Origin of the sequence: Atopomonas hussainii, assembly GCF_900109735.1 — a bacterium.
GTDB lineage: Bacteria > Pseudomonadota > Gammaproteobacteria > Pseudomonadales > Pseudomonadaceae > Atopomonas > Atopomonas hussainii.
Genome location: NZ_FOAS01000005.1, coordinates 169,850 through 225,086, shown reverse-complemented (window position 1 = coordinate 225,086; position 55,237 = coordinate 169,850). Strand labels below are relative to the sequence as shown.

Below are 55,237 nucleotides of genomic sequence, written 5' to 3'. Positions count from 1 at the left end.
CTGGCACGCCACCTGCGCAAGCCTTACTGAGTTTTATGGAGTGGGCTGGGGCGTGCGTGTTTCTCGCCTTTCATGCCCCGTTCGACCAACGCATGCTGGCCCGCGCGCTGAAAAACCAGCTGAACATGCAACTGCGCCATGTGTTTTTAGATGTTGCCGAACTGGCGCCGATGCTTTGCCCCGAAGCCAACGTAGGCCGTGGTGGCTTAGACGACTGGGTCAAGCACTTCAAGCTGCAGGTGCTAGTCCGCCACAGTGCCGCAGCGGATGCCCAAGTGACGGCAGAACTGGCGCTAATTCTGCTGAAAAAAGCCGAGCAGCAAGGCATTGCCACCCTTGCCGAGCTTAACCAGCGTTTGCATGCGTGGCGGCGGTTACAGCGCTCGCGCCAGCATGCGTGAACGACTGCGCGCGTTAATCAAGGCAACCTAACAGGGCAACCCCAAAAAGAAAAACCGACGCCTAGGCGTCGGTAAAGCGGGGGGATATTGCGTTATGTAAGCTACATCATCTGTGTGACGCTTTGATGACCCCTCTCACCCTCTGCATCCGTGCAGCAACGAGTCTTTGCCAGCAGTGACTGCCGAATATCAACGGTTTTGCAGCTTAAAGGTGTCGTCCGACGGCTCTTTGGAATACGCGCCTAAGTCGTGCACCAGTTTCTGCGTGCCGTTCATTAAGTCTTTAATGCGGCTGTCGCTGGTTTTGGCCGAAGCGCCCAACAAGCTGCTGCCGCTGATCGCCGGGGCATTGAAGCTGTGCGACCACAGGTAGTGCCACACCGCTGCATTGTGCTTTTCCGCCTGCTGCCACGATTGGAAGTACCACGGCTTAAGCTCGGTGAAGGCGGTCATTTTCAGCAAACCGGTGTTGGCATCGCCCACAAACACAGTGCTAGTGGCTGCCGAGGTGCGGTAGGCCTCGAAGATCACGCCTTTTGTTTTCAGCTCGCTGACATAAGTGCGGCATACCTCGCCCACCCACTTATTGCCCAAGTAGCTTTTGCCCCAGTTGGAGTAGAACGGGTCCAGCAGCGCCACGCGCTTGGGCAGCAGCTTGCTGCTCACGGTGCCGGCGTTCACCGCATCGCTGATCTTCTTGGTCAGCACAATGGCCATCTGATTACCCAGCGAATGGCCAGCAATGCGGATATTGCTGCCGGTATAGCCGGCCAAGTTGGCCTTGTAGCTGTCAAACAGCAGGTCAGCGGCTGATTTGCTCGGGCCATTGCTGTAGTTACCGGCACTGTTACGCCAGCGCATGGCTTTGGGGCCGGAAGCCGTCCAGATCTTCGCTTCGGCGTCTTTCACTTCGCCTTCATCGGCGAACTGGTTCCAGTACAGGATGCCGACGTTATAGCCGGCATTCAGCCAACTGTTGGCCAAGTCCAGGTCTGGGCCGCCGGCATCTTTGCGGTTAAAGGTTTCCCGCGACTGGCGCGCGGTAGCGCCATTCTGCCAGCCGTGCACATACAGAATGGTCGGCTTGCTGGTGTTGTAGTAGGCATTGCTTTGCCCCGGCACGGCTTTCTGCCAGCTGTCGCCGTAGCCGAACCAATACAGGCCGTAATCCAAATTATCGAAAGTACTCTTGGGGAATACACCAGTGGCGGCCTGAGCACTCAAGGCCACTAGCAATAAAGCGACGCTCGCCAGCAGTTGGTTTAAATAACGCATGGGGCTCTCCCGTTTTTTATTGTGTGTCTACCCTAGCCCCCTGCTGACACAGGCCAAATCCCCCAAACGGGTGAATTGTTCGACAATCCTAAAAATCCATTTAACCCATTGATTAAAAAGCAAAAAGCCAGCGCATAGCACTGGCTTTTTGCGGCAAAACATGAGACTTAGCCGAGCATAGCGCGGCAGAAACGCTTAGCGGTTTTGCAGGGTAAAGGTGTCATCCGACGGCTCTTTAGTGTTGACGCCCAGGTTGTGTACCAGCTTCTGCGTGCCGTTCATTAGCTCGTTAGTCCGGGTGTCGGTGGTTTTCGCCGACAGGCCCAGCAAGCTGCTGCCAGTAATTGCCGGAGCATTAAAGCTGAACGACCACAGGTAGTGCCAAACCGCTGCGTTGTGCTTCTCGGTTTGTTGCGCGGTGGTGAAGTACTGCGGCTTTAGCTCGGTGTAGGCGGTCATCTTCATCAGGTTGGTATTGGCATCGCCAACAAAGATGGTGCTGGTCACTGCCGAGCTGCGGTAGGCCTCAAAGACCACGCCTTTGGTTTTCAGCTCGCTCACGTAGGTGCGGCATACCTCGCCGACCCACTTGTTGCCCAAGTAGCTTTTCGCGTAGTTGGAGTAGAACGGATCCAGCAGGGCCACCCGCTTAGGCAGCAGCTTGCTGTTCATGGTGCCGGCGGTCACGGCATCGCTGATTTTCTTGGTCAGCACAATGGCCATCTGGTTGCCCAGCGAGTGACCGGCAATGCGGATGTTGCTGCCGTTATAGCCGGCCAAGTTATCGCGGTAGCTGGCAAACAACAGGTCGCCTGCCGATTGGCTGGGACCATTGCTGTAGACACCAGCACTGTTGCGCCAGCGCATGGCACGCGGGCCGGTAGCTGTCCAAATCTTGGCTTCGGCGTCTTTCACTTCGCCTTCATCGGCGAACTGGTTCCAGTACAAGATGCCCACGTTATAACCGGCGTTCAGCCAGCTGTTGGCCAAGTCGAGGTCTGGGCCGCCGGCATCAAAACGGTTGAAGGTTTCCCGCGACTGGCGCGCGGTGGCGCCGTTCTGCCAACCGTGGATATAAATGATGGTGGGTTTGGTATTGCTGTAATAGGCATTGCTCTGGCCCGGCACGGCTTTTTGCCAGCTGTCGCCAAAGCCAAACCAATACAAGCCGTAATCGAGGTTATCGAAGGTGCTCTTGGGGAAAACGCCCGTGGCCGCCTGAGCCGACAGGGTTAAAACGAGTAACGCGACACTCACCAGCAGTTTTTGTACATAACGCATGGGGGCACTCCCGCTTTTTTGTTGTTGTGCCGCCACACTACGCCGCGTTTTGTAACCGCCACATCACCTAGACGGGTGAATTGTCAGACAATAACCCAGCATCAGCATTGAGCATGACGCTTGGCCCTCCTGCCGCCTTGGCCAATAATGGCCGCCCCGCCCAACATCCCTATTTACGCCAAGGACTGCGCCATGCCCGCCGCCATCCACATCCGCCAACCTAGCCTCACCCTTCGCGCCGGCCCCCGCGCCATGGCACGCCTGCGTGAGCACGGTTTGCAAGCCAGCGATGTGCATATCATTCCCGGCGCCGCTGGCGGCCCCAAAGGGCTGGGCATTCAAGGGCTGGATTTCGCCGTGTTTGGCGAGTTTTTACCACAAGCGCCGCAAGTGCGTTCACTGGTCGGCGCCTCGATTGGCGCGTGGCGGATGGCCAGCGTGTGCATGCCCGACCCTATTGCCGGGCTTAAGCGCTTGTCAGAGCTGTACACCAGCATGAGTTTCCCCAAAGGCTTGAGCTTGGCGGAAGTCACCCGCTTGTGCCGCGATATGCTCGATGCGCTACTGGCCGAGCAAGATGCCAACATTCTGAGCAACCCGCATTACCGCCTAAACGTGATGGTCAACCGCACCCACGGCCAGCTACAGCACGACAGCCGTGGCCGCGTGGCCTTAGGGCTGGCGGCGGTGATCAGCAACAACCTGCTAGGCCGCCGCCGCTTGGCCAAGCACTTTGACCGCCTGATTGCCCACGACCCCCGCCAAGCGCCGCCGCTGGCCGGTCGCGATGCCTTTGCTAACGAGCACTTGGCGCTAAACCTCGATAACCTGCGCCCGGCGCTACTGGCCTCGGGTTCGATTCCGCTGGTGATGCTCGGGGTGAAAGATATTCCCGGCGCCGGCCCCGGCACTTACCGCGATGGCGGCTTGCTCGACTACCACCTCGACTTGCCCTACCAAACTGGCGGCATTGTGCTGTACCCGCACTTTACCGATCGCGTAGTACCCGGCTGGTTCGACAAGAGCCTACCGTGGCGCCATGGCAGCCACAGCCGTTTGCAGGATGTGCTGCTGCTCGCGCCCTCCAAGGACTATCTGGCCAGCCTACCGCACGGCAAATTGCCGGACCGCAGCGATTTTCGCCGCTATCTAGGCGACGACGCCGGCCGTGCCCGTTATTGGCAGCACGCCATGGCGGAAAGCCAACGCATGGGCGATGAATTCTTAGAACTCGTCGCCAACGGCAAACTGGCCGAGCGCCTGCAGCCTTTACGCTAAGCCACACCGCCGCTAGTCTGCGCCCTCTAGGAATAAGGAGCGCAGGGTATGGATTTGGCCGTCGCCATCATTCACGGCATTGGCATGCAGGAACAAGGCAACCCCATGGACGCCCTGCATCCCTTTGCCCGTCCGCTGGTCAACGGTTTACGCCGCCAGCTAGGCCGCGACGCGCAACGCATCGAGTTTCAGAGCCTGTACTGGGCTGATCTGCTGGATAAACGCGAACGCGCCTATATGCAGCGCACCGAAGCTGCCGGCGCGCCGCAGCGCTGGCGTTGGCTACGCGACACCGTGACAACCTTCTTAGGCGATGCCAGCGGTTATCGTTTAGTCGCCGGCGCCAGCAGCAACAGCTATCAGCAGGTGCATGCGCGGGTGCGCGCCGCCCTCACCGCGCTGCGCAGCCGAGTAAACGCCGATACGCCACTGGTGGTGATCACCCACTCACTCGGTGGGCATGTGATGTCCAACTACCTGTGGGACCAGTACAAGCTTAATAAAGACTGCCCCAGCAACGACCCGTTTCTGGGCATGGAAACCCTCACCGGGCTGATCACCTTAGGCTGCAATATTCCGCTGTTTACTTTTGCTTACGACACTGTGGTACCAATTCGCTTTCCCGGCGCGCAGGTGCCCGAACGCCTCCAGAGCAAGACCCGCTGGCTGAATTGGTACGCCCCCGCCGACCCACTGGGCTACCCGCTAAAACCGCTATGCCCAGCCTATGCCGCCGTGGTGGATGAAGACATCGCCCTGCCCGTTGGCCCGTGGCTGCTGCGCCACACGCCAGCCAGCCACATTGGCTATTGGAGCGACCGCCGCCTGCATCGCCGTGTGGCGGGCTATCTCAAGGAGCTGCTCGACGCCTGATCGACAGGCGCTGCCCTCGCCTTGCGCATCCGCTATACTGCGCGGCCTTTCTGTTTGTTTAGCTGTGTGCCATGGAACTGTTCAAAGAATTCACCTTCGAAGCCGCCCACCTGCTGCCCCACGTGCCCGCTGGGCACAAATGCGGCCGCCTGCACGGTCACTCGTTCAAAGTGGCGCTGTATATCGAAGGGGATGTGGACCCGCACACCGGCTGGATTCGTGATTTCGCCGAGATCAAGGCAATCTTCAAGCCGATCTACGAGCGCTTAGATCACAACTACTTGAACGAGATTCCCGGCCTAGAAAACCCCACCAGCGAAGTGCTCGCCAAGTGGATTTGGCAGCAGGTTAAACCGCTACTGCCGGAGCTTTCCCGCGTGCGCATTCATGAGACCTGTACTAGTGGCTGTGAGTATCGCGGCGATTAAGCAAACACTTATTTAATGCCTGCACGACGCAATCACTGCGTTGTGCGGTGCTCGCAACACTCGCCTAACAAGCGGTATGTCTCGATTGCTGCGCTCCGTACGCCTTGTGCTTGAGGCGTTCGGCGATTAAATCAGCGTCTCCCTGACTCTTTTTTTGTCACAGGCCCAACTGTTGATTTAACCAAGCCGCCACCTGCTCGCTATTAAACGGCCAGCCCAGTTCGGCGTCTTGGGCCTCTAAGCGCAGCACGGGAATCCGCACGCCGTAACGCTCGATCAGCTCGGCCGACTCGCTGATATCCACCACCTCAACCTGTAAGCCCTGTGCCAGCAGAGGCATTAACTCGGCTTCGGCCAGTTCGCAGAGGTGGCAGTCTTCGGTGCTAAACAGCAGGCAAGTGATCATCACGGCAGCCCAAAATAAAGGGCGTGCAGTCTAGCACGCCATTTTTCAGCCACTGACCGACCGGCAGGCGGTGTGAAAACGTCGCGAGCGCAGGCTAGGCAAGGCAAAACATGCGGAAAAGCGCAGTTTACAAGTGGTAAATACTCCGCACATCCTGTGCTCCACCCTGCGGGTCAGCTAAAGCTGTTCAAACCCGCTCCTGCGGGTTTGTGAGCATTTTGAGCCTGTTTTTAACGCCGCATAGCCAAGTGCAGTAGTTTTCACACAGCCTGTTAAGCCGCTTGCTCTTCAGATTGGGCCAATTGCGGCAGTAAGCCTTCCAGCAGCCTGTTGTTGAGCAAATCACCCTTGGCCACTTGCTCATCGCTTAAGCGCTCGTCTTGCAGCAGACCGCCTTGCAGTAATTCGCCCAGCTGGCCGAACAGTTCTTCGCTGAGGCTACGTGCTTGCTCCAGCGCGCCGAGCAGCGCTTGCGCGTAATCGGCCAGCGGCGCGTTGGCCACTTGTGAGCTGGGGCCGGCCACGGCGGCGTAGCTGTCACTGGCTTGGCTGATGCGGCTTTGGGTTAAGCGCAGCGCCATGCTGGATAGCTGACTGCCGTCGATATTCAGCGCCAGCGCGCGGTCGAAGGCGCCTTCCACATCGCCGCTGTAGAACTTCTGCGCGATGCCTTCGACTTGGCCGAAGAGCTTTTCCAGTGCGGCGCGTTCGTCGTCATTGATATTGCCTTCGATCACCGCCTCAAAGCTGCCGAAGCGGATTGAACTGCTGCCGCTGTAAGCGCTCACCGCGCTGCCATTGCCGTTAGCTACACCGGCGACCCGATTAACCTGCGCATCGGCGCCGCCTTGGGCAAAGCGCACTTGAATCTTGTCACCTTCGGCGGTGGTGACATTCAGGCTAAAGGTTTCTAACCATGCTTGTACTCGCGTGGACTCTGCCGCCACCGCAACGCCGCCAGCTAGTGGCGAGCGCTCAGGCCGCTGCACGGGGCCGGCGTATTGCTCCTCTAAACCATCCAGCCCTTGGCGCAGGGCTTTGGCGGTGTCTTTGAAGTTGTCTTTCACTTCGCCGGCAAACAAGCCGCTGTCTTTCAAGATATCTTTCGCCGCTTTCAGGCCTTCTTCCACACCTTGACGCGCTTCGTTTAAGCGCTGACGCAAGACGCTGCTGTCGGCACCGGCGGCGGCTTCTTGCTGTAAACGCTCGCTGATAAAACCCAGCACGCGCTCGGCGACTTTCTCCGGGGAGAAATCCGCCGCCGGGGCGTTCAACTGGCTCGGATCAAGGCCGAGCTTACCGGCCAACTTATCTTGCAAAATCTGCTGAATATCGGGGCCTTGCTGCGGCGCAAAACGGCTATTGGCAAAGCTAGGAAGACTGGCGAAAGCAGGAAAACCAGCGAACGACGGGGTAAGGGCTGAAGTAAACATGACGGCATAACCTAGTGGAGCTGTCTGTACTAGGTGATCGGCCAAGCCCACGCAGGCTTTAAACACGCCTGACCAACGGGCCTATTTCTTGGCTTGCAACAGAGCACTGCTAGTTTTCGTCGCCCATATAACCATTGCGACTTAGTTTTATTGCCGCAGAGCAATACCCACTTAAATGGGACACGGCATAGTTAGCGTTTGCTGTGTTTATGCTGGAGTCATCTGTGCGCCCCGAACTGCTATCCCCCGCCGGCACCCTAAAAGCCATGGACTACGCCTACGCCTATGGCGCCGACGCCATCTACTGTGGCCTGCCGCGCTGGAGCTTGCGGGTACGCAACAACGACTTCGACATCAACCACCTAGCCCAAGGCCTTGAGCGCGCCCGTAGCCTGAATAAGCAGCTGTATGTGGCCTGTAACATTGCCCCGCACAACAGCAAGATTCGCACCTTGCAGCGCGACTTAGCCCCGGTGGCCGAGCTGAAACCGGACGCACTGATTGTTTCCGACCCCGGCGTGGCCATGCTGATTCGCGAGGCGTGGCCGGAGCTACCGCTGCACTTGTCGGTGCAGGCCAATGCGGTCAACTACGCGGCGGTGAAGTTTTGGGGCAAGCAAGGCATCAGCCGAGTGATTCTGTCGCGCGAGCTGTCGCTGGAAGAAATCGAAGACATTCGCGCCGAATGCCCAGAAATGGAGATCGAAGTCTTCGTGCACGGCGCACTGTGCATTGCCTATTCTGGGCGCTGTTTGCTATCGGGATATATGAATCGCCGCGACCCCAACCAAGGCACCTGCACTAATGCCTGTCGCTGGGGTTATGAGATCAAACCCGGTGAGGAAAGCCCCGAAGGCGAAATTCGCGCCACCCCCGGCTTGTTTGTGATCGAAGAAAAGAACCGCCCCGGCGAGCTGATGCCCATCGAAGAAGACGAGCACGGCACCTACATCTTGAACTCCAAAGACCTGCGCGCCGTGCACCATGTCGAGCGCCTGACCCGCGCTGGCGTACATTCGCTAAAAATCGAAGGGCGCACCAAAAGCCACTATTACGTGGCGCGCACCGCGCAGGTGTATCGCCAAGCCATTGATGATGCGGTGGCCGGCAAGCCGTTTAATCGCGGCTTAATGGATGACTTAGAAAAGCTCGCCAACCGTGGCTACACCGAAGGCTTCTTGCGCCGCCACGTGCACGACGAATACCAGAATTACCAACACGGCGCTTCGCAAAACAACTTGGCGCAATTTGTTGGCGAAGTGCTCGATTACTCCCCCACGCGCGGCGTGCAGATCAATGTAAAAAACCGTTTCGCCTTGGGCGACACCTTAGAGCTGATGACCCCCAGCGGCCGCCTGCGCTGGCAGCTGGATGGCCTGCTAAATAAAGGCGGCCAAGCCATCGAAGTAGCCCCCGGCGATGGGCATAAAGTTTGGCTACCGATTGAAGTACCGAGCCACCTGCAAAGCCAGCTAGAACTCGGACTGTTAAGCCGCGAAATACCGCGCAATTTGGCCGTCGAAGCTGGCGGTAGCTGTGGCGGTTGCGGCACTGGGCACTGAGTGGCTGGCTGCACACCTCAATCACTGCGTTACGCGGTGCTCGCAATCTCGCCTACCAAGCGGTATGTCTCGCTTACTGCGCGCCGGGCGCCTTGTGCTTGAGGTGCTCGCCAACCCACACCGAGCCCAGCCACTTGCAGCGGCCAAGGGAAAAACGCCCCTGCATGGTAAGCTGAGGGACTTTTGTAGCGATTCTTTCAGGAAATGACCCTTGCTTATCATTGAGTCACGCTACGCTTTGCCTAAGCCCATGCACTGGGGCTGAACACCTAAGGAGAAGTGGATGTTCGCAGACCTGCTGATTATTTTTCTGGCTTCGTTAGTCGTAATCGCAGTGTTTCGCCGCTTACATCTACCACCGATTTTGGGTTACCTGTTTGTCGGTGTAGCCATGGGCCCCAGCGCCCTCGGCTGGGTTGGCGGCGGGCATGATTTAACCTTTCTCGCCGAATTTGGCGTGGTGTTTCTGCTCTTTACCTTAGGCCTGGAGTTCTCACTGCCGCGCATGTTGGCGCTGCGCAGCATGGTGTTTGGCCTCGGCAGCATGCAGTTCTCCCTTACCGCGCTAGCACTGTTTGCCCTGTTTTTTGCCACCACCTCACTGAGCCTAGAAGCCGCGGTAATTCTCGCTGGCGGCTTGGCGCTGTCGTCCACCGCGATTGTGCTTAAAGAGCTATCCAGCCTTAGCCAAACCCTCACCCCGCATGGCCAACGCGCCATCGGTGTGCTGCTCTTCCAAGACATGGTCGCGGTACTGTTATTGGTGATGGTGCCGGTGCTCGGCGGCAATGGCGAAACCGTCTGGTACATCGACATGCTCTGGGCGCTGGGCAAAACCGTGCTGTTGTTTGTTGGCTTGCTGGCCGTGAGCCGCTGGGTGCTGCCGAAAGTCTTCCACGAGATTGCCGAAGCCCGTCAGCCCGAGCTGTTTGTGCTGATGGCCTTGGTGATCGTGCTCTTAGCCGCATGGCTCACCCACCTCATGCACCTATCGATGGCGCTCGGCGCGTTTATCGCCGGCATGATGCTCGGCGAAAGCCACTACCGTCACCAGATCGAGGCCGACATTCGCCCCTTCCGCGATGTGCTATTGGGCCTGTTCTTTGTCTCGGTGGGCCTGCTGGTCGACATCCACGTGCTGTGGGCAGAAATCATCGAAGTGTTGGCCTTCACCCTAGCGTTGGTGGCTATCAAAGGCATCGTAGTTTTCCTTTTGGTCAAATACCGCAGCGGCAGCACGGGCATTGCCTGGCGCACGGGTCTAGCCTTGGCGCAAGGCGGCGAGTTCTGTTTTGCCCTGCTGACGCTGGCCTTCACCCACCAACTGATTGATCAGGAAGTGGTCAGCTTGGTGATTTCCGTCACTGTGTGCTCCATGGTGCTCACCCCGCTACTGCTGCGCGGCGTACCCAACATGATGGCGCGCATGCACCGCGAAACCCGCGAAGAATCACACCTTGAGGAAATCAGCAGCGCCCACGCCGAAGACAGCAACCATGTGATTCTCTGCGGTTATGGCCGTGTCGGTCAGGCCGTGGGGCGTTTTCTGCGCCGCGAAGAATATGCTTACGTCGCCCTCGACGACGACCCGGTGCGCGTGCGCGAGGCCGGCGCCGGTGGCAACCATGTGCACTTTGGCGACTGCCGCCGTCACGACCTACTCAAAGCCGTGGGCATTGAGCGCGCGCGTATGGTGGTGATTGCCGTGGATAACGGCGAACACTCGCTGCAAATTCTGCATACCGTGCGCGATATCAGCGCGGATATTCCCGTGCTGGTGCGTACCCGCGACGACAGCCTGCTCGACACCATGCAGCAAGCCGGCGCCACTGAGGTGATCCCCGAGCAGCTGGAGTCCAGCCTGATGCTCGCCTCGCACGTACTGGTGCTACTGGGCATGCGTGAACAACAAGTCAAAGGCCTGATGGATGAAGTACGAGGCGAGCGCTACAAGCTGCTGCACGGTTTCTACCACGGCAACCAACCTAACCTGCTGGAAGCCCACGGCCATGACCGCGTGCTGCTGCACGCCACCGTGCTGACCAAAAGCGCCTATGCGCGCGGCAAAACGGTGGCCGAGCTAGAGCTACAAGACTTCGATGTCGAACTGCAACACATCCGCCGTGGCGAAGAAGAATTCGAGCCGCTGCCTGATGAAGTGCTGCGTTCCGGCGATGCGTTGGTGCTCTCCGGTGGGGTTGAAGCCATCGAGGCCGCCGAGGCGCGCATCTTGGGCGATATGTCCTAAGCCTTCCCCCCTCACCGCTTAACTAACCACAAAGACAAAGCCCGCACCTAAACCTGCGGGCTTTGTCATTTCTGCCGCACATCTCCCGTAGGCTTGCTCGCATAATACTATAGGGGGTATAGTATTCTCACAGAGGAGATAGCCATGACCACCCCCAATCCCGAACAACAGCAAGCCATGCTCAAGCGCCTCGCACGGGTCGAAGGTCAGATTCGTGGCATTCAAGGCATGATCAGCCGCGGTGAAGACTGCGAAGCCATCGCCCAGCAATTCAGCGCCGCCCGCAAGGCGCTGGATAAGGCCTATCAAGAAATGCTCGCCTGCTTGCTCGAAGAAGCCGTGCTCGACCCGCAAAGCGACAGCAGCGACACCCTCGCCCGCGTGCGCAAGATTTTCACTAAGTACACCTGAGGAGCCCGTCATGTCTCACGTCGTGATCAACGCCCAAGACTTTGCCCAACAGCAGCAAAACGGCGCCGTGCGTTTTCTGATTGATGTGCGCAGCCCTGCTGAGTTTCGCCAACAGCACGTGCAAGGCGCGCGCAACGTACCGCTGGACCAGTTAAACCCCAGCCAATTGGCGAGCGAATTAAAGCAACAAGGCCTAGAGCGCGGCGATGAGCTGTATCTGGTCTGCCAAAGCGGTATGCGCGCGCGCAAAGCCGCCGAACAACTGCAAAGCCTGCTACCCGGTGTACAAGTGATCGATGGCGGCACCGAAGCCTGCGTGGCTTGTGGCATTCCCGCCAATCAAGCCGAGAGCGGCGTGATTAGCCTGCAACGCCAAGTGCAGATCAGCGCTGGCGTGTTGATTCTGACTGGCGTGATTGGCGGCACGTGGCTGCACCCGTACTGGTACGGCTTAGCGGGTTTTGTCGGCGCCGGCCTGACCTTCGCCGGGCTTTCCGGCACCTGCGGCATGGCCCTGCTATTGGCGCGGATGCCGTGGAATCGTTAAGCCTGCTGCTGCCCGGCGGCATTGGCGTATTGCTGGGCCTGTTGCTCGGTTTAACCGGCGCTGGCGGCAGCTTGATTGCCCTGCCCTTGCTGCTCAGCTTGCACTTGCCCTTAGTCGATGCAGTGGGCGTGAGCCTTGGTGCGGTGAGTATTGCCGCCCTAAGCGGGCTACTGGGGCGCTATCGCGACGTCGCCTGGTGGCCCGTGTTCGCCATTGCCATCAGCGGTATACCCGGCACGGCATTGGGCCAATACCTGGGCAGCTTGCTCCCCGAACAGCCGCTGATTATCGCCTTCTGCCTACTGGTGTTATGGCTGGCCCAACGCCTATGGCGCAGCGCCAGTAGCGCCATGCATAGCTTGCGTGCAAACAGCCACTACCCGGCCTTAGTCGGCAGTGGCATTGCCGTCGGCAGTCTGTCGGGGCTACTGGGCGTCGGTGGTGGTTTTCTCGTGGTGCCCTTACTGCGCTGGCTTACCCCACTGAACGTAATGGGCGCGGCGGCCAGTTCGCTGGCGGTGATTGTGTTGGTCTCTGGCAGTGGTTTCGCGCTGTATGCCGCGCAGCATGACACACCATGGCCGCTACTCGGCAGCTTGATTGCCGGCGGCGTCATCGGCGCCTTGCTAGGCAATCTGCTCGCTAAGGTGATCGGCGGCATTCATGTGCAGCGCGTTTTTGCCGTGCTGTTGGTGGGCGTTAGCCTGTCCACCGCCTTGTATAAGCTATCCGGAGGTTAACCATGCTGCTGCGCCAACTGTTCGACAGCACCAGCCATACCTACACCTACTTACTGGCCGATCAGGGCGAAGCCGTGTTGATCGACCCGGTCCGCGAGAAACTCGCCGACTACCTCCAACTGCTTAGCGAGCTAGAACTCAGCCTAGTGATGGCACTGGATACCCACACCCATGCCGATCACATCACCGCCCTAGGTGACTTGCGCGAGCGCACTGGCTGCCGCACCGGCTTTGGCCAACAAAGTGGTTCGCAATGCGCCAGTTTTACCTTTAGCGATCAGCAAGTGCTGCCCTTTGGCCAATCTCAGCTCGTGGCTTGGCATACCCCCGGCCACACGGACGACTCGTACTGTTTTTACCTAGCGGGCAATGCGCAGACTCCCGGTTTGTTGTTCAGCGGCGATACCTTGCTGATTCGCGGCACCGGGCGCACCGACTTTCAGGCCGGCGACGCACGGCAACAATGGCACAGCTTGCAACGCCTGCTGCGCCTGCCCGATGACACGCAGGTATACCCCGGGCACGACTACCGTGGCTGGACGCGTTCTAGCATCGCCGAAGAGCGCCAACACAACCCGCGTTTACAGGTCGCCAATGAGCAGGCGTATGCCGACCTTATGGCCGCGCTCAAGCTGCCTAACCCGCGCCTGATGGACATCGCCGTGCCGGCCAATCGCAGCTGCGGCAACCCCCTCGGCAGCTAACCAAGCACACGCTTGGTTCTGCTACATGGCACGCAGTACAAAGCGCCGGTTTAGGGCTACACTTGAGGAAAAATCCGCTGGAGAGTCCTGTGCCGCTTCGCTGGCTACTGTTGTTATGCCTTTGTTTGCCGCTGACCGCCTGGACCAGTGAAGCGCTCGTGCTCAGCTCGGAAAACACCCGTGCTAGCCTCGGCCCGCACCTGTTTTACCTTGAAGACCCGCGCGGCACGCTGGAATACACCACCATCGCCGCCATGCCGCTTAACCTGTTCAGCCGCGCACAGGGCAACCACGCCAATCTGGGCAAAAACGCTTCAACGTGGTGGTTTCGTTTTCAGGTGGATAACCGCAGCGGGCGCAATCAACAGGTTTTTCTCGAAGCTAACTACCCCTTGCTGGATGATTTGCGGCTGTTTCAGCTGATCAACCAGCAAGTCGTTCAACGCAGTGAACTGGGTGATATTCAACCCTTTGACAACCGCCCAGTCGGCGTACGCGATTTGTGGTTTTCCGTAGAGCTGCGCCCGGGCATCAACGAGTTTGTGCTGCGCGCGCAATCGACCAGCACACTGTTTATCCCCCTGTACCTGACCACCCCGGTGGCCATGGCCAGCCACAGCGAAACCATCAACAACTGGCACGGGGCCTTTTATGGCCTGCTGTTCGGCCTGTTCTTCTACAACCTGTTTCTGTATGTCTGGCTGCGCGAACCGAGTTACTTCTGGTACTTGGCCTACATGCTCTGCTCACTGCTGTTTAGCGCCAGTTTCGACGGCAGCTTGTTCCGCTTGTTTCCACAGGCGGTAGAAATTCAAAGCTTGGGCATCTATGCCTGCATGTTCTTGATTTTGCTCTGCGCCACCCAGTTCAGCCGGCACTTCTTACACACCACCGAGCAGTTTCCGCGCTTAGATACCCTGTTGCGCTTCAAGATGATCGTGCTGGCTTGCTGCTTGGTCTCGGTACCGCTGATTGGCGTCAGCACTTGGAGCTTTTTAGCCAGCCTGATCACCTTAGCCAGCAGTGCCGTGCTGATGGGCGTGGGCATTTGGGTGTGGCGCAGCGGCCTGCGCTATGGCTCGTACTATGTCGTGGCCTGGGGCGTATTGCTGACCAGCTTTATCATCGCCACCGCCGGCTCGTTAGGCTATGAGGTGATCAACTGGTATGGCTCGGAAATCACCAAGGTCGGCACCGCGTTTGAAATGATCACCCTGTCGATTGGCTTGGCCGACCGCATCAACACGCTGAAAGACGAAGGTTATGCCGCCGCCCAAGCCGCCGAAAGTGCGGAAATCGAAAACCAAGCCAAGAGCCGCTTTCTGGCCAAGATGAGCCACGAGATTCGCACCCCGCTTAATGGCGTGCTGGGCATGGTGCATCTGTTAGAAGACACCGAGTTGAATGACCGGCAAAAGCATTACGTGCACACCATCAACACCAGCGGTCACGCATTGATGGCGGTGATCAACGACATTCTCGATTACTCAAAAATCGAATCCGGCCGTCTCGAGTTAGAAAGCATCGACTTTAACCTGCTCGACTTGGCCAGCGATTGCAGTGCCCTGTTTAGTGCCCAATGCTTGGACAAAGGCATCGAGCTGCACTGCTCGCTTGCCAGTGGCGTGCCTAGTTGGGTGAATGGCGACCCGACGCGCCTTAAGCAAGTGCTGCTGAACCTCGTCGGCAATGCGGTTAAGTTCACCGAACACGGCCATGTCAGCCTGCATATCCGCCGTAGCCCCAGCCTGCCCGGCGAAGTACGCCTGCTGTGCGCCATCAGCGATACCGGCATTGGCATCAGCGCCGAGGCGCAGCGCGAGCTGTTCACCTCGTTCAGCCAAGCCGACTCCAGCACCACACGGCGCTACGGCGGCAGCGGTTTGGGCTTAGCCATCAGCCGCGAGCTAGCCGAGCATATGGGCGGTTTTATTCGCCTAGAAAGCACCCCCAACCAAGGTTCTACCTTTGAAGTGTGCGCGGTGCTGCAAGAAGCCACCGGCAACAACCCCGACAACAGCCTCAGCCTAAACGGGCAAACGGCGTTGATTGCTTCGGAGTCGGTGCAGGCGCGCGACAGCCTGCGGCATAACCTCAACCGCCTAGGCATGCGTGCCGAACAATGCAGCGCACCGGAGCATTTACAGCATGCGCTGCAACAATTCGTCAGCCCGCCCACGCTGATTATTCAAGCGCCTTGGTCGGTCAGTGGGGATTGGTTACAAGGCCTGCACAGCACCCATCCGCGCCTGCATGTGCTGCTGATTAATGACACCTTAAGCGAAGCCCACGAGCATCACTGGCCAGAAAGCCAGTTTGCTGCCTTAGAGCTGCCCATCACACCGAACCAGCTCACCGAGGCGCTGCTGCGCCTGCATCACAGCGAGCCGGCCGCCATCCCCAACGCGCCCGCGCCAAGCAGTCACAGCACCACCATTGGCATACCGAAAACCACCCATGTTTTGGTCGCCGAAGACAACCCCGTCAACCAAATGGTCATCCGTGGCTTACTGCAACGCTTGGGCTACAGCATTGAGATGACCAACAACGGCGAAGAAGCCCTGCGGCTCTACGTGCGCAACCCCAAGCATTACAGCCTAGTGCTGATGGACTGCGAAATGCCGATCATGGATGGCTTTGAAGCCACCCGGCAGATTCGCCGCTTTGAGCACGAGCAACAGCACCCGCCAGTGCCGATTGTGGCGCTGACCGCGCATATTCTCGATGAGCATCGTAAGTCTGGCGAAGCGGCCGGCATGGATGCCTACTTGGCTAAGCCGGTGAACTTCACCCAGCTTGAAGAAACCCTCGCCAGTTTTATTCACCCCGCCACCAGCGCCGAGCAAGGTTAAAACGTCGCGACAGCCAAGACGCCATGGAGTTAGCCAAGCGGTTAAACTACGCGCCTTTTACGCAACCGCTGTCGCCATGATTATTCCCTACCAAGACCTTGAGCCCGACACCCTGACCCGCCTGCTGCAAGACTTCGTCAGCCGCGACGGCACCGACAACGGCTACGACGCCAGCGAAGCGCAACGTGTCGAACGCGCCCGCCGCGCGTTAGAACGTCGTCAGGCGTATATCGTCTTTGATGAAGAAAGCCAGCAGTGCCAGCTGATCGCCGCGCACGATCTTGACCCTGCCTATATCCGCCAATACACCACAGCGGATTAACTAGCCGGCATACCTGATAAGTTTCGCGCCAGCGCTGTAGCGCTTGAATCGTGTGCCGATCAGACCAGCGCTGCTTAATTCACTAAAAGCATGCCCGACAAAAACAACACACCCCGCACTCGGCGGGGTGTGTTGTTAAACGCAGCAGATTAGTGAGCCACAGCCCCACCCGCGCCACGCGGGATACGGATGCTTTCCACCAAGTCTTGAATGTGTGCCGGCGGTGCGGAGGTCAGCTTGGCCACCACCACAGACACCACAAAGTTAAAGATCATGCCCAAAGTACCAATGCCCTCTGGCGAAATACCGAACCACCACTGATCGGCACCCGCAGTCGGGTTGATGAACTTGAAGTACACGATGTAAGTGAAGGTGAACACTAAGCCCACGATCATGCCGGCCACCGCCCCTTCACGGTTCATGGTCTTGGAGAAGATCCCCATGACAATCGCCGGGAAGAACGAGGCCGCCGCCAAGCCGAAGGCAAAGGCCACCACCTGCGCGACAAACGCGGGCGGATAGATCCCGAACAAGCCGGCAATCACCACCGCCACACCGGCCGCGATACGTGCGGCGAGCAGCTCGTTTTTCTCGCTGATGTTGGGCATCAAGTTCGACTTGAGCAGGTCATGGCTGATCGAGGTAGAGATCACCAACAACAAGCCAGCCGCGGTCGACAAGGCAGCGGCTAAGCCACCGGCAGCAATCAAGGCAATCACCCAACCCGGCAGGTTGGCGATTTCTGGGTTAGCCAGCACCATGATGTCGCGGTCGATGTACAGCTCGTTAGCGTTAGCGGTCGGTGCGTTAGTCACCGCACGCTCGCCGTGCACGCCCGGCTCTTTAGCAAACGCAGGGGCACCTTCGAACGGAGCACCGGCGGTGTACTGAATCACGCCGTCGCCGTTCTTATCTTGCCAGCCGATCAAACCGGCTTTTTCCCACGTCTTAAACCACTCCGGCACTTCGGCGTAGCTTACGTTGGGTACAGTGCTCAGCAGGTTAGTACGGGCAAAGGCCGCAACAGCCGGTGCTGTGGTGTACAGAATGGCGATAAACAGCAGCGCATAGCCGGCTGATTTACGCGCATCACGCACTGTCGGGGTGGTGAAGAAGCGCACAATCACATGCGGCAAGCCGGCAGTACCGACCATCAGCGCCATGGTGATGAAGAACACGTCGATGGTCGACTTAGTGCCATCGGTGTAGGTGTTAAAGCCTAGCTCGGTGCTCAAGCCGTTAAGCTTGTCCAACAGGTAGGTATCGGTGCCATCCACAGTGCCACCAAAGCCCAGCTGCGGAATCGGGTTACCGGTCAGCATCATCGAGATGAAAATGGCCGGCACCATGTAGGCGAAGATCATCACGCAGTACTGCGCCACTTGGGTGTAAGTAATACCCTTCATGCCGCCCAGCACAGAGTAGAAGAAGACAATCGCCATACCGATCACCACGCCGGTATTGATATCGACTTCTAAATAGCGCGAGAACACGATACCCACGCCGCGCATCTGCCCCGCCACATAGGTGAACGAGATAAAGATCACGCAGATCACTGCCACCACACGCGCGGTTTGTGAGTAATAACGCTCACCGACGAACTCCGGCACGGTGAACTTGCCGAACTTACGCAGGTAGGGTGCCAAGCACATGGCGAGCAACACGTAGCCGCCGGTCCAGCCCATCAGGTACACGCCGCCGTCTAAGCCGACGAAGGAGATAATCCCCGCCATCGAAATAAACGACGCCGCCGACATCCAGTCCGCACCGGTGGCCATACCGTTTAATACGGGGTGCACGCCCTTACCCGCGACGTAGTACTCACCGGTGGAGCCAGCTCGCGTCCACAAGGCGATGCCGATGTACAGCGCAAACGTGGCGCCGACAAACAGATAAATCAGAGTTTGCGTATCCATGGTCGCCTCGCCTTATTCTTCGTGCACGTCGTATTTGCGATCGAGCTGATTCATCTTCCACACGTAGAAGAAAATCAAACCGACAAACGCATAGATCGAGCCTTGCTGGGAGAACCAGAAGCCCAACGGGTAACCAAAGAATTGAATGCTGTTCAGGGCGTCAACGAATAAGATGCCGCAGCCAAAGGAGACAATGAACCACACCGCCAGAAGCTTTAGCATCAGGCTTAAGTTCTCTTTCCAGTAGGCCGCCGGGACATCCTGCTTGTGGATAGACATGAGCGATCTCCGCTAGTTGTTGTTATAGCCACCCCAAACTAGCAGCGCGCCGCCAAGCGCGAACTTAGACCTTGGTCGCCCTCCTTGATCAACAACAAGATTGGCCAATAAAAAACGCCGCTGGATGAGAGCGGCGTTGGCGTTGCAAAACAGCCGTGCTGCGGGCTTAAGCCACGGCACTGCGCTGCGGATTCGGGTGATACAGCACATGCTCCAACACCGGCCCGATGGCCACTTGGCCAACCTCTTGATAGCCCAAGCGTTGGTAAAACTCTAAATAACGCGCATTGCCGGTATCCAACACCACGCCCTTAGAGTGCTCGTCATCGGCGCACCAGTCGTGCAGCGCTTCCAGCAACTGCAAGCCATGGCCGTGGCCCTGAAACTCCGGGTGAATACCAATCAGCGGCAACACCGAATACTCGCCCGGCGGCAGGCTATCCAACACCGCTTGGTGGTAATCCAGATAACGCCGCGTGCAGCGAAAACCAGCAGTCAGCACCATGCGCAAACGCCACATCCAGCTTTCGGTGATGTCGAAGCGCTTGGTCGGCGGCGACACCAAAGCAATGCCAATTAAACGGTCATCCAGCACTAGGCCCAGTGCCGGCAGCTGCTCATCAAAATGCCGCTCCACCAGCTCACGCACACTGGCGCGCACGCGCTGGTCGTAACCGGGGCGGTCTTGCTCAAACAAATAGGCAAAGGTCGGCTCATGGCGATAGGCCTGATACAGCAGCGAACGAGCCTCGCGGCGATAGCTGCCGCCGAGCTGGCGAATTTCCAATTTTCCTTCAGGCATTGGGCGTCCTCTGTGGCGATTCTTGTTGTTATGCCGTGCGCTTTGAACCTAGCACGCAGCCCGCAGGGTCGCCAGCACCGGCCCATTGCTCTAGGATGCCCTTCTTTTCATTCTGTGAGGCGCTTATGAAGCTGGTTTCATTCAATATCAACGGCCTGCGCGCACGACTTCACCAACTGCAAGAGCTGATCGACCGCCACCAGCCCGACGTCATTGGCCTGCAGGAAACCAAAGTGCACGACGAAGCCTTCCCCATCGAAGCCGTCGAAGCCATGGGCTACCACGTGCACATCCACGGCCAAAAAGCCCACTACGGTGTGGCGCTACTGTCTAAACAAGCCCCGCTGAGCATCGACAAAGGCTTCCCCGGCGACGATGACGAAGCGCAAAAGCGCTTTATTCGCGGCACCTTTGCCGACGGCCAAGGCGGCGAAGTGGTGGTAATGAACGGCTACTTCCCACAGGGCGAAAGCCGCGACCACCCGGTGAAGTTCCCCGCTAAAGAAAAGTTCTACGCCGACCTACAAGCGCTGCTGGTGAACCACTACCGCGCCGACCAAGCGCTGGCGATCATGGGCGACTTCAATATCTCGCCGGCGGACATCGACATCGGCATTGGCGACGTCAACGCCAAACGCTGGCTGAAAACCGGCAAATGTAGCTTCCTGCCGGAAGAGCGCGAGTGGCTAGCCACGCTGAAAAACTGGGGCCTGACCGACAGCTTCCGCCATCACCACCCCAGCCGCGACGACGTGTTCAGCTGGTTCGACTACCGCAGCCGCGGCTTTGAAGACCAACCCAAACGCGGCCTGCGCATCGACTACATCCTAGCCACCGCCCCACTGCTAGCCCGCTGCCAAGCAGCGGATGTGGACTACGACATTCGCGGTATGGAGAAGCCCTCTGACCATGCGCCGGTGTGGGCAACATTTGCCTAATGAGACCAAGCCCTTGATTAGCGCACTACCGCAAACAGCAAGCTGAGACACTTTTTCTACAATCAACCACGCAACAATGCTCACTGAGCTAATTCAGAGGTCGTTGTTGCGTGAGTTCTTTACAAGTCATTTCCCTAGCCAGCATCGTTGCTGGGCATAAGCACAAAATCGGCATCACCTGGCTGCTGGTGGCAGTAGAAAACCTGCTTATGGCACTGCTGCCGTTGTTTATTGGCTATTCGATCGACAGCCTGATGGCCGGCCAATACCACGATGTGCTCATCCTTGCCGGCGTTGTCACCGCTTTAGTGCTGGTAGCCGTGGCACGGCGCATTTACGACACCCGTACCTACGGTGAGATTCGTATCCAAGTCGGCATGGATACCGACAGCCGCCTGCGCGAGCGCCCGGTGACCACTCGCAGCGCCCGTTTGAACATGTCGCGTGAGCTGGTCGACTTTTTAGAGAACGAACTTCCGCCGCTACTTACTGCCATTATTCAGCTGCTTGTCACGCTGACGGTACTGGCTAGTTTTAGCTCGTGGCTTGCCCTGAACGCCGCTATAGCGGGGCTATTGATGCTGGCCATCTACGGCCTATTTCATCGCACCTTCACGCGCCTGAATGCTCGTCTGAATAACCAAACCGAGCGCCAAGTCAGCGTGCTCAGCGCGTTAACGTCCAGCGCCTTACAGACCCACTTAAGAAAGCTGAAAAATCGCGAAGTAAAACTTTCGGATACCGAGGCAGCGCTCTACGGCTTGATCTTCATGGTGCTGTTCGGCTTTGTGCTGGGGAACTTGCTGCTGACCACTCAGCTGGAGACTCCCAGTGCGGGGCAGCTGTTTGCCGTGGTGACCTATTCGCTGGAGTTTGTCGAAGCGGCCTTGCTGCTGCCGATCACCCTGCAGACCCTCTCCCGCCTGACTGACATCCGTGAGCGACTCAATGCACAGTAATCCCAAGATGCGCCGCGCCCTGCCGCTACTCGGCGCTATCGGCCTGCTGCTGGCAGCCATCGCCGCGGTGATCATCAGCGAACCGGCGCCGATCAGCGCCAAGCCGCTCGCCGCTGCCGCACCGCCGGTGACGGTGGTGGCGGTACGCGCGCAAGCCTTCGCCCCGACCCTGACCCTGCTGGGCACCACCGCCGCGCGCTGGCCGAGCGAGCTCAAGGCCCGCAGCAGTGCGCAACTGAGCTGGCTGGCCGATGGCCTGGAGCCCGGCACCCTAGTGCACAAGGATCAGCTGCTGGCCAGCCTCGACACCACCCTGCTGGAGGCCCAGCTGGCGCAGGCCAAGAGCGAGGTGGCCGAGGCCAAACTGCAGCTGACCCGCACCCGGCTCGAACAGACCGTCGCGCTGAAAATGCTGCGTGGCGAGCAAAACACCGCCTTCGGCCGCCGCGAGCCGCAAGTTGCCGCGGCGCAAATCGCCCTGCGCAAGGCGCAGTCCAGCGTGGCCAGCGTGGAAAAACTGCTCGCCGATGCGCAGATTCGCGCGCCCTACGATGCGGTTATTTTCCAGCGTCGGGTCAGCCCGGCGCAGCATGTCGAGCAGGGCCAGGTGCTGTTCGAGATTGCCGCCAGCGACAGCCTGGACGTCAAGCTGCCGCTCAGCGATGGCCAATGGCAACGCCTGTCTGGCGCGCTGGAGCAGGCGCAGATCAGCCTGGAAGACCGCCAGCAGCACCGTTGGCCGGCCAGCGTGCGCTATCTGGCGCCGCAGGCCCATGAGGTCACCCGGCAACGGGAAGTCGTGCTGCGGGTCGACAACCCCTACCAGCGCGCACCGCGCCTGCTGCCCAACCAGCAAGTCAGCGTGCATCTGCGCCTGCCGGAGCAGCCAGTCGCCATGCGGCTGCCAGCGAGCGCACTGACCCGCGACGACGAGGTATGGACGGTACAGGGCGCGCACCTGGTCAAGGAGCGCATCCAGCGTCTGCAACACACCGCCGATAGCGTCTGGGTCAGCTTCGCCGACGCCCCGCGCGAACCGCGCCAGGTGGTGGTGTACCCCCTGCTGTCCATGCTGCCAGGGCAAGCGGTGACGCCGCTGGAGGGCGAGCGATGAACAGCCTCAGCCGCTGGTTTATCACTAACCCGGTCGCGGCCAATCTGCTGATGGTGGCGATCCTGGTCGCCGGCGTGCTGTCGCTCGGCCAGCTGCGGGTCGAGTCGTTCCCGCAGATCGCCCCCAGCAGCCTGGTGATCAATGTCGCCTACCCCGGCGGCACGGCGGCGCAGATCGACCAGAGCATCACCCAACGCATCGAGGCGGCGATCAGCGGTATCGGTGGCATCAAGCAGGTAGTCAGCCAGTCCAGCGCCGGCATGGCCAGCGTGCGAGTACGCAAGACCGCAGCGGCCGACCTCGACAAGCTGCTCGAAGACGTGCGCAATCAGGTCAACGCGATCGAAGGCCTGCCGCAGCAGGCGGAAAAACCGCAGGTCAGCCGCGAGGAGTTCACCAACCTGGCCGCCTTCGTCATCGTCTCCGGCCCGCGCGATAACAGCGCCCTGCAACCCATCGCCCGGCAAGTCGAGCTGGCCCTGAAGCAGCACCCGCGCATCGCCAAAGTGGCTAACCTGGGTAGCCGGCAAGCGCTGCTGGTGATCGAACCCGATCTCGACAAGCTGCAGAACCTCGGCCTGAACCTGGAGCAGGTCGCCGAAGCGGTGGCCCGTAACTCGCTGGAAACCCGCAGCGGCGAGCTGAAGAATGCCGCCGGGCGCTTGCTGCTGCGCGGCGACGGCTACGCCGATGGCCTGCAGCCACTCAGCCGCATTGCCCTGCACAGCAGCGCGCAGGGCACGGTGACCCTGGGCGAGGTCGCGAGCATCAAGCGCGATTACCAAGACGACGGGGCGATCGTGCGCAATAACGGCCAGACCGCCATCGCACTCTTGGTTAGCACCGCCCAGCAGGACAACCTGCTGCAGGTCAGCGAAGCCATCGCCGAAACCCTGGCCCGCCAGCGGAGCCTGCTGCCGGCGGATATCAGCCTGACCACCATGGCCGATATGGCGCCGTATATCCGCGAACAGCTGGGCCTGTTGGGCGATAGCGCCTGGCAGGGCCTGCTGATCGTCATCGTGTTGTTGGGGCTGTTTCTCGAGTTGAAACTGGCCTTCTGGGTGGCCATGGGCATCCCCTTGGCGCTGGCCGGCACCCTCAGTGCGATGCAGGTGTTCGACTACAGCATCAACGACATCACCCTGTTCGGCTTCATCCTGGTGCTGGGCATTCTGGTCGATGATGCCGTGGTGGTCGGCGAGAGCATCTACGCCCAACGGCGCCCCGGGCGCCCAGCGGCCGAGGCCGCCTTGCAGGGCGTCAGCGCGGTGTCCGTGGCCACGGTGTTCGGTGTGCTGACCACTATCGCCGCGTTCTCGCCGATGTTGTGGATCAACAACGAGCTGGCCAAAGTGCTGGCCGGGTTTTCCGCCGTGGTGATCTTCGCCCTGCTGTTCTCCCTGCTGGAAAGCAAGCTGATCCTGCCCGCGCACCTGTGCGGCAACGAGGTGCGCATGCCTCGCGTACTAGGCCGCGTGCAGCGTGGCGCGCAGGATGGCCTGCAGTGGTTTATCAACCGCGTGTACCGGCCGCTGCTGAGCGCGGCGCTCGAGCACAGCGCCGCCACACTGCTGGGCTTCGGCGCCTTTATCCTGCTGGCCTATGGGCTGTGGAGCACGGGCGCGATCCGTAGCGCGATTTTCCCCGAGATCCCCGGGCGTTATCTCACCGCCAATGTCGATTTGCAGGACGGCGCCCCCCTGGCGCTGCAAGCCCAGGCGCTGAACCGCCTGAGCCGCAGCGCCGAGCAGATCGCCAGCGAGCTGACGCAGCAGTACAGCCTGGCCGAGCCGCCGCTGGTCAACCTGCTGGGCCACTCCGATGGCTACGGCCAGATCGAAGTAACCGCCGAACTCAGCCACGAAGCCCTGCGCCGTCTGCCGGCCAACCTGCTGCTGCAGCGATGGCGTGAACAGACTGGCGCCTTGGAAGGTGCATACGCGGTGAGCTTCGCCGCTGCCGAATCCCCGGCCGGCGGCAGCGTGCTGGCCATCGCCGCCCTGGACCGCGATCTGGCCCGCCAGGCCAGCCAGGCGCTGGCGAGCACCCTCGCCGGCCTGCCCGGGGTCGCCGATGTGTATGACGATGGCCAAGGCGGGCAGCCGCAGATCCGCCTCAAGCTCAATGCCTTTGGCCGCCATCTCGGGCTCAACCAGCATCACCTGGCCAGGTTGGCGGGTGAGGCCTTCGGCCAGCGCGAGATTCACCGCCTGCTGGAAAATGGCCAGGAGACCAAGCTGATTCTGCGCTACCCGGCCAGCGCACGGCGCAGCACCGAGCAGCTGCCGAACACCCCGGTGTTTTTGGATAGCGGCCAAACCGTGCGCCTCGGCGATGTGGTCGAACTGCATGTGGAACGCGAGCCGGAGGCCTTGTACCGGCGCAACCGCGAGCAGGTGGTCAACTTGTATTGGCGGCAGAACCGCGACATCCAAGCCCCGGAGCGCACGCTGGAACAACTGCAGGGCGAGATTGCCACGATCGAGGCGCGTTACCCTGGGGTCAGCATCCGCGCCGCCGGGGAGTTCGAAGAAATCGACGAGGTGCAGGATGGCTTCAAGCAGGCCATGCTGCTGACCCTGCTGCTGATCTACATCCTCCTGGCGATACCGCTGAAGTCGTACTGGCAGCCGCTGCTGATCATGGCGGTGATTCCCTTCGGCTTTGCCGGGGCGATCTTCGGCCACGGCCTGATGGGCTTGCCGATCAGCCTGCTGTCGATGTTCGGCATGCTGGCCATGACCGGCATCGTGGTCAACGACTCGCTGGTGCTGATCACCCACTTCAACCAGCACTACCGCGCCGGCATGGGCTTGCGCGAGGCGCTGATCAACAGCGCCAGCAGCCGCTTTCGCGCAATTTTCCTCACCACAGTGACCACGGTGTGCGGGCTGTTGCCGCTGCTCAGTGAAACCAGCGAGCAAGCCCAATACCTTAAGCCGGCGGCGGTCTCACTGGTGTTTGGCGAGTTGTTCGCCACCGCTATTACCTTGGTGCTTATCCCCGTGTTGCTCGGCCTCAGCAGCCGGCGCCAAGTGCAACCTGTGCCGGCGGCAGCGACGCTATGACATTGCCCCACGCCGCGCCACTGCGCATAGTAGCCACAAACGAGTCGTGGCTTATGGAGCAAGCGCCAATGCGCAATGCCGCCCCCCACATGCTGGCGCCGGAGTACGCGCTGTTAAAGAACCTGCCGCGCCACCAGCGCAAACGGTTCGAGACGGCGCTGCAACTCATGCACTCGATGCCAGGCTCGACGCTGGCCTGGCAGGAGGTGGCCAAGCGTAGCGCCATCTCGCCGTATCATTTCCACCGTCAGTTCACCCGCGTATTTCATGAAACACCCGGCAGCTACCTTAGCCGCCTGCAGCTGCAATGGGCGGTGTCCATGCTGCTGGACAGCCCGCAGAAAAAAATCCTCGATATCGCCCTGACCTGCGGTTTCTCCTCCTCGCAGGCGCTGGCCAAGGCCTTGCAACGCGAGCTGCAGCACACCGCCAAGGCGATCAAAGCGATCGGCCAGAGCGGCACGTTAGATGAGCTGAGAAGTGTGCTCGAACCGCTGGCGCACCGCGTGTCGGCGGATCAAGCGCCGCTGGAGATCCAACTGGCGGAAAACCTGCCCTGCCGCCTGGAAGTCCTCGAGCGGCGCGCCCTGCGCCTGGAAACCCTGCCGGATATCGGCTTCGAAGAACTCTGCGAGCAACTGGGCGAAAAACTCTACAGCCGCGCCATCCTCACCCCGGTGAAGCTGCTCGATGCGCCCTGGGAAGACTGCATACAGTGGTTCGGCAGCTGGTGTAAGGCGACCACCGAGAGCGCTAAACATAAGCTGGTGCCGGCCGGCGAGTACCTCACCTGCGAGTGCTATATCGCCTCTGACATGGGCTACCTGGCCGCCCTGGAGGGCATGGAGAAACAGGCCGCCAAGCTGGGCGTCAACCCCGACTGGGAGGGCCTGTGCGTCGAGCAAGTGCTCGAGCTGGATGACTCACTCAGCGGCGGCATCGTGCTACGTGTGGAGATCCCCATTAGCCGTGCCGAAACGGCACCAGCCCCTGACAACAGCCCATAAACAAAAACCCGCCAGGCGTGCACCAGGCGGGTTCAGCAGCGCAACGAGTTAGCGGTTACTCGCTAAACACCTGCTTCACCGGGAACAGGTTGTCGAACTGCGGGGCTTGTTTGGTCACTTTGGCTTGGAAGGTTTTCATCATGTCGTTGGGGCGGAACATGCCCGACTGCCACGTGGCCATGTATTTAAGGCTGTCTTCTACGCTGTGGTCGCGGCTGTAGTTGAGCATTTCTTTACAGCCGGTGACGGCCAGCGGTGAGTGGGCGGCGATTTGCTTGGCGATGGTCATTACCGCATCGAGCATGGCCTCTTGGGTTTCGTACACTTCGTTCACTAAGCCGTGAGTCTTCGCTTCGGCGGCGCTGAATTTGCGGCCGGTGTAGGCCAGCTCACGCACCACGCCCTGCGGGATCAACTTAGGCAGGCGCTGCAGAGTGCCCACGTCGGCGGTCATGCCCAGTTCGGTTTCTTTAATGGTGAAGTAGGCGTCGGCAGTGGCGTAGCGGCAATCGGCGGCGCAAACCATGTCTAGCGCGCCGCCGATGCAGCCGCCTTGAATGGCGGTTAACACCGGCAGGCGCACTTCTTCCAGCGAGCTTAAGCAGGCTTGCAGCTGCAATACGGTGCGGCGCAGGTTTTCGCCCATGCGGCCTGGGTCGCCGGTCATGGGTACGGTTTTCGGGTTGGTGAATACGCCCAAATCCATACCGGCAGAGAAGTGTTTGCCGGTGGAGGAGATCACGATCACGCGCGCTTCGCCGCTGGCTTCGATGGCGCGCACGCATTGCGGCAGCTCCAGCCAGAAGTCAGTGTTCATCGAGTTCAGCGCCTCGGGGCGGCTTAACTGTACGTGGGCGATATGGTCGGCCAGCGTGACCTTAAAACTGTTGAAGCTGAAATCTGACATGCGACACCTGTGGGTAGTGAAGATACGTTGAAGTGAAGGCAAGGGGTTGACGGCGTCAAGATAGAGGCGCCATCCTGACACTGTCAAGTACACTGCCGCCCATTGAGTTTTGGATTGCCCGCGTCATGCCTAGCCTCAGTAATGATTACCATCATGGCAACTTACGCCACAGTCTCATTGAAGCCAGCCTCGATTTGATTGACCGCGAAGGCCTAGAGGCCCTGTCATTACGGCGACTGGCCGAAATGGTTGGGGTATCGCGCCAAGCGCCCTATCATCACTTTCGTGACAAGCAAGCGCTGCTGGCGGCGATTGGCGAACGCGGTTTTGTGCAGCTCAACTGCAATCTGCAAAAAGTGGTGGAAGACGAAAGCGCGCCACTGGATCAGCGCTTGTACCAAGCGGTGCTGAACTATTTGGACTTCGCTTTAGCCAACCCGGCGCTGTACGAGCTGATGTTTGGCCGCGTGCTGTGGCGTGAGCAAGATGACCATCAAGACACCCACGATTTTCAGCGCTACGCCAAAGACTGCTTTCGCCAGTACGTGCGCTTGTTTGATCTACTTAAAGCCCAAGGGCTACTGCCAGAAACCGACAACAGTTTGCGCTTGGCGCAATTGCTCTGGGCCGCCATGCACGGGCTGGCCAAGCTGGCCGGCGACGGTTTATTTGTGAAGCGCGAAGACTTGGCCGAGATCGCCCGCTATACCCTCGCCCGCTTTCGCCCATCAACGCCGCTGCAATAAGGGCTTGAGCAGGCCCTCTAGGCCATTGAGCTTCACCTCGTAAATCAGTGCTAACTGCTGGCCAAGCTTGCCCTTGGGAAAGCCTTTGCCGTGCATCCACACCAAATACGGTTCGGGCAATTCCAGCAAACGCCGGCCGGCGTATTTGCCATAGGGCATGATTTGGTTGATGGCCGCGAGCAGTTCTTCATTGGGCGCCATTAGAGCGCCTCCAGCGGGTAGAGCAGCTCTTCGCGGTAACCGGCCCACACTTTTAGCGCGCTGGGCAGACTGCGATCTAGCTCTGGATCGCCGCTGTCTACCCTAAACGGCTGGCCTTCTAGGGTGGTGAGTTTGCGTTTGGTGGCGATCACCCGCAGGTTATCCAGCCCGACCGCACGCACCACGCGCGGGCTGATCTGCTGATTGCCGCGGCCCAGCACATGGCCCTGTCCGCCAATCACAGTGACCAACAACTGTGCGGCGTGACCGTCGACCAGCGCAAACAACTGCGCCTCGGTGACATCGCGGGCGATGATGGCGCCGTCTTGCAGCACGTCCACGCCCAGCAAGGTGGTGTCATGCCCGAGCAGCGTGGCTAATTGATGCAGCGTCGAGCCGGGGCCCAGCACGTAGCGCACACCGGGTTCTAAGACTTCTGCAAGCCACTCGGCCAGTTCTTGCAAGACCAGCTCTTCGCTTTCCACCCCGCCCTGTTTCACCTGCTGCAAAAAGCCGCCTTCGGTGGGTACACACAGTTCACCGTAATAGCGGCTGCCGACTTTGCCGGCGCGCAGGGCGTCTTCGTCGATATCGCGCACTTCGCCTTCGGTGAGGCGCACCAAGCCGCCTTGCAGCAAGCGCAGCGCCAGCTCGCCCGCCGCACGCGGGCTTACCGCATACACGCCGGACTGAATCTTCACCCCAGCGGGAATGCCCAGTACCGGCTGCCCGGCTTTCGCCACGGCGCACACGTCACGTGCAGTGCCATCACCACCAGCAAACAGCAGCAAGGCCACGCCAGAGTGCTGCAATTGCTGCACGGCAGCCTGGGTGTCGGCAGCGGTGGTTGGCCCGGCGTGCGGCGCGCTGAGCACCTCGTAGGTGAAGCCCATGCTCTGCAGCAAGTCAGCGCCCATGGCACCGGGATAAGTGAGAAAGCGTAAAGAAGTGCGCAGCGGCAGCAGCAGCTCTAGCGCCACTTGCGTGCGCTGCTGGGCACGCGGCTCGGCACCGAGGGCTTGTGCGGCTTCGGCCATGCCGTCGCTGCCCTTGAGCGCCACGCTGCCGCCTAAGCCAGCCAGTGGGTTAATGATCAGGCCCAGAGAAATGCTCATAAAAAATGCTGAATCCTGTTGTTTTCATGCGTAAACGGTCTGAGCAATCCCAAGCAGAGCCGCTTAACTGAAAAGTCCGTAGCGGCGCCGATAAGCCGCTTTACAAAGCGTTACATGACGGTGGTGTCTTTTTGCTGTCACCACGCAGTCATAGTTAAACCAGAGACTACACACACCCGCCAAGACGGGTGGTCAACAATAACCTGATGACGGATATCCAGCTCATGTCGTACTGCCAAACCGCCAATGCCAGCACTCCCGCCAACGCCCAAAGCGCTGAATCACTGGGCTACTTGCTCGACGAACAAGGCCGTGAACTGCCGATTACCGAAGCGATGATCCAGCAAGCCTGCCGCGAGATCGAAGCGCAGCACTTGGACATCGCCCAGCTGCGCCAATAAGCCTTACAAGGTTTCTACGCTACAGCCCAACGCCTTAGCCAGCTGGTTAAGGTCAGCCGAGCTTTGCCGGGTGAACAGCTTGATGCCGGGTATTTCGCGGCGCACCGGGTAATGTTTGCGCAGGGCATCGAAGGCGCCGGCGCGCTCGCTGTCGGGCAGGCGTAAGTGGCGGCGAAACGCGGCATCGTCACGACGCGGGTCGTACACCGCGCGGCTAACCGTGCTGAGCAAGGCTTCAAACTCAGCTTTGCCGGTGATCCGCAAGCCTTTCAGCCAATGCTCGGGGATCACATTGGCCAGCGACTGGCGCGGCTCAATGCCTAAGTGCTCGCACAGCGCCAGATAGACCATTTCTGTGCCGCGCATGCGCCCATCCAGGCTATAACCGGCAATGTGCGGGGTCGCCAAGTGCACCCGTTTGGCCAGCGCGACATTCACCTGCGGCTCGTTTTCCCACACATCCAGTGCCACCCACAGATCGTCTTGTGCTGCCAGGCGCGCTTCTAGGGCTGCGTTATCCACCACCGCGCCACGCCCGGCGTTGATCAGCCACTGCCCAGCACGCAGTTTGTTGATGCGTTCGGCATTTAATAAATGCCACGTGGGGTGCTCGCCTTCGCGGGTTAGCGGGGTGTGCAAGCACAGCACGTCGACGTCATCGATCAGCGTATCCAGCGGGTAAAACTCGCCGTCTTCTTGCGCGGCGCGCGGCGGGTCGCAGATTTTCACCTGCCAGCCCAAGGCCTTCAGCACCTTGTGCAAGGTGCCCCCCACGCGCCCGGCGCCAACAATGCCGATCACTTTGTCTTCTAGCTCATCGCCGGACAGCTCGGCCAAGTGCAGCAAAGCGCCGAGCACGTAATCCACCACCGCGCGGGCGTTGCAGCCCGGCGCACTGGCCACGCGGATGCCCGCCTCGGCCAGCCACGGCAAATCCAAGTGGTCGGTACCTATGGTGCAGGTACCGACAAACTTCACTCGGCTACCGGCCAGCAAGGCCTGATTGACTGAGGTGACGGAGCGCACCAGCAGCACATCGGCATCGGCAACGGTCGCGGCCGTCATGTCGCGGCCCGGCACGCAGCGCAGCTCGCCGAGCTCGGCGAAAAAGGCCTCGGCCAGCGGGATGTTTTCATCGGCAACGATTGTGAGCGATGTGCTCATTACAAATCCTCAATACGAAAAGCCTGCGGCTCAAACAGCGCGCGGGTTTGGTAAAAATTCAGCAGTGCCTCAATAAATAGCCCAGCACGCTGGGGAAAGCCCTGCTGCCAATAGCGCTGCACTTGTGCATGCACGGCACGGCGAAATGGCATGGGGTCGCAAGCCTCGCCACTTAGGTTGTCCACACTGACGCGAAAGCCTAGCCCAGCGGCGCGGCTAAACAACCATTCCAACGCTTGGGGTTTGACTTCAACCTGCTCAAAAGCCGCTTGCTGCTCGGCATTGCGGCCATCGGGGCAGTACCAGTAGCCGTAATCTTCTTGCTCACGACGCTGCGGGCCGGCGATGCACCAATGGGCAATCTCATGCAGGGCACTGGCGTAAAAGCCATGGGCATAGACGATGTGATGCTGCGCCTGACTGGCGGTGGCAGGCAGATAGACAGGCTCGTCGGCGCCGCGCACCAGCACAGTGTTGTAACGCGCGGCAAAACACTCGGCAAAAATAGCGTGCAAATCTGCAAGCTGATGTCCGTCTAAGACAACCCCGGCCGGCGCTGCCTGCGTACAATGCGGCGCTTGCATCTTCTGTTGTCTTATTGAGCCATCGGCCATGCCTGCCCAAACCCTTACTGTTAGTCGTAGCGCACGCATCTTAAAGGAAGTGCGCGAGCTGCTCATCCTCGCCTTGCCGATTATGGTGGCGCAGTTGGCCTATACCGCCATGGGCTTTGTCGATGCGGTGATGGCCGGGCGCGTGTCTGCCGCCGACTTGGCCGCCGTGGCGCTGGGTAATTCGGTGTGGGTGCCGGTGTATTTGTTTATCAGCGGTGTGCTGCTGGCGACCACCTCCGCCGTGGCGCGGCATTTTGGTGCTGGCCAGCACCGCGCGATTGGCGAGGTAGTGCGCCAAGCCCTGTGGTTGGGCTTAGGCCTGGGTCTGCTGGGCGGCACGTTGCTCTTTAATGCACGCCCGGTGTTGCTGCTGATGCAGGTGGATGCTGAACTGATCGAGCCCACCTTGGGTTATCTGCAAGCGATTGCCGTGGGGCTGCCGGCGTTAGGCATCTCGCTGGCGTTGCGTTGTTTCAGTGACGGCTTAGGCCACACACGGCCGAGCATGGTGTTTGCGGTACTGGGTTTATTGCTGAACATTCCCGCCAACTACGTGTTTATCTACGGCAAATTGGGCCTGCCGGCGATGGGCGGCGTGGGTTGCGGCTGGGCCACGGCCTTGGTCATGTGGCTAACCGCGCTGTGCTTTATCGCCTGGACCTACTGGGCGCCGGCCTATCAAGCCAGCGAAACCTACCAACGCTTTAGCCCACCACGCTGGCAAGGCTTAAAGCCACTGCTCACGGTCGGCACACCGATTGGTGTGGCGATTTTTGCCGAGGCAAGCATTTTTTCGGTGATCGCCCTGCTGATCGGCAGCTTAGGCGCCGTGGTGGTTGCCGGGCACCAGATTGCCCTGAACGTCAGCTCGATGATTTTTATGATCCCCTTCTCACTCGGCATGGCCAGCACCGTGCGCGTGGGCCAAGCCTTGGGTCGTGGTAACCCGCTGCAGGCGCGCTTTGCTGCGTGGATCAGCCTTGCCACGGCACTGACGTACGCGTGCATCTCCGCCAGCTTGATCATGTGGCTACGCGACAGCGTGGCAAGCATCTACACCACTGACAGCGCGGTGATTACTCTGGCCGCCAGCTTGTTGGTGTTTGCCGGCTTGTTTCAGTTTTCCGATGCGGTGCAAGTCACCGCCGCCGGGGCTTTGCGCGGTTATCACGATACCCGCGTGACCATGCTGATTACCCTGTTCGCCTATTGGGGCATTGGCTTGCCACTGGGCAGCGCCTTGGGCTTAACCGACTTACTCGGCACGGCGCGTGGCCCTGCCGGTTTATGGATGGGCTTAGTCGCCGGGTTAAGCATGGCCGCGGTGCTGTTGGCGTTTCGTCTCAACAAGATTGCCGGACGCGAGATACGTCGGGCATCCTGAGGCATGCTCAAGCGCCTGCTTAATCCATTTCTGATCAGCCTGTTGGTGGCGAGTGGTCTGCTGCTTGGCGGCTGCCAACCCAGCGACCCCGCCGCCGACCTGCAAGCCGATTACTTAAGCCGCATGGCGCGCGCCCTTGAACAAGCGCCGCCGCCAGCGTTTGATCGCCAGCTATTGCTCGCCCTGCGCCCACCGGCCAAGCGCGAATTGCGACAAAGCGCCGCCGACAGCCGGATTAGCCTGCTTAACCTGTTGGTCGACACCGCCGATTGCCCGCGCCTGCGCGTGCTGATTAGCGAGCGCAACAGCGTGCTGGGTAAAGTCATGCAGCCTAGCCATCAGCTGGCTTACGAAATGGCGCTGATCGACGAATTACAAGGCTGCTTAACCCATACCCGCCCCCACACCCGCAGCAACGACTGGCACAGCGAATTAACCAGCCTGCTAAGGCGCAAACAACAAGAGCTGCCGCTGCATTATTGGAACCTGTTTGCCAGCGACGAACTACGCCAACAACTGCGCTTTGCCGAGCACGGCACGCCACCCAATGTTAACCAGACCCAGTGGCTAGACAGCCTAACCAGCTTGGCCGAGCTCGGTGAACAACTGCACAGCATGCCCGCGCCCAGCGCTGCCAGCTTAGATGCCCTGCTGCAGCCGTTAGCCAACACCGAGGCCGGCGGCCAATTGCTGCACAGCTTGGTGCGCCTGACCTACACCCTGGAACAAGGCACTCAACTGTTAAGCCAACGTGCCACCGACAAACCGCTGTGCCCCATCGGCAAACCCACGCCACAAGCGCGCATCGTGCAAAACGTGATGGTTAAGTACTACGCCGGGCAGTTGCAGCCTTACTTAGCGCAAGTCAGCCAACAGGCGCAGCAATGGCACACCCAGCTAGCGCGCTTGCGCCGCTTGCCTAACGCGCCCTTAGCCCTGCAAGGCTACTTGGCTGAACTCGACCAACGCTGGCAGCGCTTAGAACACGCTACCCAAGCGCATGTACAGGCTTGGCAAGACACCCTGCGCAGCTGTCAGTTAGCACCCGGGCAATCGGGCTGGCAAAGCTCAGCGCCAATCGACCAACGGTAGCGCCAGCGGCAGCCAGCCCTGACAGACGACCTATGCTTAGTGAGCACCCACTAAGCCATGAGGTTGATTATGTCGATGCGCACTCGCTTGCTCGTTCTCTTGCTGGCGCTGCTACCCCTGTCCAGCTTTGCTGCGGAGGTAAAAATCGCTAACGGTGAATGGTCGCCTTACTTATCCGCAAACCTGAAGAAAAACGGCTTTGTTTCCGACTTGGTCAGCCAAGCCTTCGCCCGTGAAGGCATGACCGTGAAATACACCTTCCTGCCTTGGAAGCGTGGCTTCGAAGACACCAAAGCCGCCAAACTGGACGCCTCGATTGTGTGGAGTAAAACCGCCGAGCGCGAAGCCGACTTCCTCTACAGCGACCCCGTGTTAGACCTGCAAACCGTGTTCTTTTACAGCGCCAGCAAAGGCTTCGACTGGAGCGACGCCGCCAGTTTAAAAGGCAAAAAACTCGGCGGTGTAACCGGCTACAGCTACGGCTTTGAAGACGAAGAAAAAACCGGCGCGGTGAATATCCAACGCATTTCCAGTGCCGAAGCCAATTACACCAAGCTGGTGGATGGGCGCATCGATGCCGTGCTGGAAGACTTAGACGTCGGCCTTGAGATGGTGCAAAAAATGGGCTTGAGCGACAAAGTAAAACACCACGACAAAGCCGTGGTGACACGCCCCTATTACTTGATCGTGTCGAAGCAGGCAGCCAATGGCCAAGCGATCATCGATGCCTTCAACAAAGGCCTTAAGGCCCTGCGTGAAGACGGCACGTTTGACAGCATCTTGGCCGCCTCACGCGCCGGTGAGTATCAGTAGCAAACCAAGAGGGCGCCTTGCCAGACTGTGTGAAAACTACTGCACTTGGCTATGCGGCGTTAAAAACAGGCTCAAAATGCTCATTTACTACACGTAAACTGCGCTTTTTCGCCTGTTTTTGCCTTGCCTAGCCTGCGCTCGCGACGTTTTCACACAGCCTGTTGCGCCCTCTTCTTACTATCGCTAGTCGCGGTCCAACACCACCCGATAACGGGCTTGGCCAGACTCCACACGGGCCATGGCCTCGTTGATTTGCGCGAAGCTGTAATGCTCGGTCTGTGCCTTGATGTTGTGCAGCGCGGCAAAAGCCAGCATCTCGGCCATCACTTTCGGACTGCCCACCGGCGAGGCTGAGACCGAACGCTGGCCCATCAGCATCGGGAATACCTGCAAGTTGAGTGGCTCCAGCGTAGCGCCAACCAAGTGCAAGCGGCCTTTGGGCTTGAGCGCGGCCACATAGGTGTTCCAGTCCAGCTTGACGTTAACCGTGGAGATAATCAGGTCAAACTGCCCTGCCACGGCCTTGAGTGCCTCAGGATCGCGGGAATCCACCACCTGCTGCGCGCCAAAGCTACGTGCCTCATCGGCCTTGCTTTGACTGGAGGTAAACGCGGTGACCTCACAGCCCCAGGCGCGCACAAATTGCAGCGCCAAATGGCCCAAACCACCAATGCCGACCACCCCCACCTTGTCGGTAGGCTTGATCGCAAACTGCACCAACGGGTTAAACACGGTAATCCCGGCGCATAACAGAGGCCCGGCCGAAGCCATATCGAGCCCATCCGGCAGCGCCACCACACTGGCCGCCTGCGCGCGGACTTTGTCGGCAAAGCCGCCGTGGCGACCAATAATGGTGCCCTTGGCTTGCCCGCACAGGTTGTGATCGCCACCCATGCAGGTCGGGCATGTCATGCAATACCCCGACTGCCAACCCAAGCCCACGCGCTGGCCCACGCGCAGGTGCTTAACGCCCTCGCCCACTACGCTCACGGTGCCGACCACCTCGTGCCCCGGCACGAAGGGATAGCGGCTCATGCCCCACTCGTTCTGCCACATGGATAAATCGCTGTGGCAAATACCGCAGTGCTTAACCGCAATCTCCACCGCATCGGCCGCCAAAGGGCCTGGCTCATAGCTGATCGGGGCAAAAGCGGCCCCGGCTGATTCGGCGGCGTAGGCAGTGATCATGGCGCTCTCCTGTAGGTGCAAAAGCCTAGAGCATAGCCGCAAGCGCCCTGCGCAGGCGCACTATCGGCCTGCTGAATAAGGCGTTACGGCGCAGCACGACCGGCTGTCTGCCGGTAATGGCCCCGCAATAGCACCAAGCCATCACTCATGGCATAGTTCCCGCATAGAAAACGCCATAAATAACAACGTCAAATAATTGCCATGAACAGCGCACTGTTGTGGGTAACCGTTGCTCTTATTGTGCTTGCCAGTGGCGCCGGGCATTTCTATTACGCGCGCCTACGCCGCTTACAAATGCTGCAGCGCTGGCCGGAAGCCCTGCTACTGGTCAACAAGCAAGGGCGTATCTTGCTCAGCAATGCGCAGGCGAGCTACCTGTTGGCGCTTTCGCAAAGCCAACTGCAGCAACAAAACCTCGAACAACTGGTAGGCCCGCAAAGCCTGCAAACCGGCGCTTGGCTGGTGCGTTTGCAGCACGCCCAAGGTGCACCACTGCATGTGCAATGCAGCCTTTGGTCACAGCGCCAACAGAGCTATCTACTGCGCTTACGCCCGCTTAATGAAGCCGAATTGGCCGTTCCAGAACTGCGCCTAAGTCACGACTTGCTGCAACGCAGCGCTTTAGATGCCGGCATTGCCGCCTGGAGCTGGGATCCACACAGCAACGCCCTGCACTGGAGTGATCAGGTGTTCGCCTTGCTAGGCCTAGACCCGGCAAACTTTACCCCCACCTACGAACATTACCTCGCCTTAGTGCACAGCGATGACCGCCAGCGCTACCACGCCGCAGCCCAAGCAGCCCTGCATGACCCGCAGCCGTACAGCATTGAGTACCGCATTATGCGCCCCGATGGGCAGCAGCTAACGCTGCTGGAACACAACCAAATGCAGTTCGATGCACAAGGCACGCTGCATAACGTGTGGGGCACCATCACCGACATCACCGCGCGACAATTGCTAGAAACACGCCTGAATCTTTCTAGCCTAGCCATCGACGCCTGCACCCAAGGCGTACTGATTTGCGACCACGACTATCGCCCGCAACTGGTCAACCCAGCCTTCTGCCGCATGACCGGCTTCCCCAAAGATGCCCTGCTAGAACCCGGCTGGAGCATGCTTAGCCACAGCCGCGAAAGCCCCGAAGACAGCTTGGCCAGCCTAGAAGAAAGCCTTGAGGGTGACCGCTGGTATGGCGAGCTATGGCTGCACGGCATTAAAGGGCGTAGCCGCTCGGTATTGGTGTCCCGCACGCTGGTGCGCGACGAGCAAAGCAAGATTACCCAGCGCATTTATATCTGTACCGACATCACCCAACTCAAGTTGCAGCAAGAGCAACTGCAGCTGCTGGCCTATCGCGACCCACTGACCGGCTTGCCCAACCGCCTGTTATTCGACGACCGCTTGCTGCAATCGCTGCAATACTGCCAACGTCAAGAAAAGCCCTTGGCGCTGGCGTTTATTGACCTCAACGGCTTCAAAGCGATTAACGACCAGCTGGGTCATAACGCCGGCGACAAAGCCCTGTGCGACGTCGCGCAAACCCTGCAAGCCCTAGTGCGTGAAAGCGATACGGTGGCGCGCTGGGGCGGCGATGAATTCGCCATACTGATGCCCGCTTGCGGCGAGCCCAGCGCCACCCTAGAGCGCTTAGAGGCCATGGCCCACAGCCTGCGGCAACAGCATCAAGACGGCGACGGCAACCCGTTAATCATCAGCGCCAGCATTGGCGTGGCCTTCTTCCCTGCCGACGCCACGCGCATGGAAAGCCTGCTCGAATTAGCCGATCAGCGCATGTACCAAGCCAAACGCAGCGGCCAAATGCTGGTCACCAGCGATACCCCCCTGCCCGAGCAGCCCGCGTAGGCACCCGGTATTACCCGGCGCTGCATCCTGCGCGCAGAATGGGGCCTCCACACACGGAGGACTCCCCCATGCCCGCGAAAAAAATCCTCATGCTGGTTGGCGATTACGCCGAAGACTACGAAACCATGGTGCCCTTCCAGGCCCTGCAAATGGTTGGCCACACCGTGCATGCCGTATGCCCCAACAAAGCTGCCGGCGATAGCGTGCGCACCGCCATCCACGACTTTGAAGGCGACCAAACCTACAGCGAAAAGCCCGGGCACAACTTTGCCCTGAACGCCGATTTTGCTGCGGTTAAAGCCGCCGATTACGACGCCCTGGTGATCCCCGGTGGCCGCGCACCAGAATACTTGCGCTTAAACGAAGACGTGCTGGCCATCGTGCGCGAGATGAACAGCGCCGGTAAGCCGATTGCCGCGGTATGCCACGGCGCGCAACTGCTTTCTGCCGCTGGCATTTTGGAAGGCCGCGCGTGCAGCGCTTACCCCGCCTGCGCCCCGGAAGTGCGTGCCGCACATGGCGAGTACGTCGACATTCCCGTCGACCAAGCCCACCGCGATGGCAACCTGATCACCGCCCCCGCATGGCCAGCGCACCCCGCTTGGCTGGCACTGTTCTTAGAAGCGCTGGGCACTAAGATCAGCCACTAAACCTGCTGCGCGCCGCCTTAAACCCACGGCGCGCGGTTTTGCCCTAACGCACTGGCTGTGCCACAGTGACCCGCTGATGGAGGTGCCCTATGTGCGAAATCTACGTAAAAGCCGACCCACGCTTGTACCAAAAACGCCGCCGTTCGCTGCGTGTTGGCGGTGTGGTGACCACCCTGAGTCTGGAAAACCAGTTCTGGGATACGCTGGAAGAAATGGCCGCCGGCGAAGCCATCAGCATGCCGCAGCTGGTCGGCAAGCTGTATCAAGAAGTGATGGATTACCACGGCGAAGTGAGCAACTTTGCCTCGTTCTTGCGCGTGTGTTGCATGCGCTACACCACGCAAGTATTGCCGCTACAGCAAGCAGCCAAACCGCACCTATAACATTGTTTACCTCACAGAGGCACGGGCTTCTAAAAACTCCCTCTTAGTAATTGGGCAAAAATACTCTTTAAACTGCCCTTCATTAACAGCAAGAGAATAACAAGCACCTTCGATTACCGCTTTACGAACAACTTCCCCCTCAATTTCAGAATTAAACTTAATAACTACCACCTCATCAGAAGACGTCACTCGTTCATATTCAGTGATTTCATGCCAGCCCTCCATAACAGCTGTAAACCTTTCACACTCAATATGCATGTACAGCTTGCCGAAGAAATTATTCTCAAATAATTCCTTTTGCTTTTCCGAAACACCTTGAGCCTGACGAAAACTGGACAGTGTCCTTTCCGCGTCAGACCTCCAATACCCCTCCAAAGGACAAGACCATAATTGACCAACACAGCCACAAGATAGAAAAAGGAATGCTAGGCACCTAAGCATTATCTCTAATACCCCTTAAAGACTAATCCGCGGTGTCAGCTCTAGCTCAATTGGCTGCTCCAGCTCGCGCTCCAGCTGAGCTTTTAGGCGTTTCATTTCGCTGTAGGTAACACCGCTACGCGACAGCACATCGGCGTGCAGCACAATGCGTTTGCCCTTCAAGCTGACTTGCACGTTGCTCAAGCTGATTTCTTTACCGTCGAGAATAAACACCTGCCCAGCGGCCAGTTTTTCGATCTGCCAGTGTTTGGTGATTTCGACAAACGACACGGTCAGTGGAATCGACACCAACACCAACAGCACTAGCGACACACTCAAGCCACGCCGCGCACGCTGGAACGGCGCATAGCCCAAGAACAAGAAGGTCAGCGCGGCAGCCAACGCAATACCCACCAAGTTGGTCAGAAACAGCAACATTGAGCCACTGAACACATGCCAATCGAGCCAGCCTAAACCAATCCCCGAGACACACAGCGGCGGCACCAAGGCCACGGCAATCGCCACGCCCGACACGCTTTTGGCCACATCTTCGCGCACGTTGGCATAAGCGCCGGCAATGCCCGAGGCAATCGCCACGCCCAAGTCGAGCAAGTTGGGCTGCAAGCGCCCGGCAATCTCGTTGGTGATGCGCTCAATCGGCACCAATAACGCCACCATGGCGGCGGTGCCCATGGCGAGGCACATACCGATGCCAATGGTTTTTAGCGATTGCTCCAGCATGCCGCGATCACCGCGCAACAAACCCATCGCCAAAGAAATAATCGGCGCCATCAACGGGGCCAGCACCATAGCGCCGATAATCACCGCCGGACTGGAAAGGAATAAACCTAAGCTGGCCACGATGGCGCTCAGCACCATCAGGGTTAGGAAGGTGCTGTGCGGCCGCGCCATGTCACGCAGGATGACAAACAGGTCGCGGAACTCTTCTTCCAGCGCGTGGGTAAACAGCGGCAGGTGCGCCTCGATCATTTTCAGCCGCTCTTCGTTGCGCGGCAGTTGCTCGGTACGGTGCACTTCTTTGCTATCGCCACGGCTGAAATACACCTCGCTGACATTCATCAGCAGTGCTTTGGCGTGCAGTTTCAGCTCAATGCGCTTGGCTTCGCGGGGCTTGCCGTCAATGAAATAGGCCAACGGCACTTCGCTTTCCAGCGTCAGTTCTGGGCAGCGGATAAAGCTCACCGCGCGCGGCAACTTAGCCAGCGGTTGCTCGCCCTGAAAAATCCCGCGCAGCAAAAAGCCCAAGTATTCGCCCACCGATTTAGGCGCAATCACTAGGGTGGAAATCAACCCATCTTGCACCTCTAGGCGAGTGCCCATCAGGCGCGCCGCAGGGCCGCGAATGTCATTCTCAATCGCCACTAAACCGGTAATGGCGGTGTGCAGGGCGTTTTCGCGCGTGGTAGTTAGGTACACCGGAAAGGGTTTGATCTTGAACAGGTTCAGCACGCTTAACCAAATCAAGGCTAGACGATACAGCCACTGCTCGATCAGTGAGTGACCGCGATTTTGAAACGCCTTACTGCGGCCATCCAAAAACGGCGTTTCCCCCACCATCACTAGGCCTAAGGTGGTTTCGCCGTTACAGCGCAGCACGTCGATCTTTTGTGGCTGGTCCGAGCACGCCAGCGCGATGGCTTCATCGACATTGCGTGGCAGGTTAAACCACTCGTGCAGGCGAATTTGTTTTTCGCGCGGCACCACGCCCAGCACACAGCCCAAGCGTTCGGCGATGTCCAAATAACCGGGTAATTGCTCATCGGTGAGCACGGCGAGCAAGTGTTGTTGTTCGCCCATAAACTCGGCGGGCGACTGCACAAAGCGGCTCTCGGCCACCTCAGTCAAGGCAATCGCGTTGTCGCTGGCATAACGGCGTAGCGCCTCCAGCCGACCGCACTCTTCACTGCCCACCACCAGCAAGGCTTGCGTTACGTGCCCCATGCTACCCCCGAGCGAAAAAATGGATGCCTAGGGTGCCTACTCGCTTAACCGCTGACAAGCACCGCAACAAAGCATGGCAGTCGTTATGGCTTAAGCACTTTGTGGCAGCGAGGTATTTAGCAGTGCCGTCCAGCTATCCACATTGATCGGCAAATAACCGGTGATTTCTAACTGGCGATCTTCCAAAACATCCACGCTAGGCTGCGCGGCCTGCGCGTGCGCGATGACCTGATCGCGATGCTGCAAAAGGTATTCAATCTGCGGCCGGTACAAGCGCAGCAAGGCCGTTAACCAGCGATTCACCGGCCACGAGGGCTTGGCATGATCAATCGCAAAGCCATCCAACATGCTGATCACATCACTGGCGCTGTACCAAGTTTCGCCGGTGACCCAACGGTTACACGCAAACAAGCCCATGGGATAGCCGTAGGCGTCCATCGACACCGCAATCAAATGGCTGATCGCCTCGGCATCTACCGGCCACTGGGCGCGACTGGGCTGTGCGTAAGGCTGGGCCACGCAAGCCGGTGGCATCCCTTTACCACGCATAAAGGTGTGAAAGTGACCGTGCTCGCCCTTACCGCCACGATGGGCGTGGTAGTAATACTGGCCGTGGCTGTCGCGGTCGTACACATCATCCGCCGGGTAGTGCTGCATCTGGAAGAAGGTCCCTTCACCGCGCAGCACCTCGCCGACCACATTCAGCCCGCCTTTGACCAACACGCGATAGCATTCGCGCACCTCTGCAGCGGCAGCCAGCAAGGCTTCGCGGGCCACGGCGTCATGCGGCACAAACTGCGCCTGATCGAGCGATAAAACCGGGTTATGCGTCATTCAGCGGCCTTAGCAGAGGGTGATCGACAGCGTGCAAGCCACATGCACCTAAATAATTTAGCCGATGCGCGACAGCATCACCTGCCGCGCATGACAGAGCTTAGTTAGCCGCGCAGGGATTTGCTGCACATGGGTTAGCCGCACACGGATTGGCGGCGGCGCAGGGGTTAGCGGCAGCACAGGGATTGGCCGCGCAGGGGTTTGCAGCACAAGGGTTTGCAGCACAAGGATTGGCAGCACAGGGGCTCGCGCTAGCCACAGGCTTGGCCGCGCAGCTGGCCATTGCTTGCGGGGCCACCGCCGCGGTCATCAGACTTACCGACATCACAGCAGCCACAGCGGCTTTGTTTCGCAGACTCATGGGGCATTCCTCTTAAAGTATTTGCCTTGCCCACATGGCAAGGTCGGCCAATAGACGGGCCGACCTGGGTGCTGTTACAGCCTGCGGAAAAAATTACAGGCCCAGTTGCTTACTGATGATCTCGTTCATGATTTCGCGGGTGCCGCCGCCAATCGACAAAATACGGTTATCGCGATACAGCCGCTCGACCAACGACTCGCGCATAAAGCCCATGCCACCGAGAATTTGCGTGGCGTCATAGGTAATACGATCAGACACATCGGTGGCAAAGTTTTTCGCCATGGAGATCTCCTTCACCACGTTTTTGCCCGCGGCCATTTTCGCCGCTTGGCGATAGGTGAACTCCCGCGAGACTTCCAGCTGCGTGGCCATTTCGGCCAAGCGGTGCTTTAGCACCTGAAACTTGCCGATCGGCTTGCCGAAGGCTTCACGCTCGCGGGCCCAGCGCATGGCTTCATCCAAGGCCAACTGCGAGGTCATGTTGGCCATAATCGCCAGCGCCAAGCGCTCGCTCTGGAAGTTCGCCATGATGCAGGCGAAGCCGAGGTTCTCCATGCCAATCAGGTTTTCCACCGGCACTTTGCAGTCGTCAAAGAACAGCTCGGCGGTATCCGAGGCCCACCAACCCATCTTTTTCAGGCTACGACCCACGGTAAAACCGGGGGTGTCTTTTTCAATCAGCAGCAAGCTAACGCCGCCAAAACCTTCGCCGCCGGTGCGGACCGCCACGGTGTAATAGTCGGCACGCACGCCGCTGGTGATAAAGGTTTTGCTGCCACTGACGCGATAAAAATCGCCATCACGCACGGCGCGAGTTTTCAGGTTGGCCACATCCGAGCCGCCAGAAGGCTCAGTAATCGCCAAGGCAATGATCTTCTCGCCGCTTAACACCTCCGGCACCACGCGCTCGCGCAGCGCCGGCTTAGCCCATTTGAGCACTGGCGGCAGGCCAATATCTAACGAACCCAAACCGGCCACCAAGCCGCCGGAGCCAGAGCGCATCAGCTCTTCACTAGCGGCGACTTTGGCGAACACATCGCCCTCATAACTGCCGCCGTATTGCTCGGGGTAACCGATGCCTAAGATGCCCGCCGCGCCTGCCTTCCGATACAGCTCGCGGGGGAAGCTTTCGGCCTCCTCCCAGTCGGCAATGTGCGGGAGGATTTCCACCTCAACAAAGCGGCGTACCGAATCGCGAATCAATTGGTGTTCGGCGGTGAAGTAATCCAGTGCATCCGACATAAGTGAACGAGCCTCTGAGGTCTTTTTTGCGACCATACCGAGCGCTTGCTTGGTTTACAAGGCGCTAGTTATGCCAGCCTTGCCGCCGTTCTGGCCGAAACGTCGCCGATATACCGCAGGCGACACCCCCACATGCTGGCGAAAGGCGCTGCGCAGGCTTTCTGCCGAAGCAAAGCCGCTGGCCTCGGCCACCCGCTGCATGTCTCGTTCGTGCGTCAGTAACTCCCGCGCGCGCTGCAATCGCGCTTGTAGCAGCCAACCTTTGGGGCTAATGCCGGTGGCCTCGTGAAAACGGCGCAGCAAGGTGCGTTGGCTAACCGCGAGAAAATCCGCCATCTGCGCCACGCTTAATGGTTCGTGCAGGCGTGCCTGCAACCAATCCAGCAGCGCCGCCACATCGCGACGCGGGCTGTGAATCACTGGCTGCTCAATAAACTGCGCTTGCCCACCACTGCGCTGCGGCGCCATCACTAAGCGCTGGCCAACCCGATTAGCCACCGCTTGCCCGCAGTCGCGCGCCACTAAATGCAGGCACGCGTCGATGCCCGCCGCACTGCCGGCTGAGCAAATTAAACGGCCGTTATCCACGTACAACACGCTGGCATCCACGGCGACCTGCGGGTAACGCGCCTGCAACTCGGCGCAATAACGCCAGTGCGTGGTGGCCTTTAAGCCATCCAACAAACCGCTGGCGGCGAGCACAAACACGCCTGAGCAAATCGACACAATACGTGCGCCACGCTCATGCGCGGCGCGCAGCGCGGCGAGCAAATCTTCTGGCACGGCGGCGTTACGATCTCGCCAACCGGGAATCACGATGGTCTGCGCCTGCGCGAGCAAATCCAAGCCGCCATCCACGGCAAAGGTCAGCCCGCCAGCTGCACGCAGCGGCCCCGGCTCGATCGCTGCCACTTGGTGGCGATACCACGGAAAATCAAATTCCGGCCGCGCCAACCCGAAGATCTCCACGGCAATACCAAACTCAAACGTACACAGGCCATCGTAGGCCAAGGTGACGACTAATCCCGGATCACGCATTGGCGAATTTCCACCGCTTTATGACTTATTCGCCAATATAGCCCAACCGCTGGATTGCCTACAGTGGAGCTTCCAAACACATCGAGTAAGGAAGCCCACCATGAACGCCGTTACCCAATATCCCGCCCTACCCGCCGCACAAGCTATGAGCTATTACGCCGAGCGCTTAGCTCGTGAGACCGACTGCACCGATGTCGCCAGCGCGCTACACAGTGATAACCCCGGCTTTGTGTTGTTAGATGTGCGTAGCGCCAGCCTGTATGCGGCAGGCCACGCACAAGGCGCGCACAGCTTGCCGCACCGCGAGATCAACGCCGCACGCATGGCCGATTACCCGGCAGAAACCTTGTTTGTGGTGTATTGCGCCGGCCCACACTGCAACGGCGCGCATAAAGCGGCGCTAAAACTCAGCGAATTGGGGTTTGCCGTGAAGGAAATGCTCGGCGGTTGGCTGGGCTGGCAAGCCGAAGCGCTGCCCGTTGGGCAAAGCGCGACTCGCGCGGTGGCCAATGGCTGCGGCTGCTAAACAGCGCGCAGTGCGCCATCCACAACAACCGGCGCGCGGCTAACCACCCGCGCCTACCCCGAGGTTTGATGATGTTAGACATGCGACCCGGCTGTGAATGCTGCGATGCCGACCTGCCCGCCGATGCTGGCGGTGCTTACATCTGCTCGTTCGAGTGCACCTTCTGCGCACATTGTGCCGAACAGGTTTTGGCCTTGATCTGCCCGAACTGTGGCGGCGCTTTGCTCAGCCGACCCATCAGGCCCAGCGCCCTATTGCAGCGCCATCCGGCCAGCAGCACACGCATTCACAAACCGCAGGGCTGCCGACCAGAGCCAAGCAGCGCTTAATCGCTGTTTAGTGGCCGGCCATCGACTTACGGCCCGCCAAGGCATGCGCCAAGGTGCCGCCATCGACCAGCTCTAGCTCGCCGCCCAACGGCACACCGTGGGCGATGCGCGACACCGCCAAGCCCTGCGGCAGCAGCAGTTGGGCGATGTAATGCGCAGTGGCCTCGCCTTCGACTGTCGGGTTGGTGGCGAGGATCACCTCGCTAAACTGCCCCTCGCTAATCCGCGCCTCTAGCTGCGGAATGCCAATGGCATCCGGCCCTAAGCCATCCAGCGGCGACAAGTGACCCTTGAGCACAAAGTAGCGGCCACGAAAGCCAGTTTGCTCGACCGCCCATACGTCTGTAGGGCTTTGCACTACACACAGCAGACTGTCGTCACGGCGTGGGTCGCTGCACAGCTGGCACTCATCCAACTCGCTGAGCGTGCGGCAGCGTTTGCAATAGCCCACGCCATGCAGGGCTTTTTCTAGCGCCTCGGCCAACTTCAGGCCGCCGGGGCGTTCGCGCTCCAGCAAATGCAGCGCCATACGCTGAGCGGTTTTTTGCCCAACACCGGGCAACACCCGCAGGGAATCAATAAGCTGGCGAATTAGCGGACTAAAACTCATGGCATCTCGCCCATAGCAAGGCGGCGCATAAAGCGCCGCACAATGACTGACATTCTAAGTGGCAGCACAGCTTTAGAAGGGCATTTTAAAGCCCGGCGGCAACTGCATACCGGCGGTCATGCCGGCCATTTTATCTTGGTTGTTTTTCTCGATCTTGCGCACGGCATCGTTAACCGCAGCGGCGATCAGGTCTTCGAGAATTTCTTTGTCTTCTTCCATCAGGCTGTCGTCGAGGCTGACGCGCTTCACGTCGTGACGACCGGTCATGGTGACTTTGACCATGCCCGCGCCAGACTCGCCAGTGACTTCGGCGTTGGCCAGCTCTTCCTGCATTTTCTGCATTTTTTCTTGCATCTGCTGGGCCTGCTTCATCAGGCCTGCCATGCCACCTTTCATCATGGTGATGTCCTCATTTTTGCATCGGCGAACGCGGCTGGCGTTCGGTTAATTGATCGGCTCAATGCTGCCATCGATCACGCTGGCGGCAAATTCTTTGACTAACTGCTGCACCAAGGGATCAGCGGCGATTTCTTGCTCGGCATCCAATTGACGCTGAGCGCGGCGCCGCAGCTTGGCCTTGGCCGGGGTTTCTTGCTCGGGCGTGCAGACGTCGATCTGCACATCCACGCTGCCGCCGACATGCCGGCCTAAGGCATCGGCCAAACGCTGGCGCTGCGTTTCGTTGTACAGCGCGCTTTGCGCTGGGTCCAATTGCAGCGACCAACGCGCGCCCTCGCGGGCCACCAAGGTGCAGTTATCGGCGATATTCAGGGTCAGGCCCGAGAGGCCTAAATTGGGGCATAAAGCCAACCATTCGGCGGCCAAGCCCGAAGCCGGGGCGATGTGACTTAGCTCGTCCAGCTGGGCTTGCGCGGCACTGCCAGAGACTGGCGCAGGCTCGCTATCGTCTTCGTCATAGTCCGGCAGGCTATCGAAGTAGGCATCGGCGGCCAATGGCGGCTCTTCGTCGGGCAGCACATCGCCGATGTGTTCTTCGGCAGGCGACTCAGGCAGTTCTTCTCGCTCAGGCTCAGGCGCGGCAGCAACAAGGGCCTCAGCGGCAACCGGGGCCGGTGTAGGCTCAGACGCTGTAGGCGCAGCAACAGGCTCAGGCTCTACCTGCGCAAGCGCAGGCTCAAGCACTGGCGTTGCAGCTGAAGCAGGCGGAGTGACGGGCTCAGCTGACGCCTCCACCTCCGTCTTAACCTCCGCAACAGGTTCGACCGCCTCCTGCTGTACCGCGTTTTGTGGCGCAGTGGGCGCTGGCTCTTGCCACGGCAAATCCACCACGGGTTCGGCAACAGAAAGCGCAGGCGCGGCAGGCTCGGCAACCGGCTGAGCAACAAGCTGGGCAACAGCTTGCGGCGCAGGTGCTTGTTCAACAGACGCAACGGGCGGCGCTACAGCGGGAGCACTGTGGGCCACCGCGGGGGCTGGTTGAGCAGTGGTGGCCGCACTGCCGCCCTCAGGCTTTACCGGCAGTTCTAACTTAGGCGGCGGTGGCGCTTGCGTTGCCCCCGCGGGCTTAAAGGCCAGCATGCGCAGCATGACCATCTCAAAGCCCGAGCGGGCATCGGGCGCCAGCGGCAAGTCGCGCCGCCCCACTAAACCCACTTGGTAATAAAACTGCACGTCTTCGGCGGGCAAATGCTCGGCAATCGCCAGCACCTGCTCGCGGTCGCCTTGGGCGTTATCCACCGCCTCGGGCACTAACTGCGCCACCGCCACGCGGTGCAGCACATTGAGCATTTCGCCCAGCACGCCGGCCCAATCGGGGCCTTGTTCGGCTAAGTGCGCAATCGCTGCCAACACGCCTTTAGCATCGGCAGTGATCAGCGCCTGCAACACCCGGTAGACCTGACCGTGGTCGAGATTACCCAGCATGGCGCGCACGTCATCGGCCATGACCTTGCCTTCACCAAAGGCAATCGCCTGATCGGTCAGGCTCATAGCATCACGCATCGAGCCATCGGCGGCGCGGCCGAGCTGCCACAGCGCATCGTCTTCAAACGGCACTTGTTCGGCGGTGAGTACGTGGCTTAGGTGCTCAACCACACGCTCCGGCGGCATGTTCTTCAGCGAGAACTGCAAGCAGCGCGACAGAATGGTAACCGGCAGCTTTTGCGGGTCGGTGGTGGCAAGCAAAAACTTAACGTGCGGCGGCGGTTCTTCGAGGGTTTTTAGCAGGGCATTGAACGAGTGCGTCGAGAGCATGTGCACTTCGTCGATGAGGTAAACCTTGTAGCGGCCACGGCTCGGCGCGTACTGCACGTTTTCCAGCAGTTCGCGAGTGTCTTCGACTTTGGTACGGCTGGCGGCGTCGACTTCGATCAAATCAACAAAGCGGCCTTCGTCGATCTCGCGGCAAATCGAACACTGCCCACAGGGCGTGGAGCTAATACCGGTTTCGCAGTTCAGGCACTTGGCCAAGATACGCGAGATGGTGGTTTTACCCACGCCGCGCGTGCCGGTGAATAAATAAGCGTGGTGCAGGCGCTGGTTATCCAACGCGTTGATCAGGGCCTTGAGGACGTGGGTCTGACCGACCATTTCGCGGAATGAACGCGGACGCCACTTGCGCGCAAGTACCTGATAGCTCATGGAAACCTGACCTTATTGAATCAGCCGGTACTGTAACCAAGCCACCGCCAAAATGCATCCGCTGCCATGTGCCGCACACAGCATTCAGCGCGATTCGCAAGAGATATGAAGGGAGAGAAGAAGATGGAGGTGTCCCCACCAGCCACACCCCGGCACACGATGTTCCCGCTGTGGCTGCTTCCTTCCGGACCTGACCAGGTTAACGGGTAATCATTGCGGGGGGACCGGCAGGGCCACCACAAAGCACTGACGGCCACTGGGGGCCGTCAGGTGTGGGGCATTGTACTGATTTGTAAGGCAAAGACAACCAAAGCCCAGCGCGAAAGCGCAGGCCGCGCTGCTCGCTTACACCTTAAAGCGGGCGATCTGGCGTTCTAGGTCGTCGGCCATTTTTGCCAAGCGCTGGCAGGCTTCGGTGGCTTGCGCGGAGGTTTGCGCGCTGCGGTCGGACATATCGCGCACATCAGTGATGTTTCGGGCGATTTCTTCAGTCACGCTACTTTGCTCTTCGCAGGCGGTGGCGATTTGTGCGGCGCGCTCGTTAATGCCGTTGACGGCGACAATCGCTTCACCAAGCACCTGCTCCGCTTGACCGGCCTGTTTAACGCTGGCCTCTGCCCGGCTGGAGCCTGCCTGCATCACTTGCACCGCATTGCGCGCCCCCAACTGCAAGCGCTCGATCATGGTTTGAATGTCTTTGGTCGACTCTTGCGTGCGCGCGGCCAAGGCGCGCACCTCATCGGCCACCACGGCAAAGCCGCGACCTTGCTCACCGGCCCGCGCCGCTTCAATGGCTGCGTTCAAAGCCAGCAAGTTGGTTTGCTCGGCGATGCCTTTAATCACTGCCAACACGGCGCCAATGCTGTTGGTTTCTTTCTCCAGCTCACCGATGGCTTCTGAGGCGCCGGCCACCTCGCGCGCGAGTTCCCCTAAAGCGGTCATGGTATCGCTCACCACGCGGCCACCAGCTTGGGTTTTTTGCTCGGCCACGGTGGCGGTGTCAGCCGCCGCTTGCGCATTGCGCGATACCTCATGAATAGCGCTGCTCATCTGTGTGGCGGCGGTGCTGACTTGATCGACCGACATATGACTGTCGGCAATTAAGCGGCTGTTATCGCCCGCCATGGCCACCAGCTGATCGGTAGCCCCGGCGACATCGCGGGTGGTCGCGCTGATCTGGCTAATCAGACCCTGTAGCGAATCTAAGAAGCGGTTCATGGCGCTGCCCAGACGCGCCAGTTCATCTTTGCCGCTGGCATCGACACGCACGGTTAAGTCGCCCTCGCCACTGGCGATGTTTTCCACCCGCTCGACCAAGGCATGCATACGCTGGGTGAGCAAACGCGGAAAGCCCACCACCAGCACCACGCAGAACACTAAGCCCACCAGCAAGGTAATGGTTTGCGACCAAGCCACTGCGGCGGCCTCCTCGCCCACTTCAATGGCGGACTTGCGTGCGGCATCCGACACTTGCGTGCCGATTTTATCCAGCGTATCGCGCGCGGCTTTAAAGCTGTCGTAGCCCTGCGTCATGGTCATCTGTTGGGCCTGTGCGGGGTCTTTACCAGCCATGGCCAGAATGCTCTCAGTCACGCCACGCCAGGTTTGTAACTGTTGCTGAAAGCGCTGGAACTCTTGTTTAAGTGCCGGGTTTGCCAGCACTTCTTCCGCTTGTTTCACCCGATCACGGGCTTGATCAAGGTTCTCGCGGCTTTCGCCACGGATCGCCTCTTGAATCTGCGGGTCGGTAGCCAAGATCAAACTGCGCTCGGCCAAAAAGGCCTGATACATATCGCGGTCGGCCTCCAAGATCAGCACGGCACCGGGCATATCCTTAAGGCCCAACTCAGCGCCATGGCTGGCTACCGAATTAACCCCTCGAATACCGCTGATAGCCACAATGGCCAACACCAGGGCCAGCAAGGCAATGGGCAAAGCAATCTTCCAACGAAAGCTTAAGTTGGCAAGCACCGCGAACATGGCATGACCTCGCAAAAGACGTGAAGGCAGCGCACCTGCCTTCAATGTCTAACAGCATAGTTGGCCGCAGAAAAAATGCCGGCTTGAATATCTGCAAAAACGCATATACGATTCTTCGCACATTCGATATAGCAGATATCCCATGCAAGCCACCGAGCTGTTTAAAGCCTTAAGCGACGAAACCCGCCTGCGCTGCCTGCTGTTGATGGGCGAGGCAGAAATTTGCGTATGCGACTTAACCAGTGCGCTTGATCTCGCCCAGCCGAAAATCTCCCGCCACTTGGCCCTGCTGCGCAGTTGCGAGCTGGTGCTCGACCGCCGCCAAGGCCAATGGGTGTACTACCGCATAAACCCCGACTTGCCCGACTGGGTGCGCGACATTCTTAGCGTGTGTTTACGCGAATTGCCCAGTCATTACCCAGAACTTCAACGCAGCCGCGACTGCTGCTAAGTAAGCACTGATTTAATGCCTGCACGGCACAATCACAGCGTTGTGCGGTGCTCACAACCTCGCCTACCACACGGTATGCCTCGGTTGCTGCGCTCCGTACGCCTCGTGCTTGAGCCGTTCGACGATTTAATCAGCGCTTCCCTAACAAGAGGCCCACACCATGAAACGTCTGCACATTCATGTATCCGTTGCCGAGCTTGCCCCGGCGATTAGCTTTTATAACCAACTGTTTGCCAGCGAGCCGAGCGTGGTGAAAAACGACTACGCCAAGTGGATGCTCGACGACCCGCGCGTCAACTTTGCCATCTCGACCCGCAGCAACAAACCGGGCCTCGACCACTTAGGCATTCAGGCAGAAAACAGCGACGAGCTAGCCGAACTGGAACAACGCGCCCTAGCCGCCGGCAACCCCGTGCAGCCCGAAAGCGGTGCCTGCTGCTACATGGAGTCCAACAAATATTGGACGGTCGACCCGGCTGGTATCCCGTGGGAGCAGTTCCACTCGCTGAACGAAGTGCCCACCTTTAACGGCCAGCCGGAAGCAGCAACCCCATCCGAAAGCGCCTGTTGCGCACCTAAAGTATCCAAGCCTGCTGCCAAGTCAGGCGCCGCTAAGCCCGTTATCGCCAAGCCGCGCTGCACACCCAGCAGCGGCTGCTGTTAAGGAGCCTGCCATGCTTAACGTACTGATTCTGTGCACCGGTAACTCGTGCCGCTCAATCATCGGCGAAGCGCTGATTAACCACTTAGGCCAAGGCCGCCTGCGCGGCTTTAGCGCCGGCAGCCAGCCCACCGGCCAAGTGAACCCCGGCGCCATTGCCGTGCTAGAACGCCACGGCCTAAGCACCGCCGAGTTTCACAGCAAAACTTGGGACAGCTTCGGTGAGCAGGCCTTTGATCTGGTGATTACCGTGTGCGACAACGCCGCTGGTGAAATCTGCCCGCTGTACCCCGGCCGGGCGGTTAAAGGCCACTGGGGCATTCCCGACCCGGCGCATGTCAGCGGTAGCGAAGCGCAGATTAACGCCGCCTTTGAGACGACCTTTGAGCAACTCACCGCGCGCATCGAGCGTTTGCTGGCGCTGCCGATTGAAACCCTCAGCGATGCAGACCTACGCGCCGCGCTGAATGAGATTGGAGCCAGCACACCGTGAGTCAGAGCAGTCCTTTAGGTATTTTCGAGCGCTATTTAAGTGTCTGGGTAGCGCTGTGCATTGTTGCCGGGTTAAGCCTGGGTCACTTCGCACCGGCCCTGTTTGAGCAAGTCGCCGCGCTAGAGGTTGCCTCGGTCAACTTGCCAGTGGCTGTGCTGATCTGGCTGATGATTCTGCCGATGATGGTGCAAATCGACTTTGCCGCCATCAAAGCCGTTGGCCGCGAGCCGCGCGGTTTAGTGCTCACCCTCATCATCAACTGGCTGATCAAACCCTTCAGCATGGCTGCGTTGGCGGTGCTGTTCTTCGAGGTGCTGTTCGCCGGTTGGGTGGATGCACAAAGCGCGCAGGAATACATCGCCGGGATGATTCTGCTCGGCGTCGCGCCCTGCACTGCTATGGTGTTTGTCTGGAGCCAGCTAACCCGCGGCGATGCCGCCTACACCCTGGTGCAAGTGTCGATTAACGACCTGATCATGGTGGTGGCGTTTGCCCCTTTGGCCGCCCTACTGCTAGGCGTGACGGAAGTCAGCGTGCCGTGGAGCACCCTGCTGCTCTCCGTGGTGCTGTATGTGGTGCTGCCGCTGCTGGCTGGCATGGCGCTGCGTCGTTGGCTGCTAAAACGTGGCGAAGCCAGCTACGCACACTTTCTGGCGCGTATTAAGCCCATGTCGATCATTGGCCTACTCGCCACTGTGGTGATTCTCTTCGCCCTACAAGCGCCGACCATTCTGGCCCAGCCCGGAGTGATCGTGCTGATCGCCATTCCGCTGCTGCTACAAACCTACGGCATCTTTGCCATCGGCTATGCGTGGGCCAAGTGGTGGAAATTGCCACACCGCATCAGCGCACCGGCGTGCATGATCGGCACCAGTAACTTCTTTGAGCTGGCCGTCGCCGTCGCCATCGGTCTGTTTGGCCTGCACTCTGGTGCAGCGCTGGCGACTGTGGTGGGCGTGCTGGTTGAAGTACCGGTGATGCTCTCGCTGTGCGCCTTTGCTAACCGCACGCGGCACTGGTTTCCCGAACAATAAAACCCAAGCAGCCAATAACATTCGACCGCTCGGCAGAAAACTACCCAGCGGTCGAACTGTTTATTTTTCAACCAGTCAAAGGCGCGCTAGATTGACAGTAAGCTTTCTTGCCTGAACGGAGTTGACGGCATGTACTGTCGAAGGTCGAGCGACGATGACCACGGCACCTATTACCGCAGCCAGCGCCTAAGTTGCGTTGACGGCGAATATTTTTTTGCCACCCGCGAAAACCGCTGGCTCGGCCCCTTCTATACCCGCGAAGACGCCGAGCAACAGCTCAATCTGTACATCCACCGCATGCAACTGGCCGAAAACGGCGCGCAATTTGGCCGCCAATTAGCGGCGCAAGCGCGGCATCCGGATGAATCCTAAGCACGCGCTTGTCTAATCCCTGTTTCCTGGAAGCTCTGATTTAATCGCCGAACGATTCAAGCGCAAGGCGTACGCGCGCAGCGACCGAGGCATACCGTCTGGTAGGCAAGGTTGCGAGCACCGCACAACGCCGTGATTGGATCGCACAGGCATTAAATCAGCGTTTCCTTAACGCTCGACAAACGCGCGCTCAATTACGTAATCCGCCGGCTCGCCCATGCGTGGGGAAATCTTCAGGCCGAACTCCTCGAGCATCTTGCTGGTTTCATCCAGCATGCTGGGGCTGCCGCAGATCATCGCGCGGTCGGTGGCCGGGTTCAGCGGCGGCAGGCCGATGTCTTTAAACAGCTTGCCTGAACGCATGAGGTCGGTCAGACGGCCATTGTTGGTGAACTTCTCGCGCGTCACCGTCGGGTAGTAGATCAGCTTGTCGCGCACCAACTCGCCAAAGTATTCGTTCTTCGGCAAGTGCTCATTAATAAAGTCGGCATAGGCCAGCTCGTTCACCTGCCGCACGCCGTGCACCAGAATGACTTTTTCGTAGCGCTCGTAGGTTTCCGGGTCTTGAATCACGCTGATAAACGGCGCCAAGCCTGTACCGGTGCTGAGCAGGTACAAGTGCTTGCCGGGCAGCAGGTCATCCAACACTAAGGTGCCGGTGGGTTTGCGGCTAACGATCAACTCGTCACCGTCTTTTAAGTGCTGCAAGCGCGAGGTCAGCGGGCCGTCTTGTACTTTAATGCTGAAGAACTCGAGGTGATCTTCGTGGTTCGGGCTGGCGATGCTGTAGGCACGCATTAACGGGCGGCCATTCACCTCAAGACCGATCATCACAAACTGGCCATTCTCAAAACGCAGGCCCGGGTCGCGGGTGGTTTTGAAGCTGAACAGGGTGTCGTTCCAATGATGCACACTCAAAACACGTTCAATCGCCAGATTGCTCACGGCAAGTCCT

At 59.5% G+C, this 55,237-nt stretch carries 56 protein-coding genes and 1 other RNA gene (1 of these 57 only partly in view); 32 read left to right on the top strand and 25 right to left on the bottom strand.

Features of this window, described 5'->3' with window-relative positions:
• On the top strand, window positions 1-401 hold the 3' portion of the coding sequence (locus tag BMX80_RS06755) for a 3'-5' exonuclease (RefSeq protein WP_074866624.1). It extends 313 nt beyond the left edge of the window; the window shows 401 of its 714 coding nt (coding positions 314-714); the start codon falls outside the window, past its left edge; it ends in the stop codon at window positions 399-401.
• Window positions 402-590: 189 nt separating this feature from the next.
• Here the strand turns inward: BMX80_RS06755 and BMX80_RS06750 are convergent, their stop codons facing one another.
• Window positions 591-1,676: a hypothetical protein gene (locus BMX80_RS06750; RefSeq protein WP_074866622.1), complete on the bottom strand. Its 1,086-nt coding sequence runs from the start codon at window positions 1,674-1,676 to the stop codon at window positions 591-593.
• Between the two features lie 195 nt (window positions 1,677-1,871).
• The gene (locus BMX80_RS06745) at window positions 1,872-2,957 is read right to left on the bottom strand and encodes a hypothetical protein (protein ID WP_074866619.1); all 1,086 of its coding nucleotides are present in this window, start codon (window positions 2,955-2,957) and stop codon (window positions 1,872-1,874) included.
• A 192-nt stretch (window positions 2,958-3,149) separates the two neighbouring features.
• On the opposite strand from BMX80_RS06745, the gene BMX80_RS06740 reads away from it, so the two are divergent.
• The 3 genes from BMX80_RS06740 to queD all read left to right on the top strand — a co-directional run bounded on the left by BMX80_RS06740 (window position 3,150) and on the right by queD (window position 5,536).
• Window positions 3,150-4,235, top strand: a complete 1,086-nt coding sequence (locus tag BMX80_RS06740) for a patatin-like phospholipase domain-containing protein (protein ID WP_074866616.1) — start codon at window positions 3,150-3,152, stop codon at window positions 4,233-4,235.
• 48 nt (window positions 4,236-4,283) lie between these two features.
• Window positions 4,284-5,108 carry a hypothetical protein gene (locus BMX80_RS06735; protein ID WP_074866612.1) on the top strand — a complete coding sequence of 275 codons (825 nt, stop codon included), beginning with the start codon at window positions 4,284-4,286 and terminating at the stop codon, window positions 5,106-5,108.
• Window positions 5,109-5,179: 71 nt separating this feature from the next.
• Window positions 5,180-5,536, top strand: coding sequence for a 6-carboxytetrahydropterin synthase QueD (queD, locus tag BMX80_RS06730; RefSeq protein ID WP_074866609.1), 357 nt, complete (start codon window positions 5,180-5,182; stop codon window positions 5,534-5,536).
• Window positions 5,537-5,693: 157 nt separating this feature from the next.
• Here queD and BMX80_RS06725 read toward each other — a convergent pair whose 3' ends face one another.
• Both BMX80_RS06725 and BMX80_RS06720 read right to left on the bottom strand, forming a co-directional pair.
• The gene (locus BMX80_RS06725) at window positions 5,694-5,942 is read right to left on the bottom strand and encodes a glutaredoxin family protein (protein WP_074866606.1); all 249 of its coding nucleotides are present in this window, start codon (window positions 5,940-5,942) and stop codon (window positions 5,694-5,696) included.
• A gap of 272 nt (window positions 5,943-6,214) precedes the next feature.
• Window positions 6,215-7,375, bottom strand: a complete 1,161-nt coding sequence (locus BMX80_RS06720) for a DUF5610 domain-containing protein (protein ID WP_074866603.1) — start codon at window positions 7,373-7,375, stop codon at window positions 6,215-6,217.
• Window positions 7,376-7,584: 209 nt separating this feature from the next.
• Here BMX80_RS06720 and trhP point away from each other — a divergent pair, with 209 nt between their 5' ends.
• The 8 genes from trhP (at window position 7,585) to BMX80_RS06680 (ending at window position 16,761) form a co-directional block, all read left to right on the top strand.
• Window positions 7,585-8,937 carry a prephenate-dependent tRNA uridine(34) hydroxylase TrhP gene (trhP, locus tag BMX80_RS06715; protein ID WP_074866672.1) on the top strand — a complete coding sequence of 451 codons (1,353 nt, stop codon included), beginning with the start codon at window positions 7,585-7,587 and terminating at the stop codon, window positions 8,935-8,937.
• A gap of 283 nt (window positions 8,938-9,220) precedes the next feature.
• The gene (locus BMX80_RS06710; protein WP_074866600.1) at window positions 9,221-11,185 is read left to right on the top strand and encodes a cation:proton antiporter domain-containing protein; all 1,965 of its coding nucleotides are present in this window, start codon (window positions 9,221-9,223) and stop codon (window positions 11,183-11,185) included.
• 144 nt (window positions 11,186-11,329) lie between these two features.
• Window positions 11,330-11,596: a metal-sensing transcriptional repressor gene (locus BMX80_RS06705; protein ID WP_071871204.1), complete on the top strand. Its 267-nt coding sequence runs from the start codon at window positions 11,330-11,332 to the stop codon at window positions 11,594-11,596.
• 10 nt (window positions 11,597-11,606) lie between these two features.
• On the top strand, window positions 11,607-12,143 hold the full coding sequence (locus tag BMX80_RS06700; RefSeq protein ID WP_074866597.1) for a rhodanese-like domain-containing protein: 537 nt from the start codon (window positions 11,607-11,609) through the stop codon (window positions 12,141-12,143).
• Window positions 12,131-12,883, top strand: a complete 753-nt coding sequence (locus tag BMX80_RS06695; RefSeq protein ID WP_074866594.1) for a sulfite exporter TauE/SafE family protein — start codon at window positions 12,131-12,133, stop codon at window positions 12,881-12,883. The genes BMX80_RS06700 and BMX80_RS06695 overlap by 13 nt, the downstream gene beginning before the upstream one ends.
• A 2-nt stretch (window positions 12,884-12,885) precedes the next feature.
• Window positions 12,886-13,587 (top strand): MBL fold metallo-hydrolase, encoded by a 702-nt coding sequence (locus BMX80_RS06690; protein WP_074866592.1) that lies wholly within the window; start codon window positions 12,886-12,888, stop codon window positions 13,585-13,587.
• 158 nt (window positions 13,588-13,745) lie between these two features.
• Entirely contained in the window at window positions 13,746-16,439 is a 2,694-nt protein-coding gene (locus BMX80_RS06685) for a hybrid sensor histidine kinase/response regulator (RefSeq protein ID WP_235821615.1), read from the top strand.
• 76 nt (window positions 16,440-16,515) lie between these two features.
• A complete protein-coding gene (locus BMX80_RS06680) occupies window positions 16,516-16,761 on the top strand; it encodes a YheU family protein (RefSeq protein ID WP_074866587.1) in 246 nt (81 codons plus the stop codon).
• A gap of 149 nt (window positions 16,762-16,910) precedes the next feature.
• On the opposite strand, the gene BMX80_RS06675 is transcribed toward BMX80_RS06680, so the two are convergent.
• The 3 genes from BMX80_RS06675 to BMX80_RS06665 all read right to left on the bottom strand — a co-directional run bounded on the left by BMX80_RS06675 (window position 16,911) and on the right by BMX80_RS06665 (window position 19,758).
• A complete protein-coding gene (locus BMX80_RS06675) occupies window positions 16,911-18,677 on the bottom strand; it encodes a sodium:solute symporter family protein (protein WP_074866586.1) in 1,767 nt (588 codons plus the stop codon).
• A gap of 12 nt (window positions 18,678-18,689) precedes the next feature.
• Window positions 18,690-18,956, bottom strand: coding sequence for a DUF4212 domain-containing protein (locus BMX80_RS06670; RefSeq protein WP_071871197.1), 267 nt, complete (start codon window positions 18,954-18,956; stop codon window positions 18,690-18,692).
• A 166-nt stretch (window positions 18,957-19,122) separates the two neighbouring features.
• A complete protein-coding gene (locus BMX80_RS06665; RefSeq protein WP_071871196.1) occupies window positions 19,123-19,758 on the bottom strand; it encodes a GNAT family N-acetyltransferase in 636 nt (211 codons plus the stop codon).
• Window positions 19,759-19,883: 125 nt separating this feature from the next.
• Between BMX80_RS06665 and xthA the strand changes: the two genes are divergently transcribed.
• The 5 genes from xthA to BMX80_RS06640 all read left to right on the top strand — a co-directional run bounded on the left by xthA (window position 19,884) and on the right by BMX80_RS06640 (window position 26,847).
• Window positions 19,884-20,696 (top strand): exodeoxyribonuclease III, encoded by an 813-nt coding sequence (gene xthA, locus BMX80_RS06660; RefSeq protein WP_074866583.1) that lies wholly within the window; start codon window positions 19,884-19,886, stop codon window positions 20,694-20,696.
• Between the two features lie 110 nt (window positions 20,697-20,806).
• Window positions 20,807-21,655 carry an ABC transporter six-transmembrane domain-containing protein gene (locus tag BMX80_RS06655; protein ID WP_175474885.1) on the top strand — a complete coding sequence of 283 codons (849 nt, stop codon included), beginning with the start codon at window positions 20,807-20,809 and terminating at the stop codon, window positions 21,653-21,655.
• On the top strand, window positions 21,645-22,769 hold the full coding sequence (locus BMX80_RS06650; RefSeq protein ID WP_083394262.1) for an efflux RND transporter periplasmic adaptor subunit: 1,125 nt from the start codon (window positions 21,645-21,647) through the stop codon (window positions 22,767-22,769). The genes BMX80_RS06655 and BMX80_RS06650 overlap by 11 nt, the downstream gene beginning before the upstream one ends.
• Window positions 22,766-25,840, top strand: a complete 3,075-nt coding sequence (locus BMX80_RS06645) for an efflux RND transporter permease subunit (protein WP_074866580.1) — start codon at window positions 22,766-22,768, stop codon at window positions 25,838-25,840. Before BMX80_RS06650 ends, BMX80_RS06645 begins: the two co-directional genes overlap by 4 nt.
• 68 nt (window positions 25,841-25,908) lie before the next feature.
• Complete coding sequence (locus BMX80_RS06640) at window positions 25,909-26,847, top strand: helix-turn-helix transcriptional regulator (protein ID WP_175474884.1); 939 nt, start codon at window positions 25,909-25,911, stop codon at window positions 26,845-26,847.
• Window positions 26,848-26,902: 55 nt separating this feature from the next.
• Here BMX80_RS06640 and BMX80_RS06635 read toward each other — a convergent pair whose 3' ends face one another.
• Entirely contained in the window at window positions 26,903-27,754 is an 852-nt protein-coding gene (locus tag BMX80_RS06635) for a crotonase/enoyl-CoA hydratase family protein (protein ID WP_074866574.1), read from the bottom strand.
• A 125-nt stretch (window positions 27,755-27,879) separates the two neighbouring features.
• On the opposite strand from BMX80_RS06635, the gene BMX80_RS06630 reads away from it, so the two are divergent.
• On the top strand, window positions 27,880-28,500 hold the full coding sequence (locus tag BMX80_RS06630; RefSeq protein WP_074866571.1) for a TetR/AcrR family transcriptional regulator: 621 nt from the start codon (window positions 27,880-27,882) through the stop codon (window positions 28,498-28,500).
• Here the strand turns inward: BMX80_RS06630 and BMX80_RS06625 are convergent.
• Both BMX80_RS06625 and BMX80_RS06620 read right to left on the bottom strand, forming a co-directional pair.
• Entirely contained in the window at window positions 28,483-28,701 is a 219-nt protein-coding gene (locus BMX80_RS06625) for a DUF3820 family protein (protein ID WP_071870537.1), read from the bottom strand. The genes BMX80_RS06630 and BMX80_RS06625 overlap by 18 nt on opposite strands.
• Window positions 28,701-29,816 carry an ATP-NAD kinase family protein gene (locus BMX80_RS06620; RefSeq protein ID WP_074866566.1) on the bottom strand — a complete coding sequence of 372 codons (1,116 nt, stop codon included), beginning with the start codon at window positions 29,814-29,816 and terminating at the stop codon, window positions 28,701-28,703. The genes BMX80_RS06625 and BMX80_RS06620 overlap by 1 nt, the downstream gene beginning before the upstream one ends.
• A gap of 224 nt (window positions 29,817-30,040) precedes the next feature.
• On the opposite strand from BMX80_RS06620, the gene BMX80_RS17815 reads away from it, so the two are divergent.
• Entirely contained in the window at window positions 30,041-30,217 is a 177-nt protein-coding gene (locus BMX80_RS17815; protein ID WP_175474883.1) for a PA1571 family protein, read from the top strand.
• Window positions 30,218-30,220: 3 nt separating this feature from the next.
• Here the strand turns inward: BMX80_RS17815 and pdxB are convergent, their stop codons facing one another.
• Together pdxB and BMX80_RS06610 are read right to left on the bottom strand one after the other, a co-directional pair.
• Window positions 30,221-31,381 carry a 4-phosphoerythronate dehydrogenase PdxB gene (pdxB, locus tag BMX80_RS06615; protein ID WP_074866563.1) on the bottom strand — a complete coding sequence of 387 codons (1,161 nt, stop codon included), beginning with the start codon at window positions 31,379-31,381 and terminating at the stop codon, window positions 30,221-30,223.
• Window positions 31,381-31,896, bottom strand: coding sequence for an elongation factor P hydroxylase (locus tag BMX80_RS06610; RefSeq protein WP_074866661.1), 516 nt, complete (start codon window positions 31,894-31,896; stop codon window positions 31,381-31,383). The genes pdxB and BMX80_RS06610 overlap by 1 nt, the downstream gene beginning before the upstream one ends.
• A 97-nt stretch (window positions 31,897-31,993) precedes the next feature.
• Here BMX80_RS06610 and BMX80_RS06605 point away from each other — a divergent pair, with 97 nt between their 5' ends.
• The 3 genes from BMX80_RS06605 (at window position 31,994) to BMX80_RS06595 (ending at window position 35,284) form a co-directional block, all read left to right on the top strand.
• Window positions 31,994-33,379 (top strand): MATE family efflux transporter, encoded by a 1,386-nt coding sequence (locus BMX80_RS06605; protein ID WP_074866560.1) that lies wholly within the window; start codon window positions 31,994-31,996, stop codon window positions 33,377-33,379.
• 3 nt (window positions 33,380-33,382) lie between these two features.
• Window positions 33,383-34,471, top strand: a complete 1,089-nt coding sequence (locus tag BMX80_RS06600; protein WP_074866558.1) for a DUF3080 family protein — start codon at window positions 33,383-33,385, stop codon at window positions 34,469-34,471.
• 69 nt (window positions 34,472-34,540) lie between these two features.
• The gene (locus BMX80_RS06595; RefSeq protein WP_217641965.1) at window positions 34,541-35,284 is read left to right on the top strand and encodes a substrate-binding periplasmic protein; all 744 of its coding nucleotides are present in this window, start codon (window positions 34,541-34,543) and stop codon (window positions 35,282-35,284) included.
• A 183-nt stretch (window positions 35,285-35,467) separates the two neighbouring features.
• On the opposite strand, the gene ahr is transcribed toward BMX80_RS06595, so the two are convergent.
• On the bottom strand, window positions 35,468-36,472 hold the full coding sequence (gene ahr / locus BMX80_RS06590) for an NADPH-dependent aldehyde reductase Ahr (RefSeq protein WP_074866555.1): 1,005 nt from the start codon (window positions 36,470-36,472) through the stop codon (window positions 35,468-35,470).
• Window positions 36,473-36,673: 201 nt separating this feature from the next.
• Between ahr and BMX80_RS06585 the strand changes: the two genes are divergently transcribed.
• From BMX80_RS06585 to BMX80_RS06575, 3 genes are all read left to right on the top strand, one after another.
• The gene (locus BMX80_RS06585; RefSeq protein WP_074866552.1) at window positions 36,674-38,335 is read left to right on the top strand and encodes a GGDEF domain-containing protein; all 1,662 of its coding nucleotides are present in this window, start codon (window positions 36,674-36,676) and stop codon (window positions 38,333-38,335) included.
• 68 nt (window positions 38,336-38,403) lie between these two features.
• The gene (locus BMX80_RS06580; RefSeq protein WP_071870544.1) at window positions 38,404-38,985 is read left to right on the top strand and encodes a DJ-1/PfpI family protein; all 582 of its coding nucleotides are present in this window, start codon (window positions 38,404-38,406) and stop codon (window positions 38,983-38,985) included.
• Between the two features lie 89 nt (window positions 38,986-39,074).
• Window positions 39,075-39,368 (top strand): ribbon-helix-helix domain-containing protein, encoded by a 294-nt coding sequence (locus BMX80_RS06575; protein ID WP_074866551.1) that lies wholly within the window; start codon window positions 39,075-39,077, stop codon window positions 39,366-39,368.
• Window positions 39,369-39,374: 6 nt separating this feature from the next.
• Here the strand turns inward: BMX80_RS06575 and BMX80_RS06570 are convergent, their stop codons facing one another.
• The 6 genes from BMX80_RS06570 to ftrA all read right to left on the bottom strand — a co-directional run bounded on the left by BMX80_RS06570 (window position 39,375) and on the right by ftrA (window position 45,225).
• Window positions 39,375-39,743: a hypothetical protein gene (locus BMX80_RS06570; protein WP_074866548.1), complete on the bottom strand. Its 369-nt coding sequence runs from the start codon at window positions 39,741-39,743 to the stop codon at window positions 39,375-39,377.
• A gap of 81 nt (window positions 39,744-39,824) precedes the next feature.
• Window positions 39,825-41,750 carry a DUF389 domain-containing protein gene (locus BMX80_RS06565; protein ID WP_074866546.1) on the bottom strand — a complete coding sequence of 642 codons (1,926 nt, stop codon included), beginning with the start codon at window positions 41,748-41,750 and terminating at the stop codon, window positions 39,825-39,827.
• 90 nt (window positions 41,751-41,840) lie between these two features.
• Entirely contained in the window at window positions 41,841-42,584 is a 744-nt protein-coding gene (locus tag BMX80_RS06560) for a DUF6969 family protein (protein ID WP_074866544.1), read from the bottom strand.
• A 57-nt stretch (window positions 42,585-42,641) separates the two neighbouring features.
• A complete protein-coding gene (locus BMX80_RS17810) occupies window positions 42,642-42,824 on the bottom strand; it encodes a hypothetical protein (RefSeq protein WP_175474882.1) in 183 nt (60 codons plus the stop codon).
• 214 nt (window positions 42,825-43,038) lie between these two features.
• Entirely contained in the window at window positions 43,039-44,187 is a 1,149-nt protein-coding gene (locus BMX80_RS06550) for an acyl-CoA dehydrogenase family protein (protein ID WP_074866542.1), read from the bottom strand.
• 54 nt (window positions 44,188-44,241) lie between these two features.
• Window positions 44,242-45,225, bottom strand: a complete 984-nt coding sequence (gene ftrA / locus BMX80_RS06545; RefSeq protein WP_074866539.1) for a transcriptional regulator FtrA — start codon at window positions 45,223-45,225, stop codon at window positions 44,242-44,244.
• A 100-nt stretch (window positions 45,226-45,325) separates the two neighbouring features.
• Here ftrA and BMX80_RS06540 point away from each other — a divergent pair, with 100 nt between their 5' ends.
• Entirely contained in the window at window positions 45,326-45,751 is a 426-nt protein-coding gene (locus BMX80_RS06540) for a rhodanese-like domain-containing protein (RefSeq protein WP_074866536.1), read from the top strand.
• A gap of 71 nt (window positions 45,752-45,822) precedes the next feature.
• Entirely contained in the window at window positions 45,823-46,080 is a 258-nt protein-coding gene (locus BMX80_RS06535; protein ID WP_074866534.1) for a DUF1272 domain-containing protein, read from the top strand.
• 7 nt (window positions 46,081-46,087) lie between these two features.
• On the opposite strand, the gene recR is transcribed toward BMX80_RS06535, so the two are convergent.
• The 5 genes from recR to BMX80_RS06510 form a co-directional block, all read right to left on the bottom strand.
• Window positions 46,088-46,690, bottom strand: coding sequence for a recombination mediator RecR (recR, locus tag BMX80_RS06530; protein WP_074866532.1), 603 nt, complete (start codon window positions 46,688-46,690; stop codon window positions 46,088-46,090).
• 72 nt (window positions 46,691-46,762) lie between these two features.
• Window positions 46,763-47,089 carry a YbaB/EbfC family nucleoid-associated protein gene (locus tag BMX80_RS06525; RefSeq protein WP_071870553.1) on the bottom strand — a complete coding sequence of 109 codons (327 nt, stop codon included), beginning with the start codon at window positions 47,087-47,089 and terminating at the stop codon, window positions 46,763-46,765.
• 45 nt (window positions 47,090-47,134) lie between these two features.
• A complete protein-coding gene (gene dnaX / locus BMX80_RS06520; protein ID WP_074866529.1) occupies window positions 47,135-49,291 on the bottom strand; it encodes a DNA polymerase III subunit gamma/tau in 2,157 nt (718 codons plus the stop codon).
• A 133-nt stretch (window positions 49,292-49,424) separates the two neighbouring features.
• Window positions 49,425-49,521, bottom strand: an RNA gene (ffs, locus tag BMX80_RS06515) — signal recognition particle sRNA small type.
• 115 nt (window positions 49,522-49,636) lie between these two features.
• On the bottom strand, window positions 49,637-51,271 hold the full coding sequence (locus tag BMX80_RS06510) for a methyl-accepting chemotaxis protein (protein WP_074866526.1): 1,635 nt from the start codon (window positions 51,269-51,271) through the stop codon (window positions 49,637-49,639).
• Between the two features lie 142 nt (window positions 51,272-51,413).
• Between BMX80_RS06510 and BMX80_RS06505 the strand changes: the two genes are divergently transcribed.
• From BMX80_RS06505 to BMX80_RS06485, 5 genes are all read left to right on the top strand, one after another.
• Window positions 51,414-51,722 (top strand): metalloregulator ArsR/SmtB family transcription factor, encoded by a 309-nt coding sequence (locus BMX80_RS06505; protein WP_074866524.1) that lies wholly within the window; start codon window positions 51,414-51,416, stop codon window positions 51,720-51,722.
• A gap of 160 nt (window positions 51,723-51,882) precedes the next feature.
• Window positions 51,883-52,386 carry a VOC family protein gene (locus tag BMX80_RS06500; RefSeq protein ID WP_074866522.1) on the top strand — a complete coding sequence of 168 codons (504 nt, stop codon included), beginning with the start codon at window positions 51,883-51,885 and terminating at the stop codon, window positions 52,384-52,386.
• Between the two features lie 10 nt (window positions 52,387-52,396).
• On the top strand, window positions 52,397-52,876 hold the full coding sequence (locus BMX80_RS06495) for an arsenate reductase ArsC (RefSeq protein ID WP_074866519.1): 480 nt from the start codon (window positions 52,397-52,399) through the stop codon (window positions 52,874-52,876).
• A complete protein-coding gene (arsB, locus tag BMX80_RS06490; RefSeq protein ID WP_074866517.1) occupies window positions 52,873-53,910 on the top strand; it encodes an ACR3 family arsenite efflux transporter in 1,038 nt (345 codons plus the stop codon). Before BMX80_RS06495 ends, arsB begins: the two co-directional genes overlap by 4 nt.
• A gap of 129 nt (window positions 53,911-54,039) precedes the next feature.
• Window positions 54,040-54,282 carry a DUF6316 family protein gene (locus BMX80_RS06485; RefSeq protein ID WP_074866514.1) on the top strand — a complete coding sequence of 81 codons (243 nt, stop codon included), beginning with the start codon at window positions 54,040-54,042 and terminating at the stop codon, window positions 54,280-54,282.
• 168 nt (window positions 54,283-54,450) lie between these two features.
• Here the strand turns inward: BMX80_RS06485 and fpr are convergent, their stop codons facing one another.
• Entirely contained in the window at window positions 54,451-55,227 is a 777-nt protein-coding gene (fpr, locus tag BMX80_RS06480; protein WP_074866510.1) for a ferredoxin-NADP reductase, read from the bottom strand.
• Window positions 55,228-55,237: the final 10 nt, after the last annotated feature.

What these genes read in the sequence shown, in the direction of transcription:
- BMX80_RS06640 (WP_175474884.1), top strand. Translation starts at nt 25,909, where the DNA reads ATGCGCAATGCCGCCCCCCACATGCTGGCGCCGGAGTACGCGCTGTTA.
- BMX80_RS06735 (WP_074866612.1), top strand. Translation starts at nt 4,284, where the DNA reads ATGGATTTGGCCGTCGCCATCATTCACGGCATTGGCATGCAGGAACAA.
- BMX80_RS06725 (WP_074866606.1), bottom strand. Translation starts at nt 5,942, where the DNA reads ATGATCACTTGCCTGCTGTTTAGCACCGAAGACTGCCACCTCTGCGAA.
- BMX80_RS06605 (WP_074866560.1), top strand. Translation starts at nt 31,994, where the DNA reads ATGCCTGCCCAAACCCTTACTGTTAGTCGTAGCGCACGCATCTTAAAG.
- BMX80_RS06680 (WP_074866587.1), top strand. Translation starts at nt 16,516, where the DNA reads ATGATTATTCCCTACCAAGACCTTGAGCCCGACACCCTGACCCGCCTG.
- ahr (WP_074866555.1), bottom strand. Translation starts at nt 36,472, where the DNA reads ATGATCACTGCCTACGCCGCCGAATCAGCCGGGGCCGCTTTTGCCCCG.
- BMX80_RS06645 (WP_074866580.1), top strand. Translation starts at nt 22,766, where the DNA reads ATGAACAGCCTCAGCCGCTGGTTTATCACTAACCCGGTCGCGGCCAAT.
- dnaX (WP_074866529.1), bottom strand. Translation starts at nt 49,291, where the DNA reads ATGAGCTATCAGGTACTTGCGCGCAAGTGGCGTCCGCGTTCATTCCGC.
- BMX80_RS06690 (WP_074866592.1), top strand. Translation starts at nt 12,886, where the DNA reads ATGCTGCTGCGCCAACTGTTCGACAGCACCAGCCATACCTACACCTAC.
- ftrA (WP_074866539.1), bottom strand. Translation starts at nt 45,225, where the DNA reads ATGCGTGATCCGGGATTAGTCGTCACCTTGGCCTACGATGGCCTGTGT.
- BMX80_RS06560 (WP_074866544.1), bottom strand. Translation starts at nt 42,584, where the DNA reads ATGACGCATAACCCGGTTTTATCGCTCGATCAGGCGCAGTTTGTGCCG.
- BMX80_RS06635 (WP_074866574.1), bottom strand. Translation starts at nt 27,754, where the DNA reads ATGTCAGATTTCAGCTTCAACAGTTTTAAGGTCACGCTGGCCGACCAT.
- BMX80_RS06675 (WP_074866586.1), bottom strand. Translation starts at nt 18,677, where the DNA reads ATGGATACGCAAACTCTGATTTATCTGTTTGTCGGCGCCACGTTTGCG.
- BMX80_RS06720 (WP_074866603.1), bottom strand. Translation starts at nt 7,375, where the DNA reads ATGTTTACTTCAGCCCTTACCCCGTCGTTCGCTGGTTTTCCTGCTTTC.
- BMX80_RS06540 (WP_074866536.1), top strand. Translation starts at nt 45,326, where the DNA reads ATGAACGCCGTTACCCAATATCCCGCCCTACCCGCCGCACAAGCTATG.
- BMX80_RS06650 (WP_083394262.1), top strand. Translation starts at nt 21,645, where the DNA reads ATGCACAGTAATCCCAAGATGCGCCGCGCCCTGCCGCTACTCGGCGCT.
- BMX80_RS06525 (WP_071870553.1), bottom strand. Translation starts at nt 47,089, where the DNA reads ATGATGAAAGGTGGCATGGCAGGCCTGATGAAGCAGGCCCAGCAGATG.
- BMX80_RS06575 (WP_074866551.1), top strand. Translation starts at nt 39,075, where the DNA reads ATGTGCGAAATCTACGTAAAAGCCGACCCACGCTTGTACCAAAAACGC.
- BMX80_RS06600 (WP_074866558.1), top strand. Translation starts at nt 33,383, where the DNA reads ATGCTCAAGCGCCTGCTTAATCCATTTCTGATCAGCCTGTTGGTGGCG.
- BMX80_RS06500 (WP_074866522.1), top strand. Translation starts at nt 51,883, where the DNA reads ATGAAACGTCTGCACATTCATGTATCCGTTGCCGAGCTTGCCCCGGCG.
- xthA (WP_074866583.1), top strand. Translation starts at nt 19,884, where the DNA reads ATGAAGCTGGTTTCATTCAATATCAACGGCCTGCGCGCACGACTTCAC.
- BMX80_RS06495 (WP_074866519.1), top strand. Translation starts at nt 52,397, where the DNA reads ATGCTTAACGTACTGATTCTGTGCACCGGTAACTCGTGCCGCTCAATC.
- BMX80_RS06580 (WP_071870544.1), top strand. Translation starts at nt 38,404, where the DNA reads ATGCCCGCGAAAAAAATCCTCATGCTGGTTGGCGATTACGCCGAAGAC.
- BMX80_RS06550 (WP_074866542.1), bottom strand. Translation starts at nt 44,187, where the DNA reads ATGTCGGATGCACTGGATTACTTCACCGCCGAACACCAATTGATTCGC.
- BMX80_RS06565 (WP_074866546.1), bottom strand. Translation starts at nt 41,750, where the DNA reads ATGGGGCACGTAACGCAAGCCTTGCTGGTGGTGGGCAGTGAAGAGTGC.
- BMX80_RS06625 (WP_071870537.1), bottom strand. Translation starts at nt 28,701, where the DNA reads ATGGCGCCCAATGAAGAACTGCTCGCGGCCATCAACCAAATCATGCCC.
- BMX80_RS06535 (WP_074866534.1), top strand. Translation starts at nt 45,823, where the DNA reads ATGTTAGACATGCGACCCGGCTGTGAATGCTGCGATGCCGACCTGCCC.
- BMX80_RS06705 (WP_071871204.1), top strand. Translation starts at nt 11,330, where the DNA reads ATGACCACCCCCAATCCCGAACAACAGCAAGCCATGCTCAAGCGCCTC.
- BMX80_RS06700 (WP_074866597.1), top strand. Translation starts at nt 11,607, where the DNA reads ATGTCTCACGTCGTGATCAACGCCCAAGACTTTGCCCAACAGCAGCAA.
- BMX80_RS06620 (WP_074866566.1), bottom strand. Translation starts at nt 29,816, where the DNA reads ATGAGCATTTCTCTGGGCCTGATCATTAACCCACTGGCTGGCTTAGGC.
- recR (WP_074866532.1), bottom strand. Translation starts at nt 46,690, where the DNA reads ATGAGTTTTAGTCCGCTAATTCGCCAGCTTATTGATTCCCTGCGGGTG.
- BMX80_RS06630 (WP_074866571.1), top strand. Translation starts at nt 27,880, where the DNA reads ATGCCTAGCCTCAGTAATGATTACCATCATGGCAACTTACGCCACAGT.
- BMX80_RS06740 (WP_074866616.1), top strand. Translation starts at nt 3,150, where the DNA reads ATGCCCGCCGCCATCCACATCCGCCAACCTAGCCTCACCCTTCGCGCC.
- BMX80_RS06745 (WP_074866619.1), bottom strand. Translation starts at nt 2,957, where the DNA reads ATGCGTTATGTACAAAAACTGCTGGTGAGTGTCGCGTTACTCGTTTTA.
- queD (WP_074866609.1), top strand. Translation starts at nt 5,180, where the DNA reads ATGGAACTGTTCAAAGAATTCACCTTCGAAGCCGCCCACCTGCTGCCC.
- BMX80_RS06585 (WP_074866552.1), top strand. Translation starts at nt 36,674, where the DNA reads ATGAACAGCGCACTGTTGTGGGTAACCGTTGCTCTTATTGTGCTTGCC.
- trhP (WP_074866672.1), top strand. Translation starts at nt 7,585, where the DNA reads ATGCTGGAGTCATCTGTGCGCCCCGAACTGCTATCCCCCGCCGGCACC.
- BMX80_RS06510 (WP_074866526.1), bottom strand. Translation starts at nt 51,271, where the DNA reads ATGTTCGCGGTGCTTGCCAACTTAAGCTTTCGTTGGAAGATTGCTTTG.
- BMX80_RS06665 (WP_071871196.1), bottom strand. Translation starts at nt 19,758, where the DNA reads ATGCCTGAAGGAAAATTGGAAATTCGCCAGCTCGGCGGCAGCTATCGC.
- BMX80_RS06710 (WP_074866600.1), top strand. Translation starts at nt 9,221, where the DNA reads ATGTTCGCAGACCTGCTGATTATTTTTCTGGCTTCGTTAGTCGTAATC.
- BMX80_RS06505 (WP_074866524.1), top strand. Translation starts at nt 51,414, where the DNA reads ATGCAAGCCACCGAGCTGTTTAAAGCCTTAAGCGACGAAACCCGCCTG.
- pdxB (WP_074866563.1), bottom strand. Translation starts at nt 31,381, where the DNA reads ATGAGCACATCGCTCACAATCGTTGCCGATGAAAACATCCCGCTGGCC.
- BMX80_RS06670 (WP_071871197.1), bottom strand. Translation starts at nt 18,956, where the DNA reads ATGTCTATCCACAAGCAGGATGTCCCGGCGGCCTACTGGAAAGAGAAC.
- BMX80_RS06750 (WP_074866622.1), bottom strand. Translation starts at nt 1,676, where the DNA reads ATGCGTTATTTAAACCAACTGCTGGCGAGCGTCGCTTTATTGCTAGTG.
- BMX80_RS17815 (WP_175474883.1), top strand. Translation starts at nt 30,041, where the DNA reads ATGTCGTACTGCCAAACCGCCAATGCCAGCACTCCCGCCAACGCCCAA.
- BMX80_RS06485 (WP_074866514.1), top strand. Translation starts at nt 54,040, where the DNA reads ATGTACTGTCGAAGGTCGAGCGACGATGACCACGGCACCTATTACCGC.
- BMX80_RS06595 (WP_217641965.1), top strand. Translation starts at nt 34,541, where the DNA reads ATGTCGATGCGCACTCGCTTGCTCGTTCTCTTGCTGGCGCTGCTACCC.